This window comes from Anaerosolibacter carboniphilus (assembly GCF_014205875.1).
Taxonomy (GTDB): domain Bacteria; phylum Bacillota; class Clostridia; order Peptostreptococcales; family Thermotaleaceae; genus Anaerosolibacter; species Anaerosolibacter carboniphilus.
On the sequence record NZ_JACHEN010000033.1, the window covers coordinates 1 to 57671 of the forward strand.

Genomic DNA, 57671 nt, shown 5'->3' on the forward strand with positions numbered 1-57671 from the left:
TTTATTTTTTTGATCCAAACGAAAAAATTATCAATTACTAGAAATTAAGAAAACCACCAGATAGATAAAATCTGGTGGTTTGTAATCAACCTCAACAAAAGGAAGAAGAGCAGGATTAAATCCTGCTCTTCTTCCTTTTGTTCTTGAATAATTTCATTACATGATCTAAATAAATCAGTATGGATTATTTCACAGGAAACTAATAAGTCTTTCAAATATCTTATTCATCTTTATCTGATTTCCTATACTCATTCTTTCTTCTCTAGTTCTTAAATTTTCTATTACTCCAATTATACTATCACTAATGTAATAAGGATCTACACTGTATGCATCGATTAACTCTAGGAGTTTAAGCTGAATAATAGTTGAATTTCTAGCGTTGTTCCTCTTTATATAATTGAGATATGTATCTCTCAAAATTTCTTCTGCAAATTCTCTATCTGGATAATATCTGCATACACATTCAACAATTGCTAACCTTTCAGACATATTTGTACCTTTGATTGTTTCTTGTATCAAATAGCGTATTTCGCCTGATTGATCATATAACCTAAAATTTGTAATAACCATCTGTAGATATTCTTGTATTTGGGACTGATTGGTAATATTATATCTATCGCTAATAAATCTAAGAAAATAATATCTATATTCATCAATTTCAGATAGAACTCCAAATGAATATCTTGTGAATTCTATATTATTTATCATGTCCAATCTTTCTCTAAGAGTAGCCCTTTCAAAGAACTGAAGCACTGTTTTTCTTGTCATAGAAAAGCTCATTTTTTTAGTAGCATAGTGCATATTTCCCATAAAAACAAACAGCTTCATCTTATCTTGAAGTGTTAATTCTTCACTATTGATTAGGTACACAATATCAATGTCATCAATGATTCTAGTTATTAATGGTTTAAGCCTGTATTCCAATATTTTAATAATTATTTTATGATTAGCGGTCAATTTAAGAAACACTTCATTATCTTTTACAATATATATCAGAAAATCAACAAAGTTTTCTCGTTCACCTTCCAATAAATATTCAAAACGATTAAATAATAAATCTAATACAATTTTAAGTAACATAGGTCTATTATCGACTATTGCTTTAATATCCGTTACAGTAAAATCTGCATTATTAAATGCTAGCAATAATTCATAGTCATTACAAGCAATTCGTGCAGCCTCCAAAAAATAATGTTTGATTTCTTTCTTTTGAAGCCTCATTGTTATTTCACTGTCATCAGTTATCGTAAACCACTGCCCTAAGCGCGCGCAAGCAGCTTTGTTCCCTGTCAAGCTCCAAAGAATTGAAAGTTTTTTCCAGGTAGACCTATTAATATCGATTTCATCACTATCTTGAGAAACTTCAAAATCAATCTTTTTTTCATTTATTTCTTGGGTGGCAGCTACCTCGCAACCCATATATATTTGTTCTGGAGCACTTATGACAAATTCCAATTGATCTTTATTTCTACATATTACATTCCACATTATTATTAGGTTTTGAGAATACATGGCTAAGTGGTCTATCACCATTTGGGTTTCAGGTCTAGTTAACTGAATAGACGATACCGGAAAAGGAAGACTTCCTTTTGCAAAAACTGATTTGATTTCATTCTTTATTAATTTACCAATAGCCTTACAATTTTCAGGTTCTATTAACTTAGGTGCCATCTCAAATAGAAAGTTTATGATGTTAGGATGCTTGTTAAGCCAATTATATCCATAAACATATCGAACAGTATCTAAATCGGATAATTTACCTCCCGAATCATTGATATGATAATTTAAAACTCTAATTAAAAAATCAGCGGCTAAAAACTCACCAAATGTTTTATGAAGAAACTCAAAATTAGTTAATCTTTCATTTTGTTCATTATTTGAATTATTTTCATGTATGAAGAAGAAACCCGTGAATATTTCCTCCGGTCGAATATTATCATCCGCAAGCGCAAATTGCAATAGTTCCGTTTTAAGGGAAGAACAATTATGACTCGTACTATCATTCAAAAACATCATAAGGGCTATAAGTCCTAACCTTAATCTAAAAACTTCCGCTTCTTTCCTTTGCTTTCCCTCAGCAAAATCTTTAAACCTATTATTTTTATTCAATTGTCGTTCCGCAAATCTTATAAACAAATTATCGTATAATTGAGATTGATTAAATGTAGTTGAATTTGCAGCTGTTTTCAAATCTTCTCCCTCAAAATCATAAACAGCCAACATGAATAATAGAAGTGGTTCTTTAGCAAGTTCTTGAATGTGGGGATTACTAGGTATATCAAAGGCTCTAAATCCGGATTTTACTTGTATAGAATTCCATTTTTTTATCCATCGTTGTCTTCTCTTATTATCGAAAGAATCAAGTTTGATGATAGTTGTATCATCTGGAATCCTTACTTCTTGCATAATTGTTAATCTGCTAGTGATGATGACCTTTATGACGATATTATATGCATCATAAACTTCCTGTTGTAGTTTTTGGATTTGTAGTAGGTAGCCATTCAATTCACTTTGTGATGTTTGAATTAACTCATCAAACCCATCAAGTATAAATATGGGAGTTCTATTGCTAAATTTTTTAACCCATGATATCCATTGAATATTGCAACTCCCAGGAATAGTTTTCTCTAATCCTTGTTTTATGTGGTCACTTACATCCATATTGCTACTTTGAATATCTCTTAACTTTATCAAGAAAGGCACATATTCTGTACTATCACATAAGCGAGCTGCAAATATATTACTAAACATTGACTTGCCAGCGCCTGGATTTCCTAATATAACTATTGGTCTAAATGAGTTTGATGGCTCAAGCAATGCAGCCATAAGTGTTTGAGTTATATCTTCTCCAAATTCTACCTCAGGTGATTTATCCCAGTATGAAGGTGATAATATTTTCTTGAAGTGTTTAGTTTTTTTATACTTCAATACTTTAAAACTCTGAGGAATAAATATTTCTTCATTTTTAGGATATTTAATCAATTCTATGCTGTCATCACTTGATACTGTTTTATTTAGGTAACCTTTCAATACATTATGATGCTCCATCACTTGATTGAGCGCATGATCCTCGTATAAACATGGAATTGCCTCACCATGTCGCCTTATAAATTCTTCATATATACTAAAGCTAAATTCCTCTCTATATCGGTTATTATGAAAATCTATAATCTGATCGAAATTTTGTATAAAAGTATTAAAAAGTTCTTTCTGCTCATCAGATTTGTCTATTAAGATCTTACAATAGTCGATAATGCTATCTTTTGAATTTATATCTACCCAATTATAGAACTCTGGAAATTCTTTAGAAAATCCTATAATAAACGCATTATAAATAATTAGTGTTCTATCCATAGAGTGGCTCATGATTTTATTTAAGTCAAACCTCTTGTCACATTTTGAAAGATATTCGCTAAGAATATTTTCAATTGGAAAAAAGATTTTATTTAGATATTGAATTATAGTATCCTTATCCTTTAATGAAGGTAGATCCAATCCTAACTGTAATAATTCTCCATCAACTTCTTCTGCATAATCATTCAATTTTTCATCCAAACTTCTATCTAGTAATCCCTTAATTAAATACTCCTGAACTGGAGGCAACACTAATTCCTTAAATGCTTCTTTAGCAGCAATATGTATTAACATGAGATTAATATAACTTAACCTCTCATAACGTTCCTTTACACTTAGTGCGCTCCCTCTGTTATGATAATTAAATTTTTCCTTAAAATAATCTAATAAAGCTGATGGTTTGATTGCACTAATACTTGCTGCCGTAGCTAAGCATTGGGTTGCATTACCGGGATCTCTGATAATTGAAATTAGAGTTCCCGCGGTTAAAAAAATACCTGTAAGCTCATTTAATAAATCTCCAGTCTTTTGATCACTATTTTCTTTAAGCAGCTTTTTGATATCTTCCAGTGATCTTGCATAATCCACATTCACCAACCCCTTCCTTAAAAATCTCTTTCCTGATTGAAAACAATTTAAGCTGAGCAAAGCACAATAGGCAATCTGTGAACAACTAGGCTTATGCAATCATAATTTGGTCCACTGATTGCTTTACCAAGCATTGTTTTAAGCTCTTGTCTATTTTGCTTAGTCTCCATTAAGATACGAACACTGTCGTCAATCCTCAATATTCTACATTTTCCAGCGTTTTCCTTTGTCGAAATTCAACCATTTTTGCAGAACGTCATTTTGATAAGCATGATGCCTAATCATATATTCAATTGATAATATTATTTATATTTACAAATTCTTGGATGTAATATAAAGATGACGCTCTCGACATCAGTTACCGATTTAAAATAAATAGTCATAGGACAATTCTTTCCCTGAATACTGTTATCCAGGGAGGTGCATAGAATGGCTGAAGAAGCTAAAGGTACATTAAAAGATGATGTTACTTCAATAAGCGACCAGGGTAAGACCAGCTTAATCACTTTATCGATAACGGCTACAACAGATGTAAAAAATAAGAAAAGCAAGTCTGGAAAGACTAAAAAAACTACTGTAGAATTAACTGAAATAGATGGGGTCAAATACCAAATTGTTGCAACAAATGAAGAGAAATCAAAACCAAGAGCCACTGTAGAGGATAAGATCCGGTCAATAGGACTTGTGAACAAGGTTACTGGCACTTTGATTGAGAAATATAAAAAAGGTGAAATCACCTCCAACCATGTTAGAGACATCAGTAAAATCAATACCATAGAGAATGTAACTAAGTTGGCTTCTGATTCTCAAAGGAAGCTTGCTGAGATTATCATTGAAAATCGAAATATTCAAAATGACATAAACTCGTCTGAAGCTGCCATTCTTCTATTAAAAAGCGGGCAAAGGGATAAATTTGTTGTTGATACCTGGTATAGGGGAATTTTAAGGCTGGTTCAAAAGCTCCGCTGCTATGCTGAAGTTAGTGAAGAAGCAGTAGCTGCGCTTTCCTTTGAGCAAAACAGTCATCTTTCAGCAAATATTAAAGAACTAATTTCAAAGCTCAATGCTCTATTATTACTCCTTGAAAAGCACTCTAAAAAGTGATTAAAGCCGTATTTTCTACAGCTTTTATTTATTTCAAGTAATAAGTATGCTCACATTTGTCTATACTTGCTTTTAAGGGGGTATGTCTTATGCCTGATATCTATAAAAGTTTTGGAGAAAAAATTAGAAAATATCGTAAAGCAAAGCATTATTCTACTGCTGAATTTGCAGATCGCCTTGATGTTTCTGCCGGTTTTATCAATAATATTGAGAATGGTCGCAATGACGTATTTAAGCTTGAGTTGCTCTCAATCATGCTAAAAGAACTAGACCTTCCACTGGAGGAGTTATTCCAACTTGAGCCGGTAAATATGCGCTATATTTCTCTTAATCAAGATGGGCACACTCTTGCCATACATAAAATAAATGGAGAGCCGGAAGAAAAAATAGATGTTATAAACCATCATTTAAACTATATCGTTCGGTCTTTTCTTTCCACAATATCTGAATACAACTGCAGCGCAGCTGCCATAGAGGAAATCAGTAAATGTACGGTTACACACTTCGAGACCATAAGAAATCTTAAAAAAGTCTAAACAAACTTATCCCAAGACCATTGGGATATTTTTATTTGTAAAATGTTCATTATTATGAATTATTTTTTAACCTAAAATGAATATTCTTTCAACAATCTACGCATCATATTTTCAAGGAGGTGCTTAGATGAGAAAGAAGAAGGTTTATCTTAGCAACACTAGCATCAAGACATTTATGGCATGTAAAAAGCGCTATAAATATAAGCATATTGATAGAATCAGTATGGGAGATTCTGTCTCAAATAAATATATGTCCTTTGGCAATAGCATCCACATAACTATGGCAGATTTCAATATGCTGACCAACAGCCAACATGGAACATTAGATGTCCTTCACAATTTGCTCAGAAAAAATTGGATCAGAGACGGATATGAATCTAAGGAGGAAGAGCGTACATTTGGCCTCAGAGGATTAGATATGCTTTCCTTGTATTATGATAACCCCCTAGACATAGGCTCAAAGAATCTTCTCATTGAAGAGATGATCTTCAAAGAAATGGAACATTATGTACTCTGTGGAAAGCTAGACAAGGTTTATATGCGTGAGGATGAAGTTATCGAAATCATCGATTATAAAACTGGAAAATCGATATCTCCAATTGATCAGATTCAACTACCCGTGTATTTGATTTTAGCTGAATCAAATCTAGGAATTTACCCAGGAGCTGTTAGTCTTTACTTCCTAGCACAAAATGAAAAAGTAACTCAAGAATTAGATAGTAGATTTATCGATACCTCGACTCAGTTTATCTATGATCTTTGTGATCTTATCAGTAATGAGAAAGATTTTAGTTCAAGCCCAAATTGTAATTGCAAGACCAATTGTGAGTTTTATTCTATATGTGAAGATGCAAAAACAACAATTTAGTCATACTTAATGCGTTAGAACAACTGAAAAATCCAGGTTCCTTTGATACCGTATTTTAAAACAATATTTCAAGTTTACAATTTTCTTATCTAATATGGTTAAATTGTAAAAGTTGAACTACACAACACATATGTTGTGCTGATGCTAAATACAAAATTACATATTTACTTCTAATTTTGCTTCCCCCGGTATGCTGATTTGATTTTTTTATACCGGTTCCCTATAACCGTCATAGAAAACATACTAATAATGCTCAACCCCTGCTAATATAATATACAAGGAGGATTCTATGAAAAAACAGCTTGAGATAAATAGCATTGTAGTAGAATACAAAAATGATGAAAAAGCTAAAGAACGCTTTATTGCATATATAGTTGAATGCTTACTCAACGACACTATTTTAAGAGAGGAGAATCGAAATTAGGCTAAGTATGGAAACTACTCAATCTTTACAGAAAGCTAGCACCATCCCGGATCAGATCATAACTGAACCAGATTTATGGAGCTATGTATCTCCTTATGACAAGGCAGCAACCTATGCACGGATTTCTGGGGAAAAAAACAGCAACTCTATTCTTGCTCAAATTGAATTAGCAAAAGATACTCTCTCTAAGGAAAAACTTATTTTGTTTGATATATACACCGATGAAGAATCCGCAACGAAACTTCCCTATCGAGATAGACCCGGCTTTAAAAGACTATTAACAGATGCATGCAAAGGTGAATTTAAAACTGTCATTGTTTTTAGACGTGACCGATTAGCAAGAAGCTTTGAAGATTTCAAGGAAATCAAAACTATATTTAAAAATCACGATATTCGCATTCTCTTCTCAAACAAAGGAGAATATCAATCTACCGGAGATGTCATGTCAGATTTTATTGAAAACATTATTATTTCTATGGATGAATTTGAAGCAGCACTTATCAATGAGAGAACTGAAGCCGGTAGGATAGAGAAAAAAGATAGAGGTGAATATCAGCATGGCGGAAGCATTCCCTATGGATATAAAATAGAAACTAAAAAAATTAGTGAAAGACGCAAACTGATCAATTACATACAAATTAAGGTGCAAACAGACTTTATCAAGTGGGTTTTTGAAAGCTACTTAAAGATCGGTGAAAATAATTACTCTATGGATACCTTACTGAGTGAAGCTCCTACGAAGGGAGGTCCAAAAAAAAAGTATACTTCAGCAATGATCAACCGGATTATCGAAAGATCTGTGTATGCTGGACATATGTTCAAACATGGTACTTCTAAAAAAATAAAAACCCTATTTTACAGAGATTCAGATGCTGCATGTCTACAGTTAGATATGGAGATGTTCAATAAAATGTTTGCGGAATGTTCAAATGTAGATACCATCATACCACTTGAAACCTGGCATAAAGCACTAATTAAGCGATTTGAGAATTATAGACCACAAAAGGAGAAGACAAAGAATTACCTTTTTAAAGACATGTTATTCTGCGGAAATAAAGACTGCAAGGAAAACAAAATAAGACTTGTTTCCAAAAAGTATTATAAGTGCTCTACAAAGTCATGTTTTAGTATCCATAAAGATGCTGTCATTGAGACTTTGTCAAAGCAAATTGTGAATGATATTGTGAATTCTGAAAAAGCAAAAAATCATCTCAAAAATAAGATTAACAATATTGAATCCACAATCCAAAAACTTGATTTAGAGTATAAAGCATGTAAAACAAAAACCAGCAAGATTATTATGAAACACTTGGATAGTATAAACAGTTCTTCAATACCGGAAGAATTAGAATATGCTACTAAAGAAGAGAAAGAATATCAGTCTAAGATTTTGGAGCAGCAAAGTACACTCAACAAACTAAATGAAACTATTTATATGATCGATAGCTTTAAGCCGAATTTTTCAACAACCAATATAGTTTCTTACCTGCAAACAGATATTGATCTAGCACAGAATATGCTTAAAGAAATCATTTCCAAAGTAGTGTTGACTAGTTCAGATCAAGAAGGAAATAGAAAACAAAAAAAATGTGAAATCAAGGATGATATTGTCTATGGGGAAATCTGATAACAATGCAATTATTTATCTTAGAGTCTCAACTGATGAGCAGGATAAGGAGGGTTATTCAAAGAGTATTCAAGAGAAATCAGCATTGAGCTATATTGAAGAAAAAGGATATTCTTTATTAGCCACTTATGATGAAACCAAATCGGCTTCAAAAGTAACACCTAGAAAACGAAAAAATGAGGCATACAAAATTGAGTATGATGTAGATGAAAGTTTGAAACTTCAACATAGACCGAAGTTGCTAGAAATTCTAGAGCGAGCAAGGAAGAAGGAATTTCAGCACTTAATTGTTTATACACGAGACAGATTAACAAGGGATTCTCAACAATACTTAGCTTTGAACGCTTTTTTTGTGAATGCCGGTATTAAGGTTCACTACTGTCGATCCGGAGAATTTGATAAGCTTCAAGATAAAAAACTTAATAGAATACTAGAAATATTATTATCCAGTTACTCAGAGCTAGAAGCAGAATTAATTTCTACCCGGGTGAAAGCCGGTATGCATACTAGTGTTAAAGACGGTACATGGGTGAGTGGATCTCGACCCTTCGGATACAAGGATGACGGTGACAGCGATGATGCAAAACATGGACCCCTCAAAGCTGAACCGGCGCAAAAGATGATTGTTCAAGAGATTTTTAGATATTACAATATATATGGCTATGGATTTGGTAAAATTGCAAATTTATTAAATGAAAAATATAAAGCAGATAAATGGCACAAGAGCTACATTGAAAGGATCATTAAAAATGAAACCTATACCGGTAAGATCGTCTGGAACCGGTACGGCGGAAGGCGCAATCCCGGTAAGCATGATGATGACGATATTATCAAGTCAAACGATACTCTTGAAGCCGCTGCCATCATCGATCGTTCAGATTGGAAGGAATCGGTACATCTTAGAAAGCTTAAAAAAGAAGTCCATGACCCCTATTACTACAATACACCTTTTATTCTGAAAGATAAGCTAATATGTGGGATTTGTGGCAATTCCCTAAAATGTAAAAATCACGGATACGATAACCGGGTTTATAGATGTCCTACTTTAAACAGTTCAAAGCGCTCTGAACACATCATTCCAAAGGATCTACTTGAAGCTGAAGTTATTTTCTCACTTAAAAGTATCTTCTACTCCGGTTCAATCGATCTCTTCTGGAATCTCTACCACGCAAAATGTTTAAAACGTAAATCTGATTGCAAGAATGCTATTGACTCACTTAATCATAAAATTCTCCAGCTGGAGACCAACTTACTTGAACTAGAAAAAGCTTGTAAAAACGATGATATTCCATCTATTATCAAAACCCGGTTAAAGGAAGAGTATTCTCTATACTCAAAAAAGATTAGAAGCATCAGAGAAGAAATGAGATTACGATCTCTGGAAAATGATCTTTACTACCAGAATAAAGCCAATTTTCGAATGGCTTTTCAGTACTTACACGAGAATCTTAGTATCCTACCTATAGAAAATCAACGGATGCTTATCGATATACTCGTTGAAAAAGTGTATGTTAATCTTAATAAAGGTAAACTCGACTTAAGAATTATACTAAAGACTCCTACTATTATTCCTTCCTCCTGAAAATTTTCAGGAGTTTTTACGTTTTACTTTGCAGGATATAAAATATTAGGCAGATAGACCCGAACGGTATACCGTTCGGGTCTATCTGCCTAATATTTTATAAGAAAGAATACTTACTATTTCGATTTTGTAAATTAATCTCCTATTTCTGTAATATTATATGCAATTTTGTAATATGTAAATATAAAAAACATTATTGAATAGGAGGACCTAAATGGATAGTGATGCTTCTACAAAGACTTCAACAAAAGACGAACTTACAGCTGATGCACAGGAAAGAATTGTAGAATTAATCAAGGAAAAAACTAATCCAAATGCCATGGAAAAGAAACTTAAAGATGAAAATTTATGTAGCCTTGTTGGAAGAACATTACAGAGCCGCATTCGTCAGATTTTTAAAAAGGAATGGATTAATCCGAAATTTGGCTGGGTTGACATTGATTTAGTCGAACATCTTGAGCATTATTTACAATCATCAGAAAAAGCACCGAAGCACTCAATACATCCGGTGGAATATGAAGGCGTTCAGCTAAACAATACCACTTCCTCCCATCAAGATGAAGGTACAAGTGAATTAGGATATATCGATCAATCAGTACTATCAGAAAATAATTCTGATTCCGATTCAGATCCAATTGATACTTATATCAGCGGTTCTGAAGACTTAGCCAATATGCTGGATGATAACAGTATTCTAAAGGTTAATGAGAATGTATCTCCTCCGGATAAGGATAAAATATATACTCTATTAAGTCAAATGAGAGATTCATTTGTAGCTATTGAAAAATCTATTTCTTTCTTACATTCCGATACGCAGAATATCAAGCAACTAATTACTTCAACAAGTAATAATCAGTTCTCAAAGCTCGACTCCACTCGATCTACATCATTTATAACAAATGATTCCCCTGATAATTCCCAATCTACAGTAAGCATCAATATTGAAATCAAAAATCCTAAGTCCACGTAAAGAAGATCAATTTATTCTCTACTAAACTTACTTAGTATGATGTAATTAATTTTCCTTTTGTAGAATCAATTTTTGACTTCAAAGACTAAATTTATTCATTTTTATGAATTTAATTTATATTTATTGTGAATATCTGAGCTAACATTAGCCACCCTATTAATAAAGGTATCAAACTTATATTTGAAAACAAGCCTATTTACTTCTTTTTTAATGGGCAAGCTCATATATAACTATTATAGAGGTGGTGGCATGAAAAAAGTTGCTATATATATAAGAGTCTCAACTCAAGAGCAAGCTAAAGAAGGCTTCTCAATCGCCGCACAACGCGATAAATTGATAGCATATTGCAAAGCAAAGAGTTGGAATATCTACGATATTTATATAGATGATGGCTATACAGGTACAAATATAGATAGACCTGCAATCAATCAACTTTTAGATCACCTAAATGCCTTCGATATTGTACTTGTTTATAAACTCGACCGCCTTTCTAGATCTCAAAAAGATGTACTCTACCTAGTAGAAGACAAATTTCTAAACAACAATGTTGATTTTGTGAGCATCTTAGAATCTTTCGATACCTCTACCCCGTTTGGACGTGCAATGCTCGGCATTTTAGCAGTATTCGCTCAACTAGAGCGTGAAACTATTATCGAAAGGACCAAGTTAGGAAAAGAACGTAGAGCAAAAGAAGGCTTATGGCGCGGAGGCGGAAATATTCCAATTGGATATGACTTCATTGACGACCAATTAATTATTAATGAATATGATGCAATGCAAGTTAAAGAGATATTTCGTTTATACAGTGAAGGACTTGGATTCAATAAAATTGCTGTTACTTTAAATAAAAAAGGATATAAAACTACTAATAATACGAAGTGGTCTAGCAGCCAAGTGAGTCGTACTCTCAGAAATAGTACATATGTAGGTCTAATAGAATATAATGGAGAGTTCTATCCTGGTAGTCATGAGCCAATTATTGATAAGGCGTTATTTGATAAGGTTGCAGACATCCTTTCAAATAATAAGAATAATAAGAGTAACAGTAAATCTAAAGTAAATTATTTGCTAAAAGGAATGTTATGGTGCGGTTATTGCGGTACCAGAATTAAGGGTAATTGGTCATCTAAAGGAGCTGGGGGACCAAAGTATTACCATTATGTCTGTTATTCGAAGCTTAAGAGACCCTTACATATGGTAAAAGATCCTAACTGTCCATCAAAATCTTGGAAAATGGAAACACTAGATGGCGAGGTCGTAGAGCAGCTCATGCAACTACCTCTAAATCGCGATAAAATCATTCAAAAATATGAGGAAAACAAACAAAGTATTAAAACCTATGAGGATAAATTTCTCCTAGAACAGCAACTTAGTGAGATAGATAAGCAAATCAATCGTTTGATGGATCTATATCAAGACGGCAAAATTCCAGCAAATAAAATATCCGAAAGAATAGATAAATTGTATCAAGATAAGAAAAAAATAGAAAGAAATTTGGAAGAACTCAATAGTCATATTATAGAAGAAAACAATCATGATATCTCTCTGGATGAAATTCTTGAACTATTAGGAAATTTTGAATTAATATGGGCAGAAGCTACCTTTGAAGAGAGAAGAATTATTCTCCGTGACTTTATTAAGAAAATTATCGTAACTGACAAACCCAAGATAGAATGGAATAATAAAAACTTAAACTAAGAAGAATAGCTCTACTGATGACTAACATGACATCTCGCTATTCTTTTTTCCTTATTTGAAAATAATCCAATATAAAAGAATCAAGCCCTATATGGTTTTCTAAGGAAGGTGCTACTCATGAACAGGAATATGATGCTTCTCTTTAAATCAATCACATCTATTCTTTGTCTGCTGGTAATGTTAACAAGTTCAATAATATTCATAAAGAATCAGAAACATTACCCTATATTTATTAATGATTCAATCCCTCCTCAATTTATGAAAACATACTTTGAGCCTGATAGACCAAAAGCAGGTTCTATTGAGGAAATCTATCTAGATGGCTTCTTGCTTCTATTATTACCTTATATTCAACAATCTGTGAATGACTATTACAAAGAAAACGTGGGATATCTTCCAACTGTAGACCCTTGGGATATTGATGTACTAAGCATAGAAAGACCCAATGGTTATCGAACATTTTTATTTCTTCTCAAGCTCCAGCTGACACCATATTTAGGGGCACACAACACCATTGGGCTAGACCATATTACTATTCGAGTAGCACTCTGTGATGTAAAAGTTGAGAAATTCGAACATATCGAGAGCTACCCCATTCCACCATGGCTTCAATGAACTCTTTAGGGTTTTGGATATGGAAAGAATAAATCACTATATTGGTGTCCTAGAATAAATATTAGATTGATTAAATGAAAGGAGTCTACATATGACCCTAAGAAGAACTATTTCAAAGTCTACTTTTAAATGCCCTACGATTGACCTGACTGCAGAAAATACATTGAAAACACTGAAATTTTTTATAGAGACATCTTCTCCTGATGAATAAATCAAAAATATACTAAGTATATTGCTGCGAAGAGGAATATTAATAAAAACCATTGAAGGCGAGATAGGTCATAATATCGGGAAATATTTAGATTAAATGTCATCATAGACAACCTTAAATAATCAAGGCGAGACTAAAGTCCCGCCTTCATGGTCTTGAAGTATATCAAAATTTCCCGAACAAATATCTATATCACTAAATCCATTGCTTAGCATATTGCTAGTTCGCCATTTTCTCCACTAAATCTACCTTCCTCTTCAATTCCACTTCCATCTGATTAATCAAATTCATTATTGATTCTACTTTTCTTACGATACGATTTTGCTCATTTGCTGGTGGTATAGGAACAATCAAATTCTCTATCGAACCTGAACCAATATTTCCTTGATTGGCAGTTCCTGTTTCGGTAGCAAATATAGAATTAAGAACACTTTTTGCTTTTAGCATCAGACTAATATAGTAGCTATTAATTGCTTTGTCTGGTTTCAAATTTCCTACGCGTTGATTCAAATACAATTGCTTATAGGATACATCCTCTTCAGATACTCTACATGTATAAAAATAATCCCTTTTGTTACGAGTTCCCGTCATCGTAATCAGAATATCTCCTTCAGAAATCTTATAATTCATAGTCTCAAGAGCAATATCCGCTGGAATATAGACAGGGTTTACATCAAGAAGAATTCTATCATTTTTAACATTACCTAATCGGATTATTTGATAATCAGAATTATCGATATAGGAATTGCTTTTATAAGCATAACCACCTTGAAAGTTAATAACTTGACCCATTCGTACCCACTGCCAGCTATCAGGTATTTCAAATGGAATTTCATCTTCCTCAATCGGCGGAAAAGGCTTTTGTTTCTTAATCTTGTCTTCCTTCATCAACTTTTCACGTTCCACTTGAATCCTTTTCACTAATTCAACTGCTGGTTTGTCAGAAGGATCTTGGTGTACTAATTTCCCCTCAATAGCTAGTTGAAGTACAACATTTCGAAGTTCCTGCATTGACTCAGATGTCTGAAAAATCATCTCGAAATTCTCGACTACAAACTTTAATTGTTCCTTTAGTTCCACACTAGTTTGGCAGCTACCAATCTTATCTACGACTGCATTTGGAAGCAGTCGCGTAAGTCGTTCTTTATCTTCAAAAGATTTCTCAAGTTTATCAATTTGAGACATGAAAGCCTCTATTTTAGCAACGATTCGGTGTTGCTCTGCCAAAGGTGGTATCGGTAACAATATTTCAGATACAATGGCACCTGATACTTCTTTAAATGTTGTTCCTGATGCTGATTCATTTATTCTTGGTGTATCCCATTTCATAAAGTAATAAATGTATTCGTTCATGTCCCTAATATAAGGAGCAATAGATTTAAATCCTTGATTCGTAGACACTTCACAGTTTGAAATTGCAATATGTCCAATAGGTGCCCTACTTGAAAATAGCACTGTCCCTTTAGGCATAAGTATAGCAGAACTCTCTTTCAACCCAAGCTCAGTTATATTCCTTCTTCCCCTTGAAATAAACTTACTTTTGTTATTACTTAAATCTGCCGGGGTAATCCAGGGAATGGTTCCATCTTCCCAATATTGAGTAACATCACTCTTAGGAGTGCCACCTCCAAAAATTTGACCTATTTCTCCTAATCTCACCCATAACCAACTTTCAGGAATCTCAAATGGAATCTCATCTTCCTCTATCGCAGATAGTGGCTTTTGTTTTTTAATTTTGCCTTTCTTCTCCAAATTAGCTCTCTCAACTTGAATCTTTCTCACTAATTCTATCGCTGGCTCATCATTAGGGTCTTGCTCAACCAGCCTTCCTTGAATAGCAAGCTCAAGTACTTTATTTCTTAACGCTTGAATATTATTCTTTACGCCAAAAATGATTTCAAAATTTTCTACATAAGCACTCAATTCTTGCACCCCCTATAGTAAGCTTTTAAGCTCTTCTATTAAAGTGTCTTGAAGCCTTTTTACTTCTTCACATACCGCTTTGTATTGCTGAAGCAATACAACTGGGTCATGACTTTCTTCTTCAGGTTTATTCGGATTCTTTATATCAAGGTTATATCCTCTCTTGATTATATCTTCCTTGGTCACTTTCCAGCTGTACTCTGATTCCTTCCTATTATTCCACCATTCCCTCACAGGGTCAAAATGCTTAGAAAGCATAGGTTTTGTTTTCGAAAAAGCCTTATATCCTTTAGGTAGTGGCACTTCAAAATACCAAATATCTTGTGTTCCAATTTGATTGTAATCAAAGAACAAAATATTCGTCGCAATTGAGGTATATGGCGCAAAAACTGAGCCAGGAAGCCTGATGATCGTATGGAGATTAAACTCATTTAAAAGCTTTTCCTTAAGCCTTTGCTTTACACCATCCCCAAACATAAATCCATCGGGTAGGATTATGCCCACACGACCATTCACTTTAATTCTATGCAGGATAAGCGCCATAAAAAGATCAGCTGTCTCCGATGATTGAAATTCAGCAGGAAAATTGCTTTGAATAGCTACATCCTCTGATTTTGAACCAAATGGAGGATTCATCATAATGACAGATGCTTTATCTTTTTCTGTAAACTCTCTTACATTGTCAGAGAAAGAGTTTTTATGTTCTAGGTTTGGTACATCAATGCCATGGAGGATTAAGTTTGTCACACCAAGAAGGTATGGCAAATGAAATTTCTCAGCACCGTATATGCTTTTATTGATGATTTCATTGTCTTCCACAGTTTTTGCTTGTTTCTTTAATATCTCATAAGCACTGGTTAAGAATCCACCAGTTCCAGAAGCAAAGTCGGCTACAGTATCTCCAATCTTAAGGTCCATTATTTCTGCTATAAATGCAGTCAAAGCACGAGGTGTAAAGTACTGACCATTGTTTCCAGCCGTTTGAAGACCTTTGAGCATTTCTTCATAGATATCATTAAAAGCGTGACGTTCTTCAATCTCTTCGAAATTCATTTCATTGATAAGATTCACAAGCTGTCTAAAATAAGTACCGTTTTTCATGTAGTTATTGGCATCTTCAAAAATGCTCTTAACGATAGATTTTCTTCTTTCCGTTGCTTCATCAATCTCAAGATTCTTAAGAATTGGTAGCAGGTTTTGGTCTACAAAATTAAGTAGTGAATCTCCAGTTAACGCATTGCCATCTTTATGATCAACTGCCCAGTTACGCCATCTCAATTCCTCAGGGATAATGGATTGGAAATCATCCTCATAAAGTTCCCATTCCTCTTCCTTATAGTCATATATAAAAAGGAACAGGAGCCATACCAGTTGTTCAAGGATTAGAACATCATTAGTGCCCACACCCTTGTCCTTTCTCATGATATCCTGAATTCTTTTAATAAAATTTGTCAAACTCATACGTATCAACCTCCAATTTTATGTCACTTACTCCAAAAGAACATAATACTCATATAGTCATATGAGTATTATGTTCTTTAAAATGTGAAATGTCAATTATGCATATAGCATCGCTTCCAGTTCTTTAACAGCCTTTATATAGTTTTGCTTGTTACCGAATTCTTTTACAAGTTTAATCGGCGTACCAAGTTCAGTAAAAGGTTTCAATTCAAGAATTTTTGTATCACTAAAGTCCAGTACTTCTGCATCCTTATACTTCTCAAGTAACCCATTGAGCACTTGCTGTGCAACATATGAATATTTGTGAAGGTATCCTTTTTTCTTGACGTTATTCGCCCGTTCAGCTCTAGATAGGGGCTTTTTATCAAACGCCACATGAAGAATCAAATCAAAATCATCAATATCTTGACCGACTTCTTCTCTTAAAGCATCCAGTAACACACCCTCATCCTTTAGTTCATCAATAATCGCTTGCTTTTTGGCTTCTGTACCCCATCTTTTAATAAAACTATCTAAGGTATCATAATGCTCAAGGATATGTCTCTTTGAGTAATCCTTTATGGATTCTGTGATAAGCTTACCATGAATGTCTATATACTGAACCCTCTCATTAAGAATTCTAACATTAACACCTTTCACATAATACTTTCCTGGTGGGTCAGGCATTACATCTCCGCCATCTTCTGTTTCCTCATAACCGGTGCCTATATCACCTTGCCCTTGATCGCCATCATCCTCACCACCTGGTGGGATAGGATCTTTCCCCTCGACTTCAATAACTTTCACAGGATCGCCATCAAATTCTGGATCTGCAAAAAGCCTTGAAACATTTCTAAAATCCATAAAAGTAAAATATGTTTTACCATCTTCCTCTCGGATACGAGTACCTCTACCTAATATTTGTTTGAACATGATTTGTGAGTTAAGCTCTTTATCAATAACGATTAATTTACACATTTTCGCATCTACGCCTGTTGATAGAAGCTCACTTGTTACTGCAATCGTTGGAAATTTAGAATTTACAGCAATAAAATTATCAAGCTGTGCTCTGCCTTCCGCATCATCTCCTGTAAATTTCATGATGTAGTTTGGATGGTCTTTAACAATATCAGTATTTTCTTGAATAAGTGCCATTCTCATGCGATTTGCATGTTCTATGTCTACACAGAAAACGATTGTTTTCATATATCGATCATTGAGCTTTAAGAATTCAGTAATGCGCTTTGCTACTTCCTTGGTACGCTCATCAATGACAAGGTTACGATCATAGTCTTTTGTGTTGTACTCTCTGTCTTCAATCTCATTACCATGAATATCAGTTTGTCCTTTATAGGGTCTAAATCCTTCTAAGTCAACATTTAAACCTACACGCAGCACTTTGTACGGGGCTAAGAAGCCGTCTTGAATGCCTTGCTTTAAGCTGTATGTAAAAATTGGTTCTCCAAAGTAGTCAATGTTGCTGACAGTTTTTGTTTCTTTTGGTGTTGCAGTCAATCCTATTTGGATTGCCGAATTGAAGTATTCAAGAATTTGCCTCCATTGGCTATCTTCTTTGACAGAGCCACGGTGGGCTTCATCAACAATTATTAAATCAAAAAAATCCGGTTTAAATTCTTCAAAGACCCGCTCTCCATCCTGACCGACAAGTTGTTGGTAAAGCGCCATATGGATTTCATAGGAACTATCCATTGTTCTGTTTTTTACTTTTGTAATAACACCTTCAAAGGGCTTAAAGTCATTATAAATTGTCTGATCTATAAGGATATTTCTATCCGCTAAATATAAGATTCTTTTAACTTTGCCAGCTTTCCAGAGCCTCCACATGATTTGAAATGCAGTATAGGTTTTACCTGTGCCAGTTGCCATTACAAGGAGTAATCTATTGCTGCCTTTAGCAATTGCTTCGATCGCTCTGTTTACTGCTATCCTTTGATAGTATCTAGGTGCCTTGTCGCCCACTGAAAAGTGATAAGATTCCGTAATGATATCTTCTTGCTCTTTCGTATCTATATTCTTATAATGCTTATATTTGCTCCAAAGTTCTTCAGGAGTAGGAAACTCGTCAAGAGAGAGTTCTCTTTCCCTACCAGATTCCATATCATGTTCGATAAATCCATCACCATTAGAACTGTACGCGAAGGGCACATCAAGAATTTTTGCATACTCGATAGCTTGCTGCATACCATCCCCTAGAAAATGCTTATTATCTTTGGCTTCAACCACAGCAATAGGAACATTGGATTTATATGAAAGCAAATAATCTGCCCTTTTTCTTTTACCACGTGTGGATATATTGCCCCGAACGATCACTTGACCATCTGTAAATGTATATTCCGTTCTGATTTGTTTCATTTTATCCCATCCAGCAGATTCAAGGGCAGGAGTTATATATCTCAAACATATATCTTGCTCTGAAAGGTCTTTTTTACTCATCACAACTCTCCTTCCATTACTATTTCTTTTTTTGTACTTATATTTCCATTTTATAACAAGCATCTGTCGAAAAACAACTTATTTCTCTACGTGAAGAATATATCTATTTGCTATGTGAAAATAATAAAACAATTGCCAAATGAGCAGTTAGTTAAGAACTATCATATGAATGAATGAACTAAACCTAATTCTATTAATCTTTCAAGGAGATGGAACTGATGAGTAAAAAGACCAAAATTGTAGTTGAAGAAATATTTAAGTCTGATAATGAGAAGGAAAGAATAGAAAAACTGGAAGATTTGCTTATGAATGTTATAAAGAAGTCCCCAGAATTCGAAGACCTCTTCAGGTAAAGTAGAAAGTTACCTGTCCAGCTATATTATAACCAAAGGAACGTGCAGATATTATTCGTTCAAAACAACACAGGCTTTGTTATCTCGCAAAAGAACCGAACATTTTGGAAAAATAAATTGTTTATGCTTTTTGAGACTATAGAGAAAACCACTTTCTAAAAGTGTTCTCCCTGTTTTCTGCCATCTTAACTTTTTCTTGCACTTTCCAGAGAACTGTCCCTTTTGCAAACACAAAGCCATCTTCAATTACCGCAACATACTCATTATCATAAGTATCCATGAAAATAAGTTTAAATATAAATCTTTCATCCGTAGTACCATATTCATCTAGGTTCAGACGTAAACAATCTAATGATTCAAATCCTACAAACAAATCTCCAAGTTTTTCTTCCATAGGAGATAAAGATAATTTAAAATCTGCTCCAGCAATATCTTATTAAATCTATCTACACCATGGCGCGTTAACTCCTCTCCATCAGTATTATGGATGGTTAGCATGCCACGGTTAATTACAATAGGATTTTTGGTTAAGTTTCTTATAGTTACAGAGATCCTTGCACATCCTATATTTTCGTACACTGCCATAAGATTATTTTCCATTATTTTAACTTCAAATATCTCTTTGAATTATAGAATGAATCAAAATCTGCTCTTCTCGCAAATATGTTCTGACTTCCTTTTCTTACTTTACATAAACCCTCATTTAGGCTTGTACCTTTTGTCCGTAACTATATTTCTTTTTAACGATATATGGTCTATTGTTATTACCTTCATGGATCATGACTACCCCTAGCTTCTTATCCAGATAATTTATAGGGAAATAGTCAACCCTTAGCTCTGGCTCAATGTATTGCATAATAACATTTTGATAAACGGATGAATCTATAAATTCATTCGCATCAATTCCACATATCTCACGATCTTCTCCCGGCTTATCTTTAATTCCCAAAATTAAGTATTTATTCCCTATATAACTTGAATTCGCCATAGCCATTACATCTGTGATTAAATCTGAAAAGTTATCTCTATACTGTCCTCTCTTGAAGTCAAGATATTCACCTCATAACCATTTATAATAAGATCGATTATTTTCGTTATATCCTTCATTACATTTTTCCTTCCTAGCTCAAATATAAGCTTTTACCAAATTTTTCATATTTGAATTTTATCATAAAGTACAAAGAAGAACCAAGCAAATCTGTTATCGAAATAAAGGTATTGGGATGGGACCTTAATAATCAGGCAATTATCTATTTTCTCCTTTAGACATTAAGGTATAATGGATATATTTCGAAATAGACCTATTATTTAGAAAGGAAATGAAAAAGCACCTGTAGCATTTATAGGTGCTAAAATATGAAGTAAAAAAATCATTTATACCTGCTTGTACTTAGATATCTTTATTTCATTCGATATTTTCAACTATACAAGTTGTCTGCCTAACAAAAGTACTTGATGACTTTTCTATATCTAGAATGGCTTCTATAAATCTATAAATTTCTACAAAAGCTGGAATTACTATATTTAATCTGTCAGTATATGTTTCAAATCTTCTATTGTGATGCTTTTGGGTTTATCCAAATCATCTAGAATGCTAAGTGAGATTAGATTTTTTACCTTTTTGAGTTCTTGGATTTTTTCTTCTATAGAATCCACTGTAATAAATCTATAGATAAATACATTTTCTGTTTGACCAATTCTATATATTCTATCAGCTGCTTGATCTTCAACAGCAGGATTCCACCAAGGATCATAAATGATAGCATACTGACTTGAAACTAAATTCAAGCCTACACCACCAGCTTTTAAACTAATCAAAAAGATTCCCTCATTCGATTTCTCAAATCCCTCAACAATCTTTTGACGGTTTTTTACTGTGCCATCAAGGTAAAAATAATTCCATTTTTTTTGTTTTATCCATTTTTCCATTATTTTTAGCATACTAGTAAACTGACTAAACACAACTACTTTGCCTTTGTTGTTCATTATTTCTTCCATCTTAATTTTAAATAGCTCAAACTTTTCTGATTCATAGCAGTTGTTTATATTAAGTTCTTTCCTCAATAGCTTTGGATGACAACAAATCTGCCTTAGATATAACAAGCCTTCTAGAATTAAAGCATTGTCTTTAATTTCGTACCTGGTTGGTAATCTATTAATTTCATTTCTAATTTTCGTTAAAATACTATCGTATAATTCTTTTTGTTGATGTGTCATATCACAATAAATTTCCTGCTCAAACTTCTCGGGTAGGTTTGGAAGAACTTCTAACTTTTTTCTTCGCAATATAAATGGCTTGATCATCTTCTTTAATTGTATTAGAGCTTTTTTGTTATCATTGATATCTGAATATTTTTTTATAAAGTCCTTTTTACTTCCAAAAAGCCCAGGGTTTAAGACATTCATCAATGCCCATAATTCAGTTACATTATTTTCGAAAGGAGTTCCAGAAAGACCTATTTTTATTCTAGCACTCAACTTACTGATCGCTTTATATGTCTTGGATACAGAATTCTTTATGTATTGTACTTCATCTAAGATTAAACAATTAATATTTAAGCCTCTAATTTTTTCTATGTCATTTAATATTGTTCCATAAGTTGTTAGCACTGTACAATTTCTTTGTATATTTTTTATTATGCTGTTTCTATTGTCTCCATGGTACATAATGACTTTCATTTCCGGACTGAATCTTCTAATTTCTCTTTCCCAATTAAATAAAAGTGATTTTGGAACAACTACAAGATTAATTAAGCTATTACTCATAATTTCTTGTTCAGACAAAAATGAAATTACTTGCAGAGTTTTTCCAAGTCCCATATCATCTCCTAAGCATCCACCAAATGAATTCTTATAAAGATATTTAAGCCACTTAACCCCATCGATCTGATAATCACGTAGTAAGTTTATTAAATATGCAGGCACATCAATATCAATACTATCATAAGCAATAAACTTCTCATAACCGTCTATTTTTTCAATATTTAGCTCTTCTGACAAATCAAATAACTGTCTAATATTGTGTTTACTTATTATGAATTTATCTTGTTGATTGCTTAAAGTTAATTTATTCTTATTCAAAATTTCCGGCAAAAAAATCACTTTATCATCAACTTCAATATATTGTCTCTTTCTTTTTTTCAAATCAATAGAATCGGCTAAATTATACGAATTATCTCCAATGTTTATAGTAGATTCAAGTTCAAACCAATTAATATTATAAGAAATGCTGTATTGGATATTTGAAGAATGTAACACGGGCTTCTCATTTTCCCAAAAAACTGTAAAACCATTTTCAATTAATTTATCAACGGATACCTGAATACTCCAAATATTATCCCTTGAAAATATATTCATTTTTGCCCTCTTCCACCCACATTCTTCTAGTATTCTTATTTTTTTATCTTCTTTATTAATGTCGCGGAAGTATTGTTCATTATCATCTCTAATAAATTCAATTTTACTATTGCTCGGTATTTCTATACCATTATAATCAAAAAATAGATTCAAAAGATACTTATTCTCCTCTTTATAGATGTATGCATGAGGGTTTGGCTGGATTTTTGATAATTCAATAGCTTTAACTTTATCTACTGCTATTTCACGTTTTATACCTCGATGGAATGCTTCAACGGGTGCTATTTTATTCAAACGATAGAATAGCTTATTCTCTCTATACACGATTTCACTGGAAACTAATTTAACATATACGTATTCGTTTGTTTTTGAAAATGTATAATTTTCAAGCTGTTCCATAATTCTTCTAGAGTTAGCATTACTCAAGATAATGTCTTCTACTAAATGATGCTTTTTATCTTTTGAAATACAATATAAATTAAGCAAGCCATTTTCCTTTATAAATTCTAGTACCTTATAAAACTGACCTTGGTCTAGAGCATATTTGTTCTTTGAAATCTGAGCGTCATCATCATGAACAATTAAATTCTTAAGCCTTATAAGCTGCTCGTTAGTCAAATTGCTGCTTTCAGATATATCTAGACTTATCTTTCTTAAAGGTCCTGAAAATGTCTTATTCTTAATGTATTTGATTTTTCCCAGAAAAAACTCAACAATCAGTACGTTGTTCTTTAATGTCTCATTAAGATTTATGGACATCACTAAATCATTCAAAATACCATCTCCCTATTAACGATAGAAATCCTCATTAGTCTCTATCATTAATTTATAGTACTTCTCTTTTTCTTTCGCATCACATTTTCGAGGTTTAAAGCTATTATAGGAATTTTTTTCAAGCTTGGAAAGCTCAATTAGATCCTTAAAATACTTTATTCTGCAGCCTCCACCACAAATATTTTTTAAATCGCAGTCACAACAAGGTCTCAGCTTATTTATATTCGATAATTCCATAGCCATCTTTGAAAGATTCATTATCTCATCGAAGTTTGAAAATCGTAGATTTCCATAGCTTCTTAATTCATGAATCCTATTGCAAAAATATATATCTCCATCTGAAGATACAGTTATGCCGCCATAACCACAGTTGTCAAATACTGTATTGTTCTCATGATTTAATATGAATTCATTCCTATATGATTCAGGGTAACATGAATTGATTACGTATTTCATAAGCTCTGAATATTCGTTATTTATGACTTCGTTTACTTCTATATCTCTACCATCCAGTAATTCAGCATTAAACTTTATGTAAAAATGCTTATCATTATACTGCTGAATCAGCATTTTGCCAAATTCAATATACTTGTCTTTATTCTCTTTTAATTCCTCAAAAGTGGGTGTAATCGCAATAGCCACTTTTAGCCCACGTTTGACTAACTTATCTACTACCAATAGTACTTTTTCAAAATTTCCATTTCCTCTTATCTGAGCATTGCTTTTTTCATCATAACCATCAATACTGATTTGTATTTCATCTATAAAAGGAGTTGCTCTATCGATTAACTCATCACTCCAAACGAGACCATTAGTCAGAAGTGTATTTTTTAGTCCAAGTCCCTTAGAATAATTTAGTATATCAGTTAAATCAGCTCTAAGGGCTACCTCACCACCTGTGAAAGTAACAACCTCGCCATTATACTTCTTAAAGTTATCTAATAGTGATAGAATTTCAGCGGTTGTTAGCTCATTATTTTTCTTCGTTCCAGAGTACATATAGCAGTGCTTACACCTTAGATTACATTCATCAGTCAAATAAATACATAACCCATTACGTTGAGGTAAAGTGATATTATTATCTTCAAATTTTTTTGCTTCTAACTCAGTTAATACATGTATTAAGTCTTCTTCTTCAATATTTCTTTCTTCCATAAAAGCAATAACATCTTCAACACTGTTATTTTTTAATTCATTAAAAATTAATAATTGATCATCATTTTCTAGTACTAACCAATTTGCACTTTCTGGAGAAATCACAAGTATTTTATCTTCAAATTGTCTAACTACCAAATATTTCGGCATTGCGTACTGCTTCTCTATATCAAGCTGAATCTCGATTTCTTCCATGTATTTTTCCCTCCTAAAAAAGAAAATGAGAAGACCTTTGCCAGTCTTCTCGTGTTTAGTTTTTAGTTTTGATTTACAGAACAACTCTTAAAGCAGTACATAGTACTTACCCTTGAACTATCTTTAACACTTGTTTTTTTCCATTTCAAAACAATTTTTTTCATTTGGCAGCCCTCTCTTTCCAGAATGTTGTAAGTAATATCATTTTACTATAATTATCCAAAAAAGTAAATATTTTAACATGTATTTGTCCTAAAATTCTAAATAGTCACCACATTGTATCGTTACATATCACAATCGCTGTATCCATTGTGGTTACGATTCTTGGTGTGTATGGAGGATTTAAGGAAGTTGATGAGGAAAAGATAAAAATGTTGGAAACCTTTGGCGCTACAAAACAACAGATACTCCAGAAAGTAGTCTTCCCTGCCAGCGTACCGACCATTGTAAATGCACTTAAGATCAATGTAGGCTTATCCTGGGTAGGGGTTATCGTAGGAGAGTTCATGGTATCCCGGGCAGGTATTGGTTATCTGATCGTCTATGGTGGTCAGGTGTTTAAACTGGATCTTGTGATGACCAGCGTAATCATCTTAGCAGTCCTAGCTACGGTCATGTATCAAGGAGTTGCATATTTTGAAAAGAGAATGATGAAGTGGAGATAAGGAGAATAAGCACCCGTAAGTCTAGGTATTAAATGCTTATTTTTGAGGTTATAGAAGAGTTTGTGCGTTTAATGAATAATGGTAAAAGCCACACTATTTTTAAGTGTGGCTTTCTACTGCAGATTAATATAGCTTTAGTTGCCCAAAACCTATTATTTCAAGTTATAAAAGCACTTTCTTCCAAGATATGTAGCTGTTGTGCCTAGTTGCTCTTCAATTCTTAACAACTGATTGTATTTTGCTACCCGTTCTGATCGAGCAGGGGCGCCGGTTTTAATCTGACCTGCATTAACCGCCACAACCAAATCAGCAATGGTGGTGTCTTCCGTTTCTCCTGAGCGATGGGATACAACGGTTGTATAGCCAGCTCTATGTGCCATTTGGATGGTATCCAGTGTCTCAGATAGTGTTCCTATCTGATTTAGCTTAATAAGAATTGAATTTGTAGTTCTCTCTTTAATACCTCTTTGCAATCTATTAGGATTCGTAACATAAAGATCATCCCCCATGATCTGAATACGATCGCCAAATATATCATTCATTTTTTGGAATGCATGCCAGTCTTCCTCGTGGAAACCATCCTCAATGGATATAATAGGATACTTACCAATCAAGTATTCATAGTATGAAATCAGTTCAGACGAGTCCATTACTACCCCTTGCCCTACTAAATCATACTTACCAGCTACATAAAACTCTGAGGCTGCTGGGTCTAAGGCAATCATTACATCTTTTCCCGGTTCATAATTTGCTTTTTCAATGGCTTCAACAATATATTGAAGAGCTTGTTCGTTAGATGCTAGATTTGGTGCAAATCCACCCTCATCACCAATAGATGTATTAAGACCATTTTTCTTCAATAACGCCTTAAGGCTATGATATACTTCAGCACATATTCTGAGGGCATCTCTAAATGAAGTCGCACCTGTAGGCATGACCATAAATTCTTGAATGTCTACGTTGTTATCTGCATGTTTCCCACCATTTAAGATATTCATCATGGGCACCGGAATTGTAATAGCATTGGTTCCACCGAGATATCTATATAGTGGTAGATTTAGGTATGCTGCCGCTGCCTTTGCAACTGCCAACGAAACACCTAACATAGCATTGGCGCCTAACTTACCTTTATTCACTGTGCCATCAAGATCAATCAACAGATTATCGATATTCCTTTGATCTAGTACACTCTCTCCAATAATTGCAGGCTTAATAATCTTTTCAACGTTGCAAACAGCCTTTAAAACACCTTTCCCAAAGTATCTATTATTCTCACCATCCCTTAATTCAACCGCCTCAAAGCTTCCTGTAGAAGCACCTGAAGGTATGGCTGCTCTTCCTATAATTCCATTCTCAAGAACCACATCTACTTCGATGGTTGGATTACCTCTGGAGTCTAATATTTCCCTTGCCAATACATTTTTAATCTTCATTTTCTTATCCTCCTTTATTTATTGATTGATAGTTTAGGCTATCTTTAGAAACATTTTAAATACGTTAAACTAATTAACTCCTGACAATAGGAGCTGGCCTTGATCTCTACCCTAAATACTCCTTATGTGCAATCTATTTCAAATACTTGATGATATTCACATCATCCACAATCATCACTAAACCTTCTTTCATCAACTCGTCTAGACAACATAGGAAATGATCTATTTTCTCTGCAGCATCTACGATCTCCAAAACCAACGGCAAATCATCAGACAGCGTTAATATATGAGTACTGTGAATATGATGGTCCATTCCGAAACCTTCAATGCCTCTATATACTGTTATCCCTGCCATATCTTCTTTTTTTGCTCTTTCCACAATAACATGGTGTAGCGGCTTGCTTTTATACTTATGACTCTCTGAAATATAGATTTTAATTAATTTTCCCTTTCCCTGTACTCTCATAAATATCCTCCTATGCTACTTCACTGGCTGTAACAGCAAAAGCTTTTGCAGCAAGAAAACCTAACTCTACAGCGAAAAGTCCAATAAAGATATTTAATGCAATATTTAATATTGCTGATAGATAGTTTGATTCTCTCATCAGGTTAAACGATTCTAACGAAAAGGTTGAAAATGTAGTCAACGCACCGACCATTCCTGGAGCTATGAAAACCCTAAATGTAGGTGTTATTTCAATCGCTTCATTTCCATATACGGTGATAAATCCTAGGATAAAACAGCCTATGCCATTTACAGCTAAGGTTCCATAGGGAAAATATGGTCCAAAACGTTCCATTACCCAGTTTGAAATCCAATATCTTAAATTACTCCCAATGAATCCTCCTAAACCCAATGCAAAGACCTTTGCCCACACAACACATCCACCCTTTCCCTTGTTTAATTATTCATAAAATAAAAAACTTCTACCAAATGTACACAATTCTATACATACCGGTAGAAGCTATTAGTCGAAAGACGCTTCGGATGCTATCCTAGGAGAGCTTCATCTCCCTTGCTGATAATCATTTAGTTTTAATCTGAATATTTCAAATATATCCCTATTGTAGCAGATAATTCCTTATCCTTCAAGTGAGGTTTTTTCTTATTTAATTTTTCTCCCCTTGATGATAGAATGGCTGCATTATTTTATAAGCTGAATTTTGATCACTTCCTTATTCCTATCATCTCATTTTTGCAACATCCTAACCTGATTAGATTTACATATCACAAAGCTCGTAATAATCACTTTCGGATACAAAAATCCTCAGTTGAAGTGGAGATAAAAAAGCCATCAGGAGCGATTCCTGATGGCTTTCTAACTTACTTAAAAAACACTATAACTCATTAATAAGAATAGAAACAAGAATAGCAATTGAACCAAATATCATTTTGAGCGTAAAAACATCACCTAATATTGCTACTGCAATCAGAGTTCCAAAAACAGCCTCCATACTTAGAATAATCGAAGTGGCTGTTGGACTTGTGTATCTTTGACATAAGATTTGCAGATAATATGCAACCGCCGTTCCGATGATACCTAGGTATATAACTGATAAACTAGTTGGTGATGTCATATCAGCAATTAGGGATATAAAACTAACATCTTTCATTATGAGTACAGCAACTGTTGATAGAACGCCCATTACGCCAAACTGCACCGTAGCCATTACGGCGGCATCTTCCTTTTCAATATAATAACCAGCTATCACAATTTGAGCCGCAAATAATACACTGCTTATTAGCGTCAAAGTATCTCCAATACCAATGCTCATATCCTTATTAAAAGAAAGTAGTGAAATTCCATAGAAACATATTGCGGCACCTAAATACGTCTTTATACTTGGTCTTTTTTTAAAAGCTATCCAAGTAAGGAAAGGTACGGCAATGACATAAGCTCCGCTTAAAAAGGCTTGTTTGCTAGCAGTTGTGTACATCAACCCATATGTCTGCAAGACAAAGGCAAAGAATAACGCAAGTCCACAGAAAATGCCGCCTGTACAATTTTCAATGCTAATATTGGCAAATTTCTTTCTAAAAATTATCAGCATTATTATGAATGCAATCATAAATCTTGCTGCCATAAGACTTATGGGTGTCAAGCCATCAAGTGCCATTTTATTAAAAGTAAAGGTAGATCCCCATATTATGGCGACAAGAAATAAACCAATTAGTGATGTAACTTTTTTTGAATTCATCTTTTTACCCCTTTTGTGAGTAGCATACTAAGCCCAGTATCTGTCGAAGTATTCTCCTAACCTTTTTAAACCTTCAATAAGAACTTCTGAACTATTTGCGTAACCTACCCTTAAATATCCTTCCATATCTAAAGCTGTGCCTGGAACTAACATAACTCCAGCTTTTTCAAATATATCTTGGCAGAGTTCTTCTGACTTTATATCCCTTGAATACTTTAAAAATGCTGTCGTGCCACCTTTTGGACGAATATATTCTACATGTTTTGATTCATTGACCCATTTATTCAGTATTTCAATATTTGTTCTTACAATCGAAAGGCTTCTTGTGAGTATCGTATCCTTATTTTTAAGAGCGATGGTAGCGAGATAATCATCAATCATGCCACAGCTGATAATATTGTAGTCTCTTCTCTTGTTAGCCATGACAATAACATCCTTCAGTGCAACTACCCATCCTATTCTGAGACCAGCAAGGGAAAATGTTTTAGAAAGACTCGCTGTACTGATACCCTTATCATATAAATCCACGATTGATGGAGTAAATCCCTCTACGTGATCAAGACCACGGTAAACCTCATCACAGAGTACATAAGCGTCAACACTTTTTGCGACCTCCACGATTTCATTTAGTAAATCAAGCCCCATAACAGCTCCAGTGGGATTGTTGGGATTATTAATACTTATCATTTTTGTGTTCGGCTTTATTAGAGACTTTAATTCATCAATATCGGGGAGAAACCCATTTTCCCATCTTAGGGGTAAAATATCAACTTTTGCCCCTAAAGATTCTGGAATAGAATAATGCTGTTGATAAGTGGGTAAAACAGATATCACATGATCGTTAGGTTCTACAAGGACATCATAGACTAGGGCATTTGCCCCTATAGTGCCATGGGTAACTGTAACATTTTCTGTTTCAACATGTTTATATAATTTACATATCTCTGACCGGAGTTCCATGGACCCTTCTATGGCACCATAGGTCATCTTCATTTTGCCAATCTTTTCAAAAGCCTCATCCTTCATACCTGCTATTGCAAGCAACTCATCTACGGTGATCGATGCAACACAAGTTTCTGCAATATTGTATAAAGCGTCATTCTCATACTTTGCCATCCACATTTCAACACCAAAATCTCTGATTTTCATGGTTAACCTCCTTAAATTAATTGAGCATTAGAATTCTACTTCGATGCCCATATTGTTTTTTTTCGCTTTCATAATAGCCATATATCCAGCTGCAATATCCTGAAGACCAATGCCTGTAGAATCAAACACAGTTATCTCATCATCCGATGTTCTGCCATCACATTTTCCTATTAGCACATCTCCAATTTCACAAATAATATCTTCTTGAGTTATTGCGCCATTCTTAATTCCCATTTCTAATTCTCCAACGCTTATTGACTGAGGGATATCATCAGCAAAAAGTCTTGCAACTTTAAGTATGTTCTCATCAATTTCTTGTTTTCCTGACATGTCTGAACCCATACAGCTAAAGTGGGTACCCTTTTTTACCCATTCTTTCATAATCATTGGCTTCCTAGATGGCGTTGCAGTAACGATAATATCCGATGATCTTACAGCGGTTTCTAAATCTTTGACTGGAATATATTCGATACCATCTGATTTGTAATCAAATCTATCTACAAATCTTTCAGCAGATTCGAACTTCATAGGATCATATACCAGTACTTTCTTTATTCCTTTGATTACAGTTTGTATTGCTCTTATCTGATAAGATGCCTGATGTCCCGCACCCACCATCAACATTACCTCTGAATTTTTTCTTGCTAAATACTTTGCTCCAATCGCTCCAGCAGCGCCTGTTCTCATTCCAGTCATATGCTCTGCATTAATGGTACCCAGCGGAAGACCGGTATTCTTATCAAACAGCATGACGATTCCAGACAGTGCTGGCAATCCTTTTGAAGGATTATCACCAAACCATGAAACAAGTTTTAGTCCGTAAACTCTCATTTCATCAAGTGTTCCAGACTTAATATCCATGTCTGCAACACTTCTTTTAAATTCGTGGAATACAAGAGGGAATACTTTCCCACTTCCACTGGACTTTTCTCTGTAAACATTTTCGATAGCTTCAATAACTTCGTCCATTTCTAGCAGCTGCTTCGTATCCTCTTCTGATAAAACATATATTTTTTGCATTTGATCAACGACCTCCTTTTTTACTTAATAATAAGATAATTTGGAAGGGACATCATTGTTTTGAATAATAAAAAAAGTCGCTACTTTTGTGTTTATTCACAAAAGTAGCGACTAAAAGTTCGTCTGGTCATTTAACAAGTAAATCTTAACGGCTAGAGATAAGTTTTCATAAAAGACAAAATCGTTTGCATTTGGATCAAGCTTTTCGCGTATCTTGTTCATTCGATATCAAACTGTATTTTCATGAATGAAGAGACTGTCAGCTGTCAATTTTGTATTACCTTCACATTTGATATAAGCAATAGCAGTTTTTATAAGCTCCTTGGAAGAATCCGAAGAATTATTTTTAATTGATTTGAGATAATGCTCCATGTATTGGGTTATATGTTTAAATTGCTGATTACACAACAAAATGCTCCAAGTTCCTATATCAGAAAATTTCTTTCGTTCAACCGCCATAATACTAGCAACCTTTTGACTCCAAATAGCTTCTTTGATGCAAACATCCAACTCTCCTACAGGGTCATGAATTGAACTGATCCCAACACAATAATCTGACACTTGAATACCGATTAGATGAAGCATATCCAAAAAAGATTTTTCAAATTTGGGTTTTATATCACTATCAGATGCCACAATAACTACAAAAGCTTGCTGATATTTAAAGAAGGAAATTTTCTCATCATGATAAGGATGATTCCTGTAGCTATTTATTATATGCTGCATATTCAAATGCCGTAAAGATATCTTTGGAATCATAAAGAATGCAACACCATGCTTTCGTTGAGAAATCCTCATTTCTTTGGAAATAACTTCAACTTCGCGGCGTGTTAGATCTTTTAGATACAATAATCCTATTTTGGTTTCAATTTGCTTCACCCAATCTGATACCTGAATAATATTATCTATTTCAGTGATAATTTCCTCAAAATAGAGGCTATTGTCAAATAAAACAATTGGAAATGCCTTTTCATTACAAAGGTCTACAACGCTTCTAGGTATTGTCTTAAAGAATATATTTTTTACTGCCAAACCACTGACTCTCAGCTCAATCAGTTTTTCAACCATTTTCAAAAGTATAGATTCATCTCCATTTGTAAACATAAGACTGGCAACTAAAAAATCTCCATACCCAAATGGTTGATTGTTCTCAAAGAATCCTTCAATGGCAAATTCATAATCTATGATACCTGTTTTCGTAACCTCATTGCCTAGACCGCTAACTCCACACACTATGAGGAAATTCTTTAGAGTGCCATTCTTAATAACTTCAGATACTGTAATCATCATTTTACACCATCTTTTCTACTATAATATTATGAAACTATAAATTTCATAATTAATCATGCTACTATTAGCATTATGTAATATTGTTGCTACTGTAGAAGGATAAGAGCTTTTGACCCCTAGATAGAAAATATAAAAATAGAAGAGCAAATATAAACTGAATTGCCCTTCTACAGTGTTTTTCCTAATGTATCACCTTAAAATCATGTAATGCTAATTCTTAACTTTAGAACATTCTTTATTCTGTTTGGCTCCTCAGTACTTGGTTTTTTCTAGGCTCATGAGTCATTAAAATTATCTCCATCGCCTTTGTGTATTATTTTGATTTCAACTGGTTCATTTTTCTATGATGATGTCCCCAGCATTCCGTGATAATTTTTCTCCCAGCAAATAGTGAAGTAAGCGAAGGGTCTAACTTTGGTGAAATCTCTACAATATCAAAACCAATTATAGGAAGGTCAAATAACCCTTTGAGTAGATTCAGTAGATCGCGTGAGTAAAGACCTCCAAACTGAGGCGTTCCAGTTCCTGCTGCATAGGCTGGATCTAAACAATCAATATCCAGAGTTAAATATATTTTATTGAATGCCTCCATCTGAGTTTTTACTATATCCACTACTTGGCTGACGCCAAGGTTATGAAAATCATGGGCATTGATAACGTGAACTTTATGATTTCTCATAAATGCCAATTCATCCATTTCAATAGAACGAATGCCAATAAAGAAAATGTTATCGGTCGAGGTAACATTATTGAGTTCAAGTGCTCTACGCTCAGTTGAACCATGGGAAAAGGTATCTCCTTCTAACTCATCGCAAAGATCAAAGTGTGCGTCTATATGAATAATTCCAAAGGGTTCCTTCAATGCGTCATTAATTCCTCTTTGCACTGGAATAGTTGTAGAATGATCCCCGCCAATCATTGTAAAGAATTTATTTTGTTTTACAAGTTCACATACCTTATCTTGAACTCTTGCAAATAAATCCTCACGGTTAGGCTCAGCAAAGTCGCCAATGTCCAAAATTTTGAGATCGGAAATATCTTCGAAATACTCTGTAGTCGGAGCTATGGTATAAGTGATTTCCCGTAGGGCAGCTGGTGCATCCTTGGCTCCACTTCTAAAACTTACACCGCCATCGTATGGAATGCCGAAAACAACAATATCCGCATCTGACATGGATAAATTCGGTCTATTAAGCCCTGCCCAAATATTTGATTCTTGTATCATTTCTTCTGTTTTTTTCATATGGTTCACTCCCGTATGTTAATGTTCTACATAATAATCCCTAAAAAGAAGGTAGGTACATACGGGGTGCTTATAGCCAAAAGGAAAGCGATCAGATTATAGAATTGCTTTTGGTACATTTTATCTGCCTCCTTGTCCTGCTTTCACCATTGGCGATTGTCTATTTATATTGTATCACATAAACTTAATTCTTTACCATGTATCATAATGTATTCTTGTTTTATTAAATCTATCTGCTGCCTTTCTTTGTTCATCGGGGTATTGGTTATCTGATCGTCTATGGTGGACAGGTGTTCAAGCTTGACCTCGTCATGACCAATGTAATCATCCTAGCAGTCCTTGCTACGATAATGTATCAAGGAGTTGCATATTTTGAAAAGAGAATGATGAAGTGGAGATAAAAAACACACAGGTACAACTTGAGTGATTAATGCTTACTCTTGAGACTATAAAAAGTTTGTGGGGCCCACAAACTTTTTATAGTCTCAATTTATTTAAAATATGCAATACTCCACTTTGCGTGATGTCATTATGATGTATCTGTTAGTACCAAATTACTTTCATATCAAAGTTTCCATTGCTCTTATGCGCTAGTATATCTCTGATTTTTACCATATCGCAACCAAAATCAGGAACCATAATAATAGACTGGTACCAGATACAAACTCAGTTTCTACCCTCAGATTTTGTGAGCCGTTAGCTCTTGAAGCATTCTTATAACCTAGTAATGATTTGACCTGCTCTATTCTCGATTTCTGATCTGCGGTAATAAATCCTTCCAGTTTTGATATAGCATCTAAATTCTTGATGTGTTTATCTAATACGTCTTGAGACACTTCATTTTTTAACCTTGTTATTTCTCTATATATTTGTCTTTCAGACAAATTTCCATATTGTTTCTTAAACTCATTATATTTTCCCATTTGGTCAGCTGGAAATATTAGCATTTCCAGTGTGTCACCACTTGCTTTTCTCATTCCCCTCCACCTCCTTTCATATTCCCTCTTGCAATAGTATAATATGTCCAACCTTCCATGAGGTTACAGATATAGAATCTATGAATATATCAGTAACACATAGAATACATGCTACATATCTTTGAATACGTAAATTGAAAAGAGAATGATGAAGTGGAGATAGCGACAAATATACATTTCAAAATGCTTATTTTTTAGAATATAAAAAAAGTCGTGGGTTCATTAAACAACAGACCCACAAACTTTTTTACAGTATACCTAGTATAGTATTTTTTATTATTTGCGAAGTTGAATGTATATTACATTCATATATATCTACATAATAGGCGAAAAATTCTATTTGCTATTTATCTTCTAACACTTCTGAAAGCAAAGGACATTCGTCTCTAAGCATCGAAAGGAAATCTAGATCATGGTATTTTCCCCTTGCAAAGAATGCTTTTCTCATGGTCCCTTCATAGATAAAACCACATTTTTCTGCAGCTTTTCTAGCTGCCACATTTTCACTTGCAGTGCAAACCTGAAGTCGCTGAATAGGCTTAAGGGCAAAAACATATGCACAAAAAATTTTAATTGCCTCAGTACTGTAGCCTTTTCCACGGTCTTCTTTTCTATATATCTGGCAGCCTATCTCATATCCCTCACTATCACCCATTCCCTTGAAGAATGTGATCGCACCCAGGACGCAGTCATTCTTATCGGTTATTAGCATACGTCCAAAATCATTTTCCCAGAATCCTGCATCTGCATAATGCTTTTGTATTTTCGTTTCATGGTATAAATCGATTCCCAAGTATTCTCCCCTATGATTTAAGTCATTCATCAAAGTAAGCATTCTTGGAATATCTTTATCCTCAATCAACCTTAGGTTTATCTTCCTTCCCTCTAACATACCCTAGCTCCCCTCGCCTTTGTAAATATAATTATCCTTATCTGGTATTATACACTATAAATCTGTATTTTCCAATTTATTGAAGCCACAATCTTCACCGTATACTTCTTGTTGCTATTTTATTATCATTCTAAATATACTAAAACTAAAATAAAAAACTCTAATCTAGGATTTCTCGACTTAAATCACTATTTGTATGTTTATAGAACACCAGCATGTATCGTTGTACCTATTATTAAATACCTATTCTGCATAATGCTGTTAACCCGATTTCTAGAATGAATTCTTTCCTGCCTTGAACTTCTCCTAAAATTGAAAAGTAATTTCGCTGACTCTATAAAACCGATTTTCCTGTGAGTTTTATTGATAGCAAGGTGTTACATATTTCGAAAAGAGCATGATGAACCATATTACATAAACAATGTCTTCTTCATCATTATGAGCAAAAATACGAAAAGTTTGCGAGTTCGCTGAACAACAAACCCACAAACTTTTTACAGACGCTCCAAAGAGTATCTAGGCTTTCTTCTTAGATCTAGCTTATCTGTACTTAGCTCCATATTTCTCCAGCATTTCAAGCTAGTGTCTTTCCGGCTGAGTATATGTATTAATCTTCCTAACTCTCCATTTTGTCAATCTTAGTTCTAATAATTCTTAGCTCTTCAATAATCGCTGCTAGCCCACTCTCAATTTTATTCATTCGTTCATGCTCATTTCTTTCTCTTGCCATTCTCTCTGTTTGAGACTGTCCGTAATCTTTTAGGTAAGGGTTGTTGTAAATGTTTGACATTAAAATTCCTCCTTCATTAATATACAAATATATTTTAAAAATGATCTAATATTTTTCTTATTTACCCATAATAATTATTAATTAACACTTTTTCCAAATTACGTGGTAAAATTTTATAAAAACAAAAAGCTTCTACTGATCTGTATGAAAATAGATCCAAGAGCAAGCTCAATGACAGGCTACTACTTAGTCTCTTTTATGCCTCCATAGCATGTAGCCTTCATTTACTACGGTTAACGTATCCTTATAGTTAAACGCAACAGCATAACCCTGCTTCTTTAATCTATTTATTGGTGAAGTAACTCCTGTCTTAAGTTTGGCTTGTGAGTTTACTCAGTAGACGACCTACAAATCTTCTTTGACCTTTCATTGTTTAAGCAATCAATTACATTACTAAATAAAACAAGGGCGGAACGAATAGTCCAACCCTTGTTCATTCTTGATATCTTTACCTAATACTAACTATTTTCACAGACCTTGTCACGCCCTGTTTGTTTCGCTTTATACAAGGCAACATCAGCCTTCTCCATAATTTCTTCTAATCTTCCTACAGTATCTGGGTAGGTTGCAACTCCTATAGAAACAGAAATTTTGATGACGTTATCATTTCCTATAGGAAATTTATGCTCTTTTACTGCATCTCTTATCCGCATACCTATCTCAAAAGATCGAGTTCTATCACAATCTAAAAGCAAAACACAAAACTCTTCTCCTCCTACTCGTCCAACAATATCGAAATTTCTACAATTCTTCTTCAGAATATCTGCAAATTCTCTCAAGACTACATCTCCAACAGGATGTCCAAAAGTATCATTAACCTTTTTAAAATGGTCTATATCAATCATTAAACAGGACAGCTTCTCACTATTTTCCTTTACTCTATTAAAGCTTATATTCAGTAAATTATCAAAGCTCCTTGTATTATTAAGTCCTGTAAGAAAATCTTTTGTCGAATCTTTTCTGTAGATTCTATATAATGCATTAGATCGCTGTGTATATTTCAATAGATAGTATTCGAGGGTTCCGGCACATACAACTACTATAGCAAATTTAAATATCATTAAATAATGACCCTCTATATTCCTCAGTAAGTAAAGAAATGTTGTAACTAAAATAACCAATGCAACAGCAAGTTTCACAAACCAATTCTGCTCATATGTCTTGAATTTCTTATTGATGATATGAAAAGATACTACATACAAACATATATGGACTACAGCAAAAACGGAGGACTGATTTATTCCAAAGTAACCTACACGATACAAAACAATGATAAATCCTGTTACTATGGTAGATATCAGACCACCCATACTACTCACCATGATCATTGATAAAGCCCGAAGGTCCAACAGCGTATTGGTTCCAACAACCTGTATTGTATAGACCATCATTAATATTCCTAGTATTCCGCCACCAATTCCAATTAGTACCTTCCAATAAGTTTTGTTAATTAGGCTTTCTGGAACTTCTTTTAAAATATGTCCACTGACAGATGTAAATGAAATCAGCAAAAGTACATTAATAAATAAATCGTTTACCATTGAAAAGCCTCCTATATTTCTTTCACTCCTCAAAATTATATCCCAATCGTCAACCATTTCCAACAATGAAATCAAATTTTCATTTACATAATATAGAAAGATTGAGCTATACTCTATGCACAAAGCTATCCTTCATTTACTTTTGTCTATTTTTCCACAACTCCATAAAATTTTTCTATGTCTATAAGCTTACTTATGTATGTTTTAACATTTTTCTTTATTCTAATTTATGGCATAGTCAGTTACTCCGATGGTTGGGATATCCTTATATGACGCTAGCTCTTCTTGAAATCATAAAAAGTTTGTAGATCTAATAAATAGCAGACCCACAAACTTTTTTAAAGTCCCTTAAGATTCAAACACGACCGTGTAGAAATTATCTCCCAATGAAAACTTGGAAATCATTTTTAATCCATTATTGCTGCATATTTCTTCTACATATTCTTCAGATATTCTATGCTCCATTGGTGGTCCCATTGGTGTTTTTCTTTTATGAAACTCTATGATCATAAGCTTTCCTTTTGTCTTTAAAATTCTTATTATCTCATTCAGCATAAAGTCTTTATTTTTTATTTCATGTAATACTGTCACCATTATGGCCATATCACATATATTACTCTCTACAGGAAGTATGTCTGAATCAACTTTCTTTACTTTGAGGTTTTTAATATTTCGTTCAGCCATTCTACTTGATAGTACCTCTATCATTTTATCCGATATTTCAAGGGCATAAACATCATCATTACTTATTTCTGTAGCTGGGAAAGAAAATATACCAGTACCTGCTCCTATGTCGCAAAGTTTCATTCCCTCTTCAAAACCTACTCTTATTAGCGTAGTCCTTGGGTTTAATTCAGATATTCTTACAGGATTTTCGAATTTTACTACTCTGTTATCGCACATATAATCAAGCTCCTTTGAACACTCCCTCTTTTGTACTCCCCCATCCCACCGGGTGTGGATCTGGTATTATTGTATTTAATTTTTCTTAAACTGTCAACCTGTGGAAAATATAAAACTACATTAAAGATAAATTTGTAGGCTTTAATACGTGTAGAAATAGTCTAAAATTATTCAAAAAGTTTTTCCACATTTTCTACATAGATTTCATTTAATTCTTTTGTAGGACAAAACTCAGCTGCATTTTGGGGAAGTGCTTGAACCGTTTTCAAATATTCTGTTACATTCATATCATCATTCATTGGATAAGTATATCCCAGCTTTTCAGCCACCACACTACCGATCTTTCGTATAAACTTATCTGCTTCAAAAAGAGTATGCCACATCTCATCATAATCAATAGTTGGATACAAAGTTATGAATTCATTATATATTGACTCTGGTAAAAACCGTTTAAACCATTTGCCACATTTTCCTACATTTATATTCCAGTCATAATTTATTCCTATGTACCATGATAAAATTGTACGTATACAATCTATTAAGATTACATCAAACATATATTTTGCAAGTGGCAATTCATCTCTCCATATTGCTTTTGCTATATAGGTTTGAATCCACCAAGCTTCGTTCATCAAAGTATCATATTCTTTCTGCGCTGGTTTTTTTACATAGTAAGTGTAATCATTCGGTAAAGGTAATGCAGGGATTATATTATCTTTGTCTAGCAATATTTTCGTAAGGGAATCTTCTTTTATTACCTCGTCTACTTTCATGACATTTTTAAAGCTAAGATCTATTCTAACACCCTCCTTAAATTGCATAAGAAAAACATATGAACCATCTTTAAAATCATTTTGCTGAAAAATAATAAGTTCTCCAAATCTTTTAATCCAATTGGGATTTGTTTTATAGCTTATATCTTCAAAATTCCTTATAAAAAAGGTAACGTCGTAATCCTGCATAATATCTCTGATTACATTAGGATTAACCCTTGAACCATTAAGTGCAACTGCTCTAACGCTACTCTCTTCCTGAGCAAAATCTAATATTTGTTTAATAAGCGTACTTTCTTCCCTCAAATTTTCACCACCATTCTATGTAGGATCCCATGAAAATAGATCGATCTATTCTCTAAAAAATCTTTAGCATTATTTTAGCAAATCGTTTATCCAAGAGTAACATTCATCTAGATCTTTATCAGAAATTAAATCTGATCTATGTTCAAACATAATTTTTACATGCTTGTTTTGTAATTTAATTTGTCTTATATACTTCTCGATCGGTGCCCATCCATCCTCTGGTTTTAGTCTAGGTAAAGCAGGATAGTGCCTATTGTCAATGTTTTCGTTTACTCTTACATTCCAAAGATGAACTATTTCTGTAAAATTGGCGAATTTTTTAATAATATCCATCGCACTAAATTTAGTATCTATTTCATCCTGTAGATGGAGTCTCCCAAGATCAAGACAAATTCTTATATTTGGAAATAAACCTAACTGTTCTTCAATAAACTGTGTTTCATAGACATACTGATTCAATGCATCCAGTTCTAAAACAGGCATAAAATTATATTGTCTTCCTTTTTCAGACAACCATTGAAATAAAAAGGAACTATTCTTCTTAAACTCTTCGAGCCTATATTGTGATTCAAATACATACTCACTAGGATCTGCAAAGCGCCAATTATTCCAGCTAACAGTCTCATCTAAAATTACTGGTTTTGGAAAATGAAAAAGAATATATTTGGGATTTACTTGCTTTTCTTTAATATAGATAAATTCATTTTCCATAATGTTAAATGTATTGCTTCTTATTTCTTCATCTAAAGATAAAAATTGCGGATCTCTAAGTCTAGAAATTCCAAATCTTAAAGGAAAATGAATTCCAATATTGAAATCACCTTTTTCTGCTTCTGCTACTAAGTATTCTACATCATTTTCATTCTCAAACAAACAAGCTTCTATCCCATAAAAATTTTCTTTAAAATCTCTAGCAAACTTGCTATAGTCAAATTTTCCGTACTGACCAATCATAAAATTCTCCACAAACCATCTTCCTTTCTTGAAGCAAAATCATATTTAGTCTCTATTCTATGTATTCCATATTTTTCCTTCACAAACATGTAATTTAATATTTTCATCGGTAAGTTTATAGTCTACCGAGCGGGTATGGGATATCTCATTGTGTATGGTTTGATCTAGTTTTGGCAAGTGTAGTTATTTATAAAATGATTTTTATACTTTACTTGGTATATTTCAATTTTAACTAGGATAATATCATTAAAAAGTTTTTATTTGTCTTGCTATCTATTCTACTTTGAACTGCTTAGTCATATTCTAAAGACTTTCTGCCATGCTTTGAAGTTCTTGAGCAGTTGTACTAATTTCTTCCATTGTCCCAACTTGCTCCTCAATGCTTGCCAGTACACACGCTTATCCTTGTATCTCTGTTATTATTTATTACTTATATATTTGAAGCTTAGGCACGATTCATATATACTTAATTTAGTATATCTTTTACGATAAGCAGGTGAAAAATTTGAGAAGTTTACGACAAAAGTTCTCTATGATCTATCTTTGTCTTGTTATAATAATTGCCCTCGTAGGCATGATTTCTGTATTTAGCTTCTATGGTCTTACTAAGACGATAGACGGGTTATTGACCGATAACTACAAAAGCTTAAAAATCATAAACAACATGATAGAAGCCCTAGAAAGACAGGACAGTGCCATATTAACCTATACTAGTGGCAATCTCGAACTCGGTTTGAAAGATTTCAACTCAAATATTGATAAATTCCTGATGTGGTACTATAAAGAACAGAATAATGTTACAGAAGCCGGTGAAAAAGAACTCGTTGCACAGATTAAGGACCATTATATGGAGTACATTAATTCCTTCGACCAATTAACTAGTATGGCAGATGAAAAAAATCAAGAGCAACTCATGGAATACTATACCATTTCAATCCATCCTATTTTTTTATTGCTTAAGGACGATTTGCAAGCATTATGGGATCTTAATGAGACTGCCATGTTCCATGGAAAAGAACGTACAGCACAGAATGCTCAGACTTCTACTTATCTGGTTCTAACTGTTTCCTTGATTGCAGCCGTTGGCGGTTTTTTAGTTTCTAAATTCTTTGCCAATAAATTTACTCGACCTGTAGAACAACTAACAGAATCCATGAAAGAAGTTCAAGCTGGAAATCTTGATACACGAATTGACATCGTATCAGATGATGAGATCGGACAGCTTTCGAGGGAATTTAATAAAATGACAGATAGACTTTTGTCATTTGAACGTAGTACCTTGGGAAAGGTAATGATGGAGAAAAGTAAGTCCCTAGCCATCGTTAGAAGCATCGCTGACCCTTTAATGGTTTTAGATAATGAATATAAGATAATACTCGTAAATAAAGCTTTTGAAGATATTTTTCAGACACAAGAGGTAAAAGCATATAAAAAGCATTTCCTCGAAATTGTTAAGATAAGTGAATTATATGATTATATTTCATCTATACTCTCTGGGGATGATATGCAAAATAAAGAAAACATCTTCTATCACGAGTCAAACAACACATATTATTACTTTAATGTAATTATTAACAAAGTTAAAGATATAGAGTCGAAAATGAATGGCATCGTAGTTCTTTTTCAGAATGTAACGGAACTGAAAGAACTTGAAAAAATGAAAACGAATTTTATATCCACGATTTCCCACGAGTTTAAAACACCGCTCACATCCGTTATGATGGGTGCAAGCTTATTGGCAGACTGTAATATCGGTAGCCTCAATGAAACTCAAAAAGATGTCCTATCTTCGGTGGAAGAGGATTGTCAAAAACTAGCGAATTTGGTGGATGATTTGTTGCATTTAGCTAAACTAGAATCTGCAAAATATGTATATGATATGGCACCCGCTGAAATAGATCGTATTATTAAAAACGCCATTAAGCCATTCTATCAACAAGCAGAAAGTAAGGCTGTAGAATTGTATTATTCAATTGAGCAGGATTTACCTAAAGTATATGTTGATCAAGAAAGGATCACTTGGGTTCTCAACAATTTAATTGTCAATGCTCTTAAGTATACGAAATCAGGTGATAAGATCTCTATAATAGCGTATATCCAAGATGATATGATCCATGTTGCTATAGAAGATACCGGAATAGGTATTCCTGAAGAATATGTAAATAAGATTTTTGAGCAGTTTGTCCAAGTTGAAAATTCCGATCTAGAGATAAGAGGAACAGGCCTCGGTCTATCCATTGCAAAAGAGATTGTACATGCCCATGGTGGAACCATATGGTGTGAAAGCACGCTTGATGAAGGCAGCTGTTTCACCTTTACATTGCCTATTTTTACAACAAATATTTAGTTAAATATCAAATCAAATAAAATTACCAAAGAAAGGTGATTTATCCATGAAAAAAGTGCTTGTAGCCGATGATACCAAAAACATTAGAAGCTTATTATCTACCTGTCTTAAACATGAAGGTTTTGTCGTCGTAGATGTAGAAAATGGTGAGGAAGCCCTGGAAGCTTTTCATAGAGATGTGTTTGACTTGGCGTTTTTAGATATTAAAATGCCCAAGATCAGCGGTACAGAGGTGCTTCGTCGAATTAGAGAGCTTGGCATTCAAACACCCGTTATTGTCATAACGGCCTTTGCAACCATCAAAAACGCTGTTGAATGTACGCAATTGGGAGCCGTTGCTTATTTACAAAAACCATTTACAACCAATCGAATAAAACAGGTCTTAGCGGAAATAATGGAAATGTCTAATCAACATGCTACAGTTGACGATTTGCTGCAATTGAGCAATGAGAAAATCAACCACGGTAATCTGGAAGGTGCACTGATTATCCTTAAACAAGCACTGTCTATGGAGCCAACTAATTCTAAAGTTTATGAAATGCTGTCAAAAGCCTATGGCCTTTTAGGAAATGTAGAAAATGCTGAGAAATTTTCTGCAATCTGCAAATTATTGAAACAAAACGAACAACTATAGAAATAATTTCGAATCTATCATGACATTAAAACTCCTAATGCTTTCGCATCAGGAGTTTTGATTTAAGATATTAACTTTTCTTTTCAATTTTCTGGATATCATTGTTGTGACCTACAACCACAATGATATCATCATGACTTACAACGTCTTGTGCACTTGGGGAGATATTTATCTCTGACTTTTGCTTGATTGCCATGATATTTACACCATATTTTTCTCTCATGTCAATATCTTTTAAGTTCTTACCAATCCACTCTTTCAATGGTGTTATTTCAGCAATACTATAGTCAGGAGCAAGCTCAATATAGTCTAAAATATTTGATGAAACCAAATTGTGTGCCACTCTCACGCCCATTTCCCTTTCTGGCAGTACGACTCGATCTGCACCAGTTTTATAGAGGATCTTTGCATGAAGTTCATTTTGTGCTTTAGCAACTACATATTTAACGCCTAACTCTTTTGTCAATAGCGTAATCAAAATAGAAGATTGTATATCTGACCCAATGGCAATAATAGCAACATCAAAATTTCTTACCCCGAGAGATTTCAATGAACTCTCCTCTGTCGCATCCATTTGTACCGCATGGGTGACTGAATCTGCCAAGTCTTGTATAACATCCTCATCCTGGTCTATGGCCAATACATCGTGACCAAGTCCATAAAGCGTTCTAGCTACACTGGACCCAAATCGTCCACATCCAATTACTGCATATTGCTTCATTTTGCTCCCCCTATCCTACAATTACTTTTTCTTCTGGATATCTATAATGTCCTTTGTTTCTTAGTTGCTGATTTGCCAAGGCTAATGCTACTGTTAATGGTCCCACCCTACCAGCAAACATTGTAAATGATATTAGTAATTTGCCTATATTCGTTAAATTTGATGTAATTCCTAATGACAGTCCTACTGTTCCAAAGGCTGAAGTCACCTCAAAGAATATCTCTAAAAAGCTAGGTCCTTTTTCTGTAATAGATAGCATCATTGTAACAATTATGACAAGTGTTCCAGCTAATCCAATGATCGCCAGAGACCGGCTGACAATTTCCCGGGGAATTCTCTTTTTGAATACCTCTGTATCCGCTTTACCTCTTATTTCAGAAATAATAGTCCATAAAATTACACCCGCTGTAGTCGTTTTAACACCCCCGGCAGTACCAGCTGGTGATCCACCAATGAACATGAGTACAATGGTAAAAAATATTGAAGCCATGGTAAGTTTATCCGTTGGCAATGTGTTAAACCCTGCTGTTCTTGGCGTTATAGAATGAAAACCAGCCGAGAGTAATTTTCCTTTTAATGTTAATCCAGCCATTGTATCAGGATTACTGTACTCCAACACAAGAATAACAATAAATCCTACAGAAAGCAATATGCCTGTAATCAATAAAACCAGCTTCGTATGAAGTGAGAAGTTTTTGAAACTTTTTTTGTTCCATACTTCCATAACAACTGCAAATCCTAATCCACCTAAGATAATCAAACTTCCTACTACAATATTGATTAAAGGATCTTCCACAAAAGGTGTTAAACTTCTAAAGTCCCCTATTAAATCAAAACCAGCATTACAAAAAGCAGAAATCGAATGAAACACCCCATAGCCGATCCCCTTGGCCAAACCGTAAAGAGGAATAAACCTTATAGATAGCAATAATGCCGCTACCCCTTCTATGGAAAAAGTAGTGATGATTATTTGTTGCGTTAATCTTACTACACCAGCCGTACTAAACTGATTTAACGCTTCTTGCATAACCAGTCTTTCTCTCAGCATGATTCTCTTTCCTAAAACTAAGGCTATCAGTGTGGTCAATGTCATAAAACCTAGCCCACCTATTTGAATGAGCAGCAATATAATTACTTGACCAAAGATCGTCCAATATGTGCCAGTATCTACAACTACAAGTCCAGTGACACAAACAGCAGAAGCAGAGGTAAAAAGTGCGTTAATAAAGCCTACACTTTCACCATTTTTCGATGCTATAGGCAAGTTTAGCAATATCGCTCCAATTAGAATCACTGCAGCAAAACCCATCACTAGCGTCTGCGCAGGATTTAGTTTGATATCTTCATGTTTTAATCTAAAGTCTATTGTAAACACCTTACTTTCCATCCCTATATTTCTTTCAAGCCATTAACTCATCTAAAATTTTCGTTTTACAATAATTCTTATATCCTTGATGATTTTCAATCCTGCGAAGAATACCACTAAAAATTCTAGCCTCCCTAACAACATTCCTACAGTTTCAGCCCACAAGACTACTTTTGGAGCATCGAAAGCCGTTACCCCTACAGACAGACCCACTGTACCTAAGCTTGAGGCATACTCAAACATTGAGTCCTGTAAAGAGTATCCATGAGCCAGCAGGATAAGCACACCTACTGCATAAGTAATCATGTACAACATCGCAAAGTTAGATATCTCTAAAGCATGATCCTGGGACACATAGTATTTTCCTTCCGGTCGAATGACATAATTTTGTCTTACCACATTTTGAGGAAGCAAGTAGCCTTTGATATTCCATACAAGGGATTTCAGCATGATATACACTCTATACTGCTTTAGTCCACCAGCCGTTGAGCCTGCTCCTCCACCAATAATCATCAGAGCAATCATAATAAATATTGCAAAGCTGTCCCAATCCCCATAGCCTACCGTTGAAAATCCTGTTGTAGTCAAAGCTGATGTGAGTTCAAAAACAGCTACCCGAATCCCTTTGCCTACTGCATTATACAGTTTAATCAGTGAAAAAAAGGCGGTTAATGGTATCGCTATTGCCAGAGCAAAAAACATAAATCTTATTTCACCGATTTGAAAAAATCTTTTTACTTCGCCCTTTAAAAGAACATAATGGGCAGCAAAGTTTGTCGTACCAAAAAACATCAAAATTATAGTAATCAACTCTATCGGCAAACTCTGATATGCACCAATACTAGCAGGCTCTGTTGAAAAACCTCCCGTTGAAACTGCTGCAACCGCATGATTGATGGCATCAAACCACGGCATTCCTGCTATAATGTATAGGAATGTTCCAGAAGTAATATAGCCTATATAAATAACCATAATTAGTTTTGTAGACCTGGCTACATTGGGCAGCAGCTTATCAGACCTTCCCTCTGCATGATATAATCCCAATCCATGGGGTCCTATAATGGCAGACAGCATGATCACAGCAAGACCCGCTCCACCAATAAACTGCATAAGGCTTCTCCAAAGCAAAAACATGTGGGAGGTCTTTGTGACATCGACCACAGAAAGACCTGTGGTTGTCAATCCACTAACAGCCTCGAATATAGCTTGAGTAAAATTCAATTTGCCAGACAGAATGAAAGGCATCGCAGAAATTATGGCAGCACTACACCAGGCCAATAGGACGATAACGCCACCCTCATGTAAGGTCAGAGTAGCATCTTCTCCATACCTCATGATCCTTCTCATGCCATATCCCAATACAATTGCAACCAATGACGGCACAACAAAGTAGCTAATCTCATTTATTTCCGTTCTGTAAATGGGCAGCAACAGCAGCGGTAGCAATAAAGCAAGGCCAATCCCCATAATAATCGTTCCTACATAACCAATAATCAATTGATACCTTTCCTTCAACTGTTCTATATACAGCACATTAATCGGTCCTTCCTCTTAGTGTTTTTAATACTTCAGACTGCGCCATCGGAAGACATAGAATAATCAATTTGTCATCTTCTTCAACTGTTGTATCTCCTCTTGGAATCACTGCCTGTCCGCCTCTGATAATACAGCCTATAGTCGCATCCCTTGGAAACTCAATTTCTTTAAGCTGTTTACCAACGATAGGGAAATTTGTGCTTATCTCAATTTCCATTGCCGCAACTTTTCCCTCTTCAATAGGAAATAGATTCGTTATATCATCAATAGAGATCTTTTGCTCTATAAAGGAAGAAATAATATCTGCTGTACTAATAACATTGTTAACACCCAATTGTTTGAATATGTCGATATTCTTGGGATCATTTACCATGGCAAAGGTCTTTTTGACCTTGAACATCTTTTCTGCAATCTGGCAGATTACCAAATTATTTGGATCTTCCGTTGTCATGGCAATCACAATATCAGCATAGGCGGCGCCTGCATCTTCCAAAATATAAGGTTTTGTTCCGTCCCCATGGACAATGTTTGCCTGATGCATCCGTGCCAACTTTTTACAATAATCTGCATCATGATTGACAATGGTAACACTGTATCCTTTCGAAACAAAAGATTTCGTCAGGAAATGCATTCGTTTCCCTCCGCCTACAATAACAATATTCATTCTAGATCCCCCGTTTCTTCTCCTATAATAGTATTTCTTAATGCTTCTGCTGAAAGAATTGTAGGACAAAGGGTGTCAATGCCTAGTTCTTCATATACCGGTTGCCTTGAAGGCTCAAATAAACGGGCAATGACCTTTGGTACTTTATATATTGTTTTTGCAATTTGCGCAATCATCAGATTGGTATTATCATCGTTTGTGGTAGTAACAACAACATCTGCTTTATCTATTTTTGCCCTTAATAGCGTATCAATTTCAACTGCATCTGCCTCAATTGTAAATCCGCTATACTCGTCGGATAATCTATGAAAAGCATGCTCATCCTTATCGATCACGACCACGCTCTTTCTCGCCTTAGACAAAAGCCTTGCCAGATGTGAACCCAATCTACCACAACCTATGACGATAATATATTCGTCTCTATCCTGCTTAGTTTTCACTTTCTTCATCTCCTAATTCCATACCTTTTTGTGAATATTTCCATTGGGCAGTTCTCTCTAAATTTTTTGTAGCAGCCGAGTAACTCGGGTCTAGTGCAAGGGCAGCGCGATAATGCATCTGTGCTTTTTGAATTTCTCTACGATACTCTGCAAGGATGCCAAGCAAATTATGGGGTTCAGGTGCACTCACATCCATTATAATCGCTTTTTTTAAAAATTCTTCCGCTTTGCTATAAGTGCCCTCAATGATGCATTTCTTTGCAAATCCGATGTTATCTTTAAATGTTTCAAGGGTTTCTTCTTTCAATGTTTGTCTCTCCAGAACATCTTTTACAATATTTCGTATCTCCTCTGGTGTAAATGGCTTGCTAACAAAATCAATAGCCCCAAGTTTCATAGCTTCTACAGCACGTTCAATCGTTCCGTAGGCGGTCATCATAATGACATCTATTTTATTGCCTCTCTCTCTGATCTTTTCTAATACCTGCATCCCTGTTAGCCCAGGCATCTTAATGTCTAATAACATTAAGTCATAATGAGCAGCCATAACCTTCTGTAATGCTTCTTCCCCATTCACTGCAATATCGATTTCATATCCTTGCTCCTTAAAACAATGAGTTAAAGTCATCCTTATATTTTTTTCATCATCAACCACTAAAATTTTTTTGCTCATATTATTGAACCTCCTTTAGATATTTGTCTAATATTTCTTTTATTTGATCCGGTGTAAAGGGTTTTGTAATATAATCGCTTCCTCCTACCGCTAATGCTTTTTCAATATCTTCTGTTTGCGTTTTTGCACTCATGAAAATGATTGGAATATTCTTCGTTAACGCTTCATCCTTCAATGCCTCACAAACTAAATATCCATTCATTTTAGGGAGTACAATATCTAAGAATACCAAATCAGGCATATATTCTAGTGCAATATCTAAGGCCTCAATGCCATTGGTTGCTACTTGGATGTCATATCCATTTTTCTTCAGATACATTTTCAGCGTTAAAATAATATTTTTTTCATCATCTACTATCAATATCTTTTTCATATCATGTCACCTTTACCTTATCTCCCTAAACTCAAAGTGAAATAGAAAGTACTACCTTCACCCAATTGGCTCTTAACCCATATTTCGCCACCGTGGGCATTGACAATTTCTTTGCTGATTGCCAGCCCTAAACCTGTACCTCCTGGTGTTTCTCCATTGTCATCCTTCACCTGAATGAATTTCTCAAATATTCTCTGTTGATAGTCTTCTGGGATGCCTTTTCCATTATCTGAAACACAAATCAACATCTTATTGGCAGTTTCACGGGCAGATATTACAATTTTTCCTGTTCCGTCTGTAGCTGTGTATTTTAGCGCGTTACCAATAAGATTTGTTAAAACCAATGAGATCTTATTAAAATCCGCTTTGACTTTTGAAAGTTCCTCCCTCATATCAAGCTGGATATCAATTCTTTTATCTTTTGCAATCATATGAAATGGCTTTGATGCGTTTTCTGCAATGTCTTTTATACTATAGGATTCAATATCCATCTGAATTTTACCCGATTCTATTCTCGAAAGATCCAGCAAATCGCTCACCAAATTTTTAAGTCGATCACTATCTTCCTGAATGACTTCCAATAACTCTCTCTGATCATTATTGATGGTACCTGGTGTTTCATCAAGCAAAAGACCCACCCCCATTCCAATGGATGTTAGTGGTGTCCTAAACTCGTGGGATACCGTAGAGACAAAATCTGATTTAATTTGGTCAACCTCCTTGAGTTTTGTAATATCTTGCAAGAGTGTTATAAAGCCTATATTTTCCCCATCTCTTGTCCGGATCGGTGTTACATTCAAGCGATAGTGTTTCTTCCCATTTCCATTGTTAACAGTTATATCCGTATACTTTTTATAATGCTCCATACTATCTGTGCTCTTAACCTTATCGATGATATTAAATATATCCTCTCTCTTGATCACTTCGAGAAAATGCTTATTTAATACATCTTTCTCTCGGATACCCAGTGCCGTTTCCGCAGCTCTATTTACCAATAGCAGTTTGTGCTCATCACTGGTAACAATGATCCCATCACTGATACTTTCAACGATTGCTTCAGCTTTTTGTTTTTCATCCATCAACTTTTTTACATTTAATTGATCAAAAGATTGTAATTTTTTTGCCATTACATTAAATTCCTGAGCAAGTTCAGCGATTTCATCCTTACCACTAATATCAAGCTGCTGCCTGTAATCTCCCTCCGAAATTTTCCTAGTCTTTTCAATAAGGTTATATACCGGATTGACAATTTTATTGGTTAAGTATATTGCAATAATCAAACCAATTAATATGGTAGCTGATGAAACCATAATTGTATAATAGGAAGCATTCGTAGAAATGCTGTGGGCTGCATCCTTTCGTAAAATCATTCCCTCTTGATTTAAATTTTGCAGACTTCTACATGCATCCTTTGTTTCTTCAAACAATGGTAGAATTTCATTATAGTAATATATTCTTGCTTCACTAGCCCCCTTATTCGCTTGTATCTCCACCAGTACTGTGAATTCGTCAATATATCTACTATATAGCGTGTGGATTTGATCAAGATTCTCTTTCTCTCCAGGCTCCGTAATATTATCTTCAGCTCTAGATAACCACTTCAAAAACTCTATTTCATTCTCTCTAAAATTCTTGGTAGCCACTTGATCTGACGAAAACATATAGGCCAATTCAAAACTATCCTGTCTTTCTAGGGCTACAATCATATTCTGTGCCGCAACGATACTCCTATAGTTCGACTGCATAATATTCTCAATAGAATTGCTCAGCCTGTTGAAGGTAGTTACCGACCAAACGCTGCTAATTCCTAAAACTGCAAATATGAGAAGAAAAGCACCAATGATTTTAAATTTTATTCCTTTTTTCATATTCTCACCTTCATGCACAGTCATATATTATATTGTTTTCCATAACAAAACAAAAAAACCATAGAGATCTATGGTTTTAACTAAGCCTAGGTCTCTCCTTCAATGCCTACGAGGTTAGCTGTCGGGCTCGGGTTGAAAGAGTTACCCTATCCTTTCGGAATTCGCCCCATCGTTTGGGTCCCCCGCTTCAAATTTGAATTAAGCAATTACGTTAAGATTATAGACCTCTAGGGCAAAATGGTCAAATTCAGCCCTTTGACATGTAGTAAATCTTCCAATATACTAATCTTGATTGAGACGAATTATATAGGAATTTCTCCATAATGTTCTATAAAGCGCCCTCATTCTATAGGTATTAGTACCTTCATCGTTTTCTAGTTTTTTGAATTGTTTTATTCCCATCGTTAACTACCCTTTAGCTACTCAAGTAAGTTCATCCAACGTATGTATTCGAAGGATTCGTGGGAATTGTTCTATTATGCAAAAGCGCTGTAAATTCTTCTGGAGAAACTGGCTTGCTAAATAAGTATCCCTGTACTTCATCACAATCACTATCTTCTAAAAACTCTAGCTGTTCTATCGTCTCCACGCCCTCAGCTATGATTGACATTCCCAAACTATGAGCCATACTAATGATTGCACAAATAATGGATTCATTGCTTGCACTCAATCCAATATCTCTAATAAAGGATTTATCAATTTTCAAATTATCTGAATCAAATTCTTTGATGTAACTCAAAGAAGAGAATCCTGTTCCAAAATCATCGATGGATATTTCAATTCCCATCTCTTTAAGCTCTTGAATAGTTTCCACAGTCCTTTCTGTATTCTGCATAATTGTATTTTCAGTGATCTCAAGTTCCAACATCCTTGGCGTTAATTGCGTTTCAAGAAGAACCTCTCTAACAATGTCCACCAGGCCCTCTTTTTGAAATTGTACAGCCGATATATTAACTGAAACCTTAAAATCAGAATACCCATTATCATACCATTTCTTGGCTTGTTTACATGCACTATATAGAATCCATTTTCCTATTGGATGTATTAATCCTGTTTCTTCTGCAACCGGAATAAATTCTACTGGAGATACTAATCCTAATGTTGGCTGTTTCCAACGAAGTAGAGCTTCTGCCCCCACTAGTCTACTGGTTTTTAAATTGATCCTTGGTTGATAGACAATAAATAACTCTTTTTTCTCTAATGCCTTACGTAAGTTATTTTCCATTTCGAGTCTTTCAAGGGCTCTCTTATTCATATTCTCAGTATAGAATTTATAGTTGTTCCTACCATCTTCTTTTGCACGGTACATCGCCGTATCTGCATTTTTAATTAGTGAATCCATATCGTTTCCATCATAGGGATACAAACTAATGCCTATACTTGTAGATACATAGATCTCATGTCCATTAATATTAAACGGCTCTCTAAAAACATCTATGATCTTTTGAGCAAGTCTAGATATATTTCCTTCTTCAAACACTTCAGGGAATACTATAACAAACTCGTCTCCACCCATACGTACTATCATATCATCCTCATGGACTACTTGTTTTAATCTAATAGATGTTTGTTTTAACAGCTCATCTCCAGCCGCATGCCCCAGGGTATCATTAATCAATTTAAAACGATCAAGGTCTAAAAACATAATCGCCATCATTCTATTGTTGCGATAGGCATAGGATATTAAAAAACTCAGTTGTTCCTTAAAGAACGCTCTGTTCGGCAACCCAGTCAATGTATCATAATAAGCCATATAGCGAATTTGTTCTTCTGCCGCCTTTAAATCTGTGATATCAATTGCAGACCCCACTACTTCAACAACTTGCGTATGATTTATAATTGGAGATAAAGAAGTATAGTATGTTTTTCCTTCATACTGCAATTCAAAATGACACATTTGACCTTTAAACGCATTCGTAAAATAATCTATTATATTCTTTAGGGTTTTCTCCCGGAAAATATCTGATAGTTTTCTTTCAAAAACCATATCTGTATTCAACCCGAACTTCTCCGCCAATTTTCCTTCAAATAGTGTAAAGTATATCTCGTCCTTATCATTTTTTTTACACTTATATACCAGATTCTGCAAGCTTTGAACTGTTTGCTTTAAATCATTTCTTAAGAGCCTTTGAATTTGTTTTTCATCTTCTGCTCTTTTGATTGCACCACCGATGCTTGCTGCTGCTGTATAAAGAAGGGCAATTTCTGAGTTGGTCCATTCTCTATTCTGTGAACAATCATGAAATCCCAATGCGCCCCAAAAAGCATTATCAACGAATATTGGTACCACTACCAGCGTTTTTACACCTTTTAACTCCAAAGCTTCTCTCTCGCTGACAGGCAAATCACATACATGATCATTGATTGCGTTGCCTGAGGATAATATATCATACCACCTCGTAATACCCTGCCTTTCATGGCTAAATTCATGCAAGTCAGGATGGTCAATTATTGGTTCTATGTTTTTATTACACCACTCATATTTCTCACTAACTACCTCTTTTTTGGTAATAGAATGAAAGTGATTCTGAAATATATAGGCTCGATCCGCCATTGTCGCCTTGCCTAAGACCTCTAAGGCTTTGTTAAAAGCCTGATCTTGCTCCATAGTTGTCAAAAGAATAGCCGTTGCATCAGCAACACTCTGCAGTAACCTTTCCTTATTCATCAGTTCTTGCTCCATTGCTTTTCTTTTTGTGATATCCATTAGTGTTCCCGATGTGCCAACGATGTTTCCTGCATTGTCTAGGGTAAGTCGGGCAAATACCTCTATCCAGCAGTATTCTCTGCCCTTTGCTAAATAACGTATTTCATGCCTACAGTATTCCTTTTCCCTCTTAATTAATGGTTGAAACAATGCCATGTTTTTTTCTCTATCTTCTGGGTAAACGAACTCAATAAAATTCCTTCCTAAACTCTCATGAACACTATATCCTGTAACTTCAGCCCATGCAGGATTTAAGAAAACCCATAACCCATTTGAATCCGTTTGAAATACTACTTCCTTAATATTATTTACAACTGACTCATATTGCTCTTCTGCCTTCATTTTATTTTCACTGACTTTTAAATATTGTCTTATAGAATACACCGAAATCATAAGAATAGGAATGGCAAATATTGAATCTATTACCACATCAAATGTTACCTTAGCGAATGGTAGTATTTTCTCAAGATAATTTTGCATATAGTATCCTGTTACTTCGATCAAAACAATAAGTATTACTGTCGAAATAACTACAGAAAAAGGATGCTTTATCATAAATTTAATGATATTAGAACAATTATTTCTATCTTTGTTCGTTGTGTGACTAAGTTTCATATCTTTTTTGATCATCATTTTAGCTCCCTGTCCTAGGATCATTTGAATATCGCTTACTACAAAAAAGGCACCTGCTTTAAGGTGCTTTCTTATGAAAGAATAATCTTAAAATACGTCTTAATTTGACAATCTTAGAATCAAGAATTCCTTAGATCCATGGCTTTGCATCCTTCTCTTTCAGTGAGTTTGCTAGTATCATTATTATAAAATCGGTATATTTCCACTTTTGTATAAATAATCGGGTAGTTTATTTGCTTTCTATCGCAATATAAGTATTAAATCCTTAGGTCTAATGGCTTGATATTTACAGTTCTTTCACTCTATTTTCTTAATACTTATAATTCTACAACATGCTATCGTTTCCTTCTAAAAGTTGACATAAAACTACATTTATATGAAAAAATATGTCAAAATGCTGACAGTCGTTGAAAGCTGATCTTAAATGTATCACCTTATTTTCAATAGAAAACAATAATCTCCTTACATGTGTCAATGACAAACATCGATTATGTGCTCGGTATAGGGCATCAGAAAAGAGTCATCAAATACCCCGATGACTCTTTTCGTAGATTTATTGATTTGATATATATTTTCTTATACCTTAAATTGATTCGACATTGTTTGTAAGTCCTTCGATAATTTTTCTAAATTCTGACTAGCAGAAGATATCTCCTGCATTGCCGCAGTCTGTTCTTCTGTTGCTGCAGATACATGCTGTATCTCTTCCGACACATCTTTGCTTTTTTGCTGAATGATATTTGTCGATGAAGCTATATTTTTACTTGTCTGGGCAACCTCATTGATAGATACGGTTATATAGGCAACTTGATCATTCATCGTATTTACAAAATCTATAATTTCGCTTAATGCTCTTCCAGCATGCTTTACAGTTTCTGCACCCGTTTGCACAATCACATTATCTTCATTTACTACTCGGTTTGTCTCATCCAATTTATATTGAATTTCATGAATCAAATTATTAATCTGCATTGTGGATTCTTTAGAGTTTTCGGCAAGTTTTCTTATCTCATTTGCTACAACTGCAAATCCTTTGCCTGCTTCTCCTGCTCTGGCTGCCTCTATCGATGCATTGAGAGCCAACAGATTGGTCTGTTCTGCGATCGATTGTATTGTTTTTAGAATCTCATCCATTTTGGCCGAACTTTTATTGATTTCATCCAAAGACAAATTCATTTTTTCACTGCTTCTTTCTAAATCTGTCATGCTTTCCATTGCGTTTTTTACTTTTTCTTCACCCGTCAAAGCACTTTTATTGGCTTGCTGGCTTGAATGATTAATGCTTTCTGTGTTCTTCAAAACTTCTTGTATACTGGCTGCTACTTGTTGTATTGCCGATGTGACACTTAACACTTCTGTTAACTGTTCATCTGCATTTTTTGCCACTTCTGAAGAAGAAATAGCAACGCTCTCCGATGCATCTGCTGATTGTTGAGAGATTTTAGACAGCACCACCGCTGAGTTTGCCACTTGTTGTGCCAGATGTTGTGAAGAACGAATTAGTTCCTTTAAGCTTCCAGCCGTACCCAATAAAGCATTTCCTAACTTTTCTTCAGCGGTACTGACAGATTGCATATCAATTGTAGTGGTGAAAACCCCCATAAATTCCTCTTTTCTATAATAAGGAACTGCCAGTACAATTGCCAATTTATTTGTTGTTTTTGAGATGACTATATCAGAAGTTTGGGGTCTACCTGTCTTTTTCGCATTCTTAAAATATTCTCGATCACCATTATATACTAAGTTTGTTCCTAAAGAGTTATATATTTGTTGCCCTGATGTATCCGTGATGAAAAATACAGCTATTTCTTTATATTTGGATAACATTTGCTTTTGTTTTTCATGAATTATTTCTATATTATAGTTGTTTTTATAATAGATTTTCGTCAACTGAATCAAAAGTTCTTCAATTCTATCTAGATTTCTTTTGGTACTAGCACCTATGGAAATGTCTATACAGAGATTGCCTTTTGCCATTTCTTCTATGGCATTTACTAGACTCTCTGTTTTTTTGCGTCTTCTTGTATTTGTATATAAATCGAATACGAAAAGTAAAAATATATACATTGGAAAAACGGTATAGACTAGGTTTGCATCGACAGTTTCAAAGTTCCTAATGATTGGAAATATAACAAAAGGCATCCAATAGATTGAGTACTTAATCAAGATAGAAAACAATTTTGGCATGGCAAGTTTCTCTCCTTTATTTGGATAATTTCAATGATTCATTGCTAGAACAGCAAGTACAGAAATAAACAGTATCACAATTTCAAAAGACATTTTACATTTCTCGACCTTTTTCTTGCATTTTGCCAATTTTCTACACAACTTTTATTACTATTTCGA

46 protein-coding genes, 1 pseudogene and 3 riboswitches are annotated in these 57671 nt (G+C 34.3%); of the genes and pseudogenes, 13 read left to right on the plus strand and 34 right to left on the minus strand.

Annotated elements, in window-relative coordinates:
• Nucleotides 1–189: 189 nt before the first annotated feature.
• Nucleotides 190–3942: an NACHT domain-containing protein gene (locus HNQ80_RS20665; protein ID WP_184312596.1), complete on the minus strand. Its 3753-nt coding sequence runs from the start codon at nt 3940–3942 to the stop codon at nt 190–192.
• Nucleotides 3943–4371: 429 nt separating this feature from the next.
• On the opposite strand from HNQ80_RS20665, the gene HNQ80_RS20670 reads away from it, so the two are divergent.
• The 9 genes from HNQ80_RS20670 to HNQ80_RS20705 all read left to right on the plus strand — a co-directional run bounded on the left by HNQ80_RS20670 (nt 4372) and on the right by HNQ80_RS20705 (nt 13366).
• Nucleotides 4372–5046 (plus strand): hypothetical protein, encoded by a 675-nt coding sequence (locus HNQ80_RS20670; RefSeq protein WP_184312597.1) that lies wholly within the window; start codon nt 4372–4374, stop codon nt 5044–5046.
• Nucleotides 5047–5135: 89 nt separating this feature from the next.
• Entirely contained in the window at nt 5136–5582 is a 447-nt protein-coding gene (locus HNQ80_RS20675) for a helix-turn-helix domain-containing protein (RefSeq protein ID WP_184312598.1), read from the plus strand.
• A gap of 127 nt (nt 5583–5709) precedes the next feature.
• Nucleotides 5710–6450, plus strand: a complete 741-nt coding sequence (locus HNQ80_RS20680; RefSeq protein WP_184312599.1) for a RecB family exonuclease — start codon at nt 5710–5712, stop codon at nt 6448–6450.
• Between the two features lie 289 nt (nt 6451–6739).
• Entirely contained in the window at nt 6740–6874 is a 135-nt protein-coding gene (locus HNQ80_RS26340) for a hypothetical protein (RefSeq protein ID WP_279289019.1), read from the plus strand.
• Nucleotides 6875–6881: 7 nt separating this feature from the next.
• Nucleotides 6882–8501, plus strand: coding sequence for a recombinase family protein (locus HNQ80_RS20685; RefSeq protein WP_184312600.1), 1620 nt, complete (start codon nt 6882–6884; stop codon nt 8499–8501).
• Nucleotides 8464–10083: a recombinase family protein gene (locus HNQ80_RS20690; RefSeq protein WP_207727131.1), complete on the plus strand. Its 1620-nt coding sequence runs from the start codon at nt 8464–8466 to the stop codon at nt 10081–10083. Before HNQ80_RS20685 ends, HNQ80_RS20690 begins: the two co-directional genes overlap by 38 nt.
• A gap of 214 nt (nt 10084–10297) precedes the next feature.
• Nucleotides 10298–11053: a hypothetical protein gene (locus HNQ80_RS20695; protein ID WP_184312602.1), complete on the plus strand. Its 756-nt coding sequence runs from the start codon at nt 10298–10300 to the stop codon at nt 11051–11053.
• 249 nt (nt 11054–11302) lie between these two features.
• Nucleotides 11303–12751, plus strand: a complete 1449-nt coding sequence (locus HNQ80_RS20700; protein WP_184312603.1) for a recombinase family protein — start codon at nt 11303–11305, stop codon at nt 12749–12751.
• Between the two features lie 258 nt (nt 12752–13009).
• A complete protein-coding gene (locus HNQ80_RS20705) occupies nt 13010–13366 on the plus strand; it encodes a DUF3888 domain-containing protein (RefSeq protein WP_207727132.1) in 357 nt (118 codons plus the stop codon).
• Between the two features lie 430 nt (nt 13367–13796).
• Here the strand turns inward: HNQ80_RS20705 and HNQ80_RS20710 are convergent, their stop codons facing one another.
• From HNQ80_RS20710 to hsdR, 3 genes are all read right to left on the minus strand, one after another.
• Entirely contained in the window at nt 13797–15500 is a 1704-nt protein-coding gene (locus HNQ80_RS20710) for a restriction endonuclease subunit S (RefSeq protein WP_184312605.1), read from the minus strand.
• Nucleotides 15501–15512: 12 nt separating this feature from the next.
• Complete coding sequence (locus tag HNQ80_RS20715; protein WP_184312606.1) at nt 15513–16961, minus strand: HsdM family class I SAM-dependent methyltransferase; 1449 nt, start codon at nt 16959–16961, stop codon at nt 15513–15515.
• A gap of 96 nt (nt 16962–17057) precedes the next feature.
• Nucleotides 17058–19394, minus strand: a complete 2337-nt coding sequence (gene hsdR, locus HNQ80_RS20720) for an EcoAI/FtnUII family type I restriction enzme subunit R (RefSeq protein WP_184312607.1) — start codon at nt 19392–19394, stop codon at nt 17058–17060.
• A gap of 218 nt (nt 19395–19612) precedes the next feature.
• Here hsdR and HNQ80_RS26345 point away from each other — a divergent pair, with 218 nt between their 5' ends.
• Complete coding sequence (locus tag HNQ80_RS26345) at nt 19613–19747, plus strand: hypothetical protein (RefSeq protein WP_279289020.1); 135 nt, start codon at nt 19613–19615, stop codon at nt 19745–19747.
• Between the two features lie 136 nt (nt 19748–19883).
• Here the strand turns inward: HNQ80_RS26345 and HNQ80_RS20725 are convergent, their stop codons facing one another.
• The 5 genes and pseudogenes from HNQ80_RS20725 to HNQ80_RS20745 form a co-directional block, all read right to left on the minus strand.
• Nucleotides 19884–20141, minus strand: coding sequence for a hypothetical protein (locus tag HNQ80_RS20725; RefSeq protein ID WP_184312608.1), 258 nt, complete (start codon nt 20139–20141; stop codon nt 19884–19886).
• A complete protein-coding gene (locus tag HNQ80_RS20730; RefSeq protein WP_184312609.1) occupies nt 20111–20347 on the minus strand; it encodes a hypothetical protein in 237 nt (78 codons plus the stop codon). The genes HNQ80_RS20725 and HNQ80_RS20730 overlap by 31 nt, the downstream gene beginning before the upstream one ends.
• Nucleotides 20348–20450: 103 nt before the next feature.
• Nucleotides 20451–20792 (minus strand): annotated as a pseudogene (locus tag HNQ80_RS20735) (ATP-binding protein); the annotation flags it as partial.
• A gap of 479 nt (nt 20793–21271) precedes the next feature.
• Nucleotides 21272–23878: a DEAD/DEAH box helicase gene (locus HNQ80_RS20740; RefSeq protein WP_184312610.1), complete on the minus strand. Its 2607-nt coding sequence runs from the start codon at nt 23876–23878 to the stop codon at nt 21272–21274.
• 15 nt (nt 23879–23893) lie between these two features.
• Nucleotides 23894–25228 carry a radical SAM/SPASM domain-containing protein gene (locus tag HNQ80_RS20745; RefSeq protein ID WP_184312611.1) on the minus strand — a complete coding sequence of 445 codons (1335 nt, stop codon included), beginning with the start codon at nt 25226–25228 and terminating at the stop codon, nt 23894–23896.
• A gap of 296 nt (nt 25229–25524) precedes the next feature.
• On the opposite strand from HNQ80_RS20745, the gene HNQ80_RS20750 reads away from it, so the two are divergent.
• The gene (locus tag HNQ80_RS20750) at nt 25525–25893 is read left to right on the plus strand and encodes an ABC transporter permease (RefSeq protein ID WP_330602986.1); all 369 of its coding nucleotides are present in this window, start codon (nt 25525–25527) and stop codon (nt 25891–25893) included.
• A gap of 152 nt (nt 25894–26045) precedes the next feature.
• Here HNQ80_RS20750 and eno read toward each other — a convergent pair whose 3' ends face one another.
• The 15 genes from eno to HNQ80_RS20825 form a co-directional block, all read right to left on the minus strand.
• Nucleotides 26046–27326, minus strand: a complete 1281-nt coding sequence (gene eno, locus HNQ80_RS20755; protein ID WP_184312612.1) for a phosphopyruvate hydratase — start codon at nt 27324–27326, stop codon at nt 26046–26048.
• A 133-nt stretch (nt 27327–27459) separates the two neighbouring features.
• Complete coding sequence (locus tag HNQ80_RS20760; protein WP_184312613.1) at nt 27460–27792, minus strand: DUF190 domain-containing protein; 333 nt, start codon at nt 27790–27792, stop codon at nt 27460–27462.
• 10 nt (nt 27793–27802) lie between these two features.
• Nucleotides 27803–28204, minus strand: coding sequence for a fluoride efflux transporter CrcB (gene crcB, locus HNQ80_RS20765; RefSeq protein WP_184312614.1), 402 nt, complete (start codon nt 28202–28204; stop codon nt 27803–27805).
• A 74-nt stretch (nt 28205–28278) separates the two neighbouring features.
• A riboswitch (Fluoride riboswitch) is annotated at nt 28279–28350 on the minus strand.
• A gap of 314 nt (nt 28351–28664) precedes the next feature.
• Nucleotides 28665–29525, minus strand: coding sequence for a DMT family transporter (locus HNQ80_RS20770; protein WP_184312615.1), 861 nt, complete (start codon nt 29523–29525; stop codon nt 28665–28667).
• A gap of 27 nt (nt 29526–29552) precedes the next feature.
• Entirely contained in the window at nt 29553–30674 is a 1122-nt protein-coding gene (locus HNQ80_RS20775) for an aminotransferase (RefSeq protein WP_184312616.1), read from the minus strand.
• Between the two features lie 27 nt (nt 30675–30701).
• The gene (locus HNQ80_RS20780; RefSeq protein ID WP_184312617.1) at nt 30702–31694 is read right to left on the minus strand and encodes an ornithine cyclodeaminase family protein; all 993 of its coding nucleotides are present in this window, start codon (nt 31692–31694) and stop codon (nt 30702–30704) included.
• 228 nt (nt 31695–31922) lie between these two features.
• Entirely contained in the window at nt 31923–32984 is a 1062-nt protein-coding gene (locus HNQ80_RS20785; RefSeq protein WP_184312618.1) for a PucR family transcriptional regulator, read from the minus strand.
• Between the two features lie 313 nt (nt 32985–33297).
• Nucleotides 33298–34227, minus strand: a complete 930-nt coding sequence (gene speB, locus HNQ80_RS20790) for an agmatinase (RefSeq protein WP_184312619.1) — start codon at nt 34225–34227, stop codon at nt 33298–33300.
• 608 nt (nt 34228–34835) lie between these two features.
• Nucleotides 34836–35204 carry a hypothetical protein gene (locus HNQ80_RS20795; protein WP_184312620.1) on the minus strand — a complete coding sequence of 123 codons (369 nt, stop codon included), beginning with the start codon at nt 35202–35204 and terminating at the stop codon, nt 34836–34838.
• Nucleotides 35205–35547: 343 nt separating this feature from the next.
• Nucleotides 35548–36096: a GNAT family N-acetyltransferase gene (locus HNQ80_RS20800; RefSeq protein WP_184312621.1), complete on the minus strand. Its 549-nt coding sequence runs from the start codon at nt 36094–36096 to the stop codon at nt 35548–35550.
• 616 nt (nt 36097–36712) lie between these two features.
• Nucleotides 36713–36886, minus strand: coding sequence for a hypothetical protein (locus HNQ80_RS20805; protein WP_184312622.1), 174 nt, complete (start codon nt 36884–36886; stop codon nt 36713–36715).
• A gap of 458 nt (nt 36887–37344) precedes the next feature.
• On the minus strand, nt 37345–38427 hold the full coding sequence (locus HNQ80_RS20810; RefSeq protein WP_184312623.1) for a GGDEF domain-containing protein: 1083 nt from the start codon (nt 38425–38427) through the stop codon (nt 37345–37347).
• 348 nt (nt 38428–38775) lie between these two features.
• Complete coding sequence (locus tag HNQ80_RS20815) at nt 38776–39330, minus strand: class I SAM-dependent methyltransferase (protein WP_184312624.1); 555 nt, start codon at nt 39328–39330, stop codon at nt 38776–38778.
• Nucleotides 39331–39497: 167 nt separating this feature from the next.
• Nucleotides 39498–40409, minus strand: coding sequence for an aminoglycoside 6-adenylyltransferase (locus tag HNQ80_RS20820; RefSeq protein ID WP_184312625.1), 912 nt, complete (start codon nt 40407–40409; stop codon nt 39498–39500).
• A 69-nt stretch (nt 40410–40478) separates the two neighbouring features.
• On the minus strand, nt 40479–41375 hold the full coding sequence (locus tag HNQ80_RS20825) for a sugar phosphate isomerase/epimerase (RefSeq protein ID WP_184312626.1): 897 nt from the start codon (nt 41373–41375) through the stop codon (nt 40479–40481).
• A 493-nt stretch (nt 41376–41868) separates the two neighbouring features.
• On the opposite strand from HNQ80_RS20825, the gene HNQ80_RS20830 reads away from it, so the two are divergent.
• The gene (locus HNQ80_RS20830; protein WP_184312627.1) at nt 41869–43710 is read left to right on the plus strand and encodes an ATP-binding protein; all 1842 of its coding nucleotides are present in this window, start codon (nt 41869–41871) and stop codon (nt 43708–43710) included.
• 46 nt (nt 43711–43756) lie between these two features.
• Nucleotides 43757–44344 carry a response regulator gene (locus HNQ80_RS20835; protein ID WP_184312628.1) on the plus strand — a complete coding sequence of 196 codons (588 nt, stop codon included), beginning with the start codon at nt 43757–43759 and terminating at the stop codon, nt 44342–44344.
• A gap of 70 nt (nt 44345–44414) precedes the next feature.
• Here HNQ80_RS20835 and HNQ80_RS20840 read toward each other — a convergent pair whose 3' ends face one another.
• From HNQ80_RS20840 to HNQ80_RS20885, 10 genes are all read right to left on the minus strand, one after another.
• On the minus strand, nt 44415–45065 hold the full coding sequence (locus HNQ80_RS20840; RefSeq protein ID WP_184312629.1) for a potassium channel family protein: 651 nt from the start codon (nt 45063–45065) through the stop codon (nt 44415–44417).
• A gap of 10 nt (nt 45066–45075) precedes the next feature.
• Nucleotides 45076–46452 (minus strand): TrkH family potassium uptake protein, encoded by a 1377-nt coding sequence (locus HNQ80_RS20845; protein ID WP_184312630.1) that lies wholly within the window; start codon nt 46450–46452, stop codon nt 45076–45078.
• 30 nt (nt 46453–46482) lie between these two features.
• Nucleotides 46483–47946, minus strand: coding sequence for a TrkH family potassium uptake protein (locus HNQ80_RS20850; protein ID WP_207727133.1), 1464 nt, complete (start codon nt 47944–47946; stop codon nt 46483–46485).
• A gap of 19 nt (nt 47947–47965) precedes the next feature.
• A complete protein-coding gene (locus HNQ80_RS20855; RefSeq protein WP_184312631.1) occupies nt 47966–48631 on the minus strand; it encodes a potassium channel family protein in 666 nt (221 codons plus the stop codon).
• Nucleotides 48628–49071: a potassium channel family protein gene (locus HNQ80_RS20860; protein ID WP_207727134.1), complete on the minus strand. Its 444-nt coding sequence runs from the start codon at nt 49069–49071 to the stop codon at nt 48628–48630. Before HNQ80_RS20860 ends, HNQ80_RS20855 begins: the two co-directional genes overlap by 4 nt.
• Nucleotides 49061–49744, minus strand: a complete 684-nt coding sequence (locus tag HNQ80_RS20865) for a response regulator (protein ID WP_184312633.1) — start codon at nt 49742–49744, stop codon at nt 49061–49063. Before HNQ80_RS20865 ends, HNQ80_RS20860 begins: the two co-directional genes overlap by 11 nt.
• A gap of 1 nt (nt 49745) precedes the next feature.
• Entirely contained in the window at nt 49746–50117 is a 372-nt protein-coding gene (locus HNQ80_RS20870) for a response regulator (protein ID WP_184312634.1), read from the minus strand.
• A gap of 17 nt (nt 50118–50134) precedes the next feature.
• The gene (locus HNQ80_RS20875) at nt 50135–51985 is read right to left on the minus strand and encodes an ATP-binding protein (protein WP_184312635.1); all 1851 of its coding nucleotides are present in this window, start codon (nt 51983–51985) and stop codon (nt 50135–50137) included.
• Between the two features lie 88 nt (nt 51986–52073).
• Nucleotides 52074–52200, minus strand: a riboswitch (cyclic di-AMP (ydaO/yuaA leader).
• Nucleotides 52201–52418: 218 nt separating this feature from the next.
• Nucleotides 52419–55322, minus strand: coding sequence for a bifunctional diguanylate cyclase/phosphodiesterase (locus HNQ80_RS20880; RefSeq protein WP_184312636.1), 2904 nt, complete (start codon nt 55320–55322; stop codon nt 52419–52421).
• Nucleotides 55323–55420: 98 nt separating this feature from the next.
• Nucleotides 55421–55508: riboswitch (cyclic di-GMP riboswitch) on the minus strand.
• Between the two features lie 393 nt (nt 55509–55901).
• On the minus strand, nt 55902–57512 hold the full coding sequence (locus tag HNQ80_RS20885; protein ID WP_184312637.1) for a methyl-accepting chemotaxis protein: 1611 nt from the start codon (nt 57510–57512) through the stop codon (nt 55902–55904).
• Between the last annotated feature and the right edge of the window lie 159 nt (nt 57513–57671).

Excerpts from the sequence above, each read along its gene's own strand:
- HNQ80_RS20745 (WP_184312611.1), bottom strand. The coding sequence starts at position 25,228 with ATGGAAGAAATCGAGATTCAGCTTGATATAGAGAAGCAGTACGCAATG.
- HNQ80_RS20865 (WP_184312633.1), bottom strand. The coding sequence starts at position 49,744 with ATGAGCAAAAAAATTTTAGTGGTTGATGATGAAAAAAATATAAGGATG.
- HNQ80_RS20785 (WP_184312618.1), bottom strand. The coding sequence starts at position 32,984 with ATGATGATTACAGTATCTGAAGTTATTAAGAATGGCACTCTAAAGAAT.
- HNQ80_RS20845 (WP_184312630.1), bottom strand. The coding sequence starts at position 46,452 with ATGGAAAGTAAGGTGTTTACAATAGACTTTAGATTAAAACATGAAGAT.
- HNQ80_RS20700 (WP_184312603.1), top strand. The coding sequence starts at position 11,303 with ATGAAAAAAGTTGCTATATATATAAGAGTCTCAACTCAAGAGCAAGCT.
- HNQ80_RS26340 (WP_279289019.1), top strand. The coding sequence starts at position 6,740 with ATGAAAAAACAGCTTGAGATAAATAGCATTGTAGTAGAATACAAAAAT.
- HNQ80_RS20760 (WP_184312613.1), bottom strand. The coding sequence starts at position 27,792 with ATGAGAGTACAGGGAAAGGGAAAATTAATTAAAATCTATATTTCAGAG.
- eno (WP_184312612.1), bottom strand. The coding sequence starts at position 27,326 with ATGAAGATTAAAAATGTATTGGCAAGGGAAATATTAGACTCCAGAGGT.
- HNQ80_RS20835 (WP_184312628.1), top strand. The coding sequence starts at position 43,757 with ATGAAAAAAGTGCTTGTAGCCGATGATACCAAAAACATTAGAAGCTTA.
- HNQ80_RS20870 (WP_184312634.1), bottom strand. The coding sequence starts at position 50,117 with ATGAAAAAGATATTGATAGTAGATGATGAAAAAAATATTATTTTAACG.
- HNQ80_RS20800 (WP_184312621.1), bottom strand. The coding sequence starts at position 36,096 with ATGTTAGAGGGAAGGAAGATAAACCTAAGGTTGATTGAGGATAAAGAT.
- HNQ80_RS20680 (WP_184312599.1), top strand. The coding sequence starts at position 5,710 with ATGAGAAAGAAGAAGGTTTATCTTAGCAACACTAGCATCAAGACATTT.
- HNQ80_RS26345 (WP_279289020.1), top strand. The coding sequence starts at position 19,613 with ATGAGTAAAAAGACCAAAATTGTAGTTGAAGAAATATTTAAGTCTGAT.
- HNQ80_RS20840 (WP_184312629.1), bottom strand. The coding sequence starts at position 45,065 with ATGAAGCAATATGCAGTAATTGGATGTGGACGATTTGGGTCCAGTGTA.
- speB (WP_184312619.1), bottom strand. The coding sequence starts at position 34,227 with ATGAAAAAAACAGAAGAAATGATACAAGAATCAAATATTTGGGCAGGG.
- HNQ80_RS20795 (WP_184312620.1), bottom strand. The coding sequence starts at position 35,204 with ATGAGAAAAGCAAGTGGTGACACACTGGAAATGCTAATATTTCCAGCT.
- HNQ80_RS20715 (WP_184312606.1), bottom strand. The coding sequence starts at position 16,961 with ATGAGTTTGACAAATTTTATTAAAAGAATTCAGGATATCATGAGAAAG.
- HNQ80_RS20730 (WP_184312609.1), bottom strand. The coding sequence starts at position 20,347 with ATGGAAAATAATCTTATGGCAGTGTACGAAAATATAGGATGTGCAAGG.
- HNQ80_RS20770 (WP_184312615.1), bottom strand. The coding sequence starts at position 29,525 with ATGAATTCAAAAAAAGTTACATCACTAATTGGTTTATTTCTTGTCGCC.
- hsdR (WP_184312607.1), bottom strand. The coding sequence starts at position 19,394 with ATGAGTAAAAAAGACCTTTCAGAGCAAGATATATGTTTGAGATATATA.
- HNQ80_RS20855 (WP_184312631.1), bottom strand. The coding sequence starts at position 48,631 with ATGAATATTGTTATTGTAGGCGGAGGGAAACGAATGCATTTCCTGACG.
- HNQ80_RS20675 (WP_184312598.1), top strand. The coding sequence starts at position 5,136 with ATGCCTGATATCTATAAAAGTTTTGGAGAAAAAATTAGAAAATATCGT.
- HNQ80_RS20780 (WP_184312617.1), bottom strand. The coding sequence starts at position 31,694 with ATGCAAAAAATATATGTTTTATCAGAAGAGGATACGAAGCAGCTGCTA.
- HNQ80_RS20875 (WP_184312635.1), bottom strand. The coding sequence starts at position 51,985 with ATGAAAAAAGGAATAAAATTTAAAATCATTGGTGCTTTTCTTCTCATA.
- HNQ80_RS20805 (WP_184312622.1), bottom strand. The coding sequence starts at position 36,886 with ATGTCAAACATTTACAACAACCCTTACCTAAAAGATTACGGACAGTCT.
- HNQ80_RS20685 (WP_184312600.1), top strand. The coding sequence starts at position 6,882 with ATGGAAACTACTCAATCTTTACAGAAAGCTAGCACCATCCCGGATCAG.
- HNQ80_RS20815 (WP_184312624.1), bottom strand. The coding sequence starts at position 39,330 with ATGTGCGATAACAGAGTAGTAAAATTCGAAAATCCTGTAAGAATATCT.
- HNQ80_RS20705 (WP_207727132.1), top strand. The coding sequence starts at position 13,010 with ATGAAAACATACTTTGAGCCTGATAGACCAAAAGCAGGTTCTATTGAG.
- HNQ80_RS20695 (WP_184312602.1), top strand. The coding sequence starts at position 10,298 with ATGGATAGTGATGCTTCTACAAAGACTTCAACAAAAGACGAACTTACA.
- HNQ80_RS20880 (WP_184312636.1), bottom strand. The coding sequence starts at position 55,322 with ATGATCAAAAAAGATATGAAACTTAGTCACACAACGAACAAAGATAGA.
- HNQ80_RS20775 (WP_184312616.1), bottom strand. The coding sequence starts at position 30,674 with ATGAAAATCAGAGATTTTGGTGTTGAAATGTGGATGGCAAAGTATGAG.
- HNQ80_RS20725 (WP_184312608.1), bottom strand. The coding sequence starts at position 20,141 with ATGGAAGAAAAACTTGGAGATTTGTTTGTAGGATTTGAATCATTAGAT.
- HNQ80_RS20810 (WP_184312623.1), bottom strand. The coding sequence starts at position 38,427 with ATGGTAAACGATTTATTTATTAATGTACTTTTGCTGATTTCATTTACA.
- HNQ80_RS20670 (WP_184312597.1), top strand. The coding sequence starts at position 4,372 with ATGGCTGAAGAAGCTAAAGGTACATTAAAAGATGATGTTACTTCAATA.
- HNQ80_RS20885 (WP_184312637.1), bottom strand. The coding sequence starts at position 57,512 with ATGCCAAAATTGTTTTCTATCTTGATTAAGTACTCAATCTATTGGATG.